The sequence below is a fragment of the Halobiforma nitratireducens JCM 10879 genome (assembly GCF_000337895.1).
Lineage (GTDB): Archaea > Halobacteriota > Halobacteria > Halobacteriales > Natrialbaceae > Natronobacterium > Natronobacterium nitratireducens.
Genome location: NZ_AOMA01000003.1, coordinates 57672 through 105199, shown reverse-complemented (window position 1 = coordinate 105199; position 47528 = coordinate 57672). Strand labels below are relative to the sequence as shown.

Annotated in this window: 43 protein-coding genes, 1 tRNA gene and 2 pseudogenes (1 of these 46 only partly in view); 27 read left to right on the top strand and 19 right to left on the bottom strand. The window is 63.3% G+C overall.

The annotated features are described in order from the left end of the window. Positions 1-545: 545 nt before the first annotated feature. From C446_RS00605 to mch, 5 genes are all read left to right on the top strand, one after another. Positions 546-616: transfer RNA gene (locus C446_RS00605), tRNA-Gly, on the top strand. A gap of 292 nt (positions 617-908) precedes the next feature. Next, the gene (locus C446_RS00600) at positions 909-1256 is read left to right on the top strand and encodes a HalOD1 output domain-containing protein (protein WP_006671099.1); all 348 of its coding nucleotides are present in this window, start codon (positions 909-911) and stop codon (positions 1254-1256) included. A 134-nt stretch (positions 1257-1390) separates the two neighbouring features. Then, entirely contained in the window at positions 1391-1705 is a 315-nt protein-coding gene (locus tag C446_RS00595) for an MTH1187 family thiamine-binding protein (RefSeq protein WP_006671098.1), read from the top strand. 147 nt (positions 1706-1852) lie between these two features. Further along, positions 1853-2062 (top strand): heavy-metal-associated domain-containing protein, encoded by a 210-nt coding sequence (locus C446_RS00590; protein WP_006671097.1) that lies wholly within the window; start codon positions 1853-1855, stop codon positions 2060-2062. 118 nt (positions 2063-2180) lie between these two features. Beyond that, on the top strand, positions 2181-3113 hold the full coding sequence (gene mch / locus C446_RS00585) for a methenyltetrahydromethanopterin cyclohydrolase (protein WP_006671096.1): 933 nt from the start codon (positions 2181-2183) through the stop codon (positions 3111-3113). A 24-nt stretch (positions 3114-3137) separates the two neighbouring features. On the opposite strand, the gene C446_RS00580 is transcribed toward mch, so the two are convergent. Both C446_RS00580 and C446_RS00575 read right to left on the bottom strand, forming a co-directional pair. Further along, positions 3138-3611, bottom strand: coding sequence for a response regulator (locus C446_RS00580; protein WP_049919947.1), 474 nt, complete (start codon positions 3609-3611; stop codon positions 3138-3140). A gap of 144 nt (positions 3612-3755) precedes the next feature. Further along, on the bottom strand, positions 3756-5357 hold the full coding sequence (locus tag C446_RS00575) for a GTPBP1 family GTP-binding protein (RefSeq protein ID WP_006671094.1): 1602 nt from the start codon (positions 5355-5357) through the stop codon (positions 3756-3758). A 133-nt stretch (positions 5358-5490) separates the two neighbouring features. On the opposite strand from C446_RS00575, the gene C446_RS00570 reads away from it, so the two are divergent. Together C446_RS00570 and C446_RS00565 are read left to right on the top strand one after the other, a co-directional pair. After that, positions 5491-6918: a DASH family cryptochrome gene (locus tag C446_RS00570; protein ID WP_006671093.1), complete on the top strand. Its 1428-nt coding sequence runs from the start codon at positions 5491-5493 to the stop codon at positions 6916-6918. A 39-nt stretch (positions 6919-6957) separates the two neighbouring features. Next, entirely contained in the window at positions 6958-7467 is a 510-nt protein-coding gene (locus C446_RS00565; RefSeq protein WP_006671092.1) for a hypothetical protein, read from the top strand. 77 nt (positions 7468-7544) lie between these two features. On the opposite strand, the gene C446_RS00560 is transcribed toward C446_RS00565, so the two are convergent. Continuing rightward, positions 7545-9104, bottom strand: a complete 1560-nt coding sequence (locus tag C446_RS00560; RefSeq protein ID WP_006671091.1) for a cryptochrome/photolyase family protein — start codon at positions 9102-9104, stop codon at positions 7545-7547. A gap of 239 nt (positions 9105-9343) precedes the next feature. Here C446_RS00560 and C446_RS19210 point away from each other — a divergent pair, with 239 nt between their 5' ends. The 3 genes from C446_RS19210 (at position 9344) to C446_RS00550 (ending at position 11045) form a co-directional block, all read left to right on the top strand. Then, on the top strand, positions 9344-9520 hold the full coding sequence (locus C446_RS19210) for a hypothetical protein (protein WP_006671090.1): 177 nt from the start codon (positions 9344-9346) through the stop codon (positions 9518-9520). 3 nt (positions 9521-9523) lie between these two features. Beyond that, complete coding sequence (locus C446_RS00555) at positions 9524-9814, top strand: hypothetical protein (RefSeq protein WP_006671089.1); 291 nt, start codon at positions 9524-9526, stop codon at positions 9812-9814. A 109-nt stretch (positions 9815-9923) separates the two neighbouring features. Continuing rightward, positions 9924-11045 carry a nitric oxide synthase oxygenase gene (locus C446_RS00550; RefSeq protein WP_006671088.1) on the top strand — a complete coding sequence of 374 codons (1122 nt, stop codon included), beginning with the start codon at positions 9924-9926 and terminating at the stop codon, positions 11043-11045. Positions 11046-11120: 75 nt separating this feature from the next. Here the strand turns inward: C446_RS00550 and pyrF are convergent, their stop codons facing one another. Continuing rightward, positions 11121-11918 (bottom strand): orotidine-5'-phosphate decarboxylase, encoded by a 798-nt coding sequence (gene pyrF / locus C446_RS00545; protein ID WP_006671087.1) that lies wholly within the window; start codon positions 11916-11918, stop codon positions 11121-11123. A 395-nt stretch (positions 11919-12313) separates the two neighbouring features. On the opposite strand from pyrF, the gene C446_RS00535 reads away from it, so the two are divergent. Then, positions 12314-13111, top strand: coding sequence for an SDR family NAD(P)-dependent oxidoreductase (locus C446_RS00535; RefSeq protein ID WP_006671085.1), 798 nt, complete (start codon positions 12314-12316; stop codon positions 13109-13111). 19 nt (positions 13112-13130) lie between these two features. Here the strand turns inward: C446_RS00535 and C446_RS00530 are convergent, their stop codons facing one another. Both C446_RS00530 and C446_RS00525 read right to left on the bottom strand, forming a co-directional pair. After that, positions 13131-14081 carry an oxidoreductase gene (locus C446_RS00530; RefSeq protein WP_006671084.1) on the bottom strand — a complete coding sequence of 317 codons (951 nt, stop codon included), beginning with the start codon at positions 14079-14081 and terminating at the stop codon, positions 13131-13133. A gap of 587 nt (positions 14082-14668) precedes the next feature. Further along, positions 14669-15118, bottom strand: coding sequence for a VOC family protein (locus tag C446_RS00525; protein WP_006671083.1), 450 nt, complete (start codon positions 15116-15118; stop codon positions 14669-14671). Positions 15119-15217: 99 nt separating this feature from the next. On the opposite strand from C446_RS00525, the gene C446_RS00520 reads away from it, so the two are divergent. Beyond that, on the top strand, positions 15218-15586 hold the full coding sequence (locus C446_RS00520) for a methylglyoxal synthase (RefSeq protein ID WP_006671082.1): 369 nt from the start codon (positions 15218-15220) through the stop codon (positions 15584-15586). An 18-nt stretch (positions 15587-15604) separates the two neighbouring features. Here the strand turns inward: C446_RS00520 and C446_RS19730 are convergent. After that, positions 15605-15847 (bottom strand): annotated as a pseudogene (locus C446_RS19730) (universal stress protein); the annotation flags it as partial. 14 nt (positions 15848-15861) lie between these two features. Beyond that, positions 15862-16074, bottom strand: coding sequence for a hypothetical protein (locus C446_RS19725; protein WP_006671080.1), 213 nt, complete (start codon positions 16072-16074; stop codon positions 15862-15864). An 80-nt stretch (positions 16075-16154) separates the two neighbouring features. On the opposite strand from C446_RS19725, the gene C446_RS00510 reads away from it, so the two are divergent. Further along, positions 16155-17978 (top strand): cation:proton antiporter, encoded by a 1824-nt coding sequence (locus C446_RS00510; RefSeq protein ID WP_006671079.1) that lies wholly within the window; start codon positions 16155-16157, stop codon positions 17976-17978. Further along, positions 17971-19677 (top strand): cation:proton antiporter, encoded by a 1707-nt coding sequence (locus C446_RS00505; RefSeq protein ID WP_049919946.1) that lies wholly within the window; start codon positions 17971-17973, stop codon positions 19675-19677. Before C446_RS00510 ends, C446_RS00505 begins: the two co-directional genes overlap by 8 nt. A 136-nt stretch (positions 19678-19813) precedes the next feature. On the opposite strand, the gene C446_RS00500 is transcribed toward C446_RS00505, so the two are convergent. The 3 genes from C446_RS00500 to C446_RS00490 form a co-directional block, all read right to left on the bottom strand. Further along, a complete protein-coding gene (locus tag C446_RS00500; RefSeq protein WP_006671077.1) occupies positions 19814-20008 on the bottom strand; it encodes a hypothetical protein in 195 nt (64 codons plus the stop codon). A gap of 81 nt (positions 20009-20089) precedes the next feature. After that, positions 20090-21787: a cation:proton antiporter domain-containing protein gene (locus C446_RS00495; RefSeq protein WP_049919954.1), complete on the bottom strand. Its 1698-nt coding sequence runs from the start codon at positions 21785-21787 to the stop codon at positions 20090-20092. Further along, the gene (locus tag C446_RS00490) at positions 21780-23540 is read right to left on the bottom strand and encodes a cation:proton antiporter (protein WP_006671075.1); all 1761 of its coding nucleotides are present in this window, start codon (positions 23538-23540) and stop codon (positions 21780-21782) included. The genes C446_RS00495 and C446_RS00490 overlap by 8 nt, the downstream gene beginning before the upstream one ends. Positions 23541-23740: 200 nt before the next feature. Between C446_RS00490 and C446_RS00485 the strand changes: the two genes are divergently transcribed. Continuing rightward, a complete protein-coding gene (locus C446_RS00485) occupies positions 23741-24400 on the top strand; it encodes an HAD family hydrolase (protein ID WP_006671074.1) in 660 nt (219 codons plus the stop codon). A gap of 23 nt (positions 24401-24423) precedes the next feature. On the opposite strand, the gene C446_RS00480 is transcribed toward C446_RS00485, so the two are convergent. After that, the gene (locus C446_RS00480; protein WP_006671073.1) at positions 24424-24888 is read right to left on the bottom strand and encodes a hypothetical protein; all 465 of its coding nucleotides are present in this window, start codon (positions 24886-24888) and stop codon (positions 24424-24426) included. A gap of 593 nt (positions 24889-25481) precedes the next feature. Here C446_RS00480 and C446_RS00475 point away from each other — a divergent pair. Beyond that, a complete protein-coding gene (locus C446_RS00475; protein WP_006671072.1) occupies positions 25482-26006 on the top strand; it encodes a hypothetical protein in 525 nt (174 codons plus the stop codon). Between the two features lie 340 nt (positions 26007-26346). Here C446_RS00475 and C446_RS00470 read toward each other — a convergent pair whose 3' ends face one another. Further along, on the bottom strand, positions 26347-26796 hold the full coding sequence (locus C446_RS00470; protein ID WP_006671071.1) for a DUF2240 family protein: 450 nt from the start codon (positions 26794-26796) through the stop codon (positions 26347-26349). Positions 26797-26872: 76 nt separating this feature from the next. Next, positions 26873-27532, bottom strand: coding sequence for a hypothetical protein (locus C446_RS00465; RefSeq protein ID WP_006671070.1), 660 nt, complete (start codon positions 27530-27532; stop codon positions 26873-26875). 157 nt (positions 27533-27689) lie between these two features. Here C446_RS00465 and C446_RS00460 point away from each other — a divergent pair, with 157 nt between their 5' ends. From C446_RS00460 to C446_RS00430, 7 genes are all read left to right on the top strand, one after another. Then, positions 27690-29291 carry an ABC transporter substrate-binding protein gene (locus tag C446_RS00460; protein ID WP_049919945.1) on the top strand — a complete coding sequence of 534 codons (1602 nt, stop codon included), beginning with the start codon at positions 27690-27692 and terminating at the stop codon, positions 29289-29291. A gap of 85 nt (positions 29292-29376) precedes the next feature. After that, entirely contained in the window at positions 29377-30363 is a 987-nt protein-coding gene (locus C446_RS00455) for an ABC transporter permease (protein ID WP_049919944.1), read from the top strand. Then, positions 30363-31358 (top strand): ABC transporter permease, encoded by a 996-nt coding sequence (locus C446_RS00450; protein ID WP_006671067.1) that lies wholly within the window; start codon positions 30363-30365, stop codon positions 31356-31358. Before C446_RS00455 ends, C446_RS00450 begins: the two co-directional genes overlap by 1 nt. 5 nt (positions 31359-31363) lie before the next feature. Further along, positions 31364-32647, top strand: coding sequence for an ABC transporter ATP-binding protein (locus C446_RS00445; RefSeq protein ID WP_006671066.1), 1284 nt, complete (start codon positions 31364-31366; stop codon positions 32645-32647). After that, entirely contained in the window at positions 32644-34101 is a 1458-nt protein-coding gene (locus C446_RS00440; protein WP_006671065.1) for an ABC transporter ATP-binding protein, read from the top strand. Before C446_RS00445 ends, C446_RS00440 begins: the two co-directional genes overlap by 4 nt. Positions 34102-34232: 131 nt before the next feature. Further along, positions 34233-34598, top strand: a complete 366-nt coding sequence (locus C446_RS00435; RefSeq protein WP_049919943.1) for a DUF7344 domain-containing protein — start codon at positions 34233-34235, stop codon at positions 34596-34598. Between the two features lie 109 nt (positions 34599-34707). Beyond that, positions 34708-35646 carry a DMT family transporter gene (locus C446_RS00430; protein WP_049919953.1) on the top strand — a complete coding sequence of 313 codons (939 nt, stop codon included), beginning with the start codon at positions 34708-34710 and terminating at the stop codon, positions 35644-35646. A 33-nt stretch (positions 35647-35679) separates the two neighbouring features. Here the strand turns inward: C446_RS00430 and C446_RS00425 are convergent, their stop codons facing one another. Both C446_RS00425 and C446_RS00420 read right to left on the bottom strand, forming a co-directional pair. Next, on the bottom strand, positions 35680-35976 hold the full coding sequence (locus C446_RS00425) for a hypothetical protein (protein WP_006671062.1): 297 nt from the start codon (positions 35974-35976) through the stop codon (positions 35680-35682). A gap of 261 nt (positions 35977-36237) precedes the next feature. Beyond that, positions 36238-38469 carry a CDC48 family AAA ATPase gene (locus tag C446_RS00420; RefSeq protein WP_006671061.1) on the bottom strand — a complete coding sequence of 744 codons (2232 nt, stop codon included), beginning with the start codon at positions 38467-38469 and terminating at the stop codon, positions 36238-36240. Between the two features lie 206 nt (positions 38470-38675). Between C446_RS00420 and larC the strand changes: the two genes are divergently transcribed. Beyond that, positions 38676-40166, top strand: coding sequence for a nickel pincer cofactor biosynthesis protein LarC (larC, locus tag C446_RS00415; protein ID WP_006671060.1), 1491 nt, complete (start codon positions 38676-38678; stop codon positions 40164-40166). 252 nt (positions 40167-40418) lie between these two features. Here the strand turns inward: larC and C446_RS00410 are convergent. Together C446_RS00410 and C446_RS00405 are read right to left on the bottom strand one after the other, a co-directional pair. After that, positions 40419-41146, bottom strand: a pseudogene (locus tag C446_RS00410) (IS1/IS1595 family N-terminal zinc-binding domain-containing protein). Between the two features lie 200 nt (positions 41147-41346). Continuing rightward, positions 41347-41832, bottom strand: a complete 486-nt coding sequence (locus C446_RS00405) for a hypothetical protein (protein ID WP_006671058.1) — start codon at positions 41830-41832, stop codon at positions 41347-41349. A 752-nt stretch (positions 41833-42584) separates the two neighbouring features. Here C446_RS00405 and C446_RS00400 point away from each other — a divergent pair. After that, positions 42585-44054, top strand: a complete 1470-nt coding sequence (locus tag C446_RS00400; protein ID WP_049919952.1) for a hypothetical protein — start codon at positions 42585-42587, stop codon at positions 44052-44054. Between the two features lie 872 nt (positions 44055-44926). Here the strand turns inward: C446_RS00400 and C446_RS00390 are convergent. Further along, positions 44927-45205 carry a hypothetical protein gene (locus tag C446_RS00390; RefSeq protein WP_006671055.1) on the bottom strand — a complete coding sequence of 93 codons (279 nt, stop codon included), beginning with the start codon at positions 45203-45205 and terminating at the stop codon, positions 44927-44929. A gap of 509 nt (positions 45206-45714) precedes the next feature. Between C446_RS00390 and C446_RS00385 the strand changes: the two genes are divergently transcribed. Further along, complete coding sequence (locus C446_RS00385; protein WP_152419329.1) at positions 45715-46329, top strand: hypothetical protein; 615 nt, start codon at positions 45715-45717, stop codon at positions 46327-46329. A gap of 385 nt (positions 46330-46714) precedes the next feature. Then, positions 46715-47528, top strand: partial view of a DUF4330 family protein gene (locus C446_RS00380; protein WP_006671053.1) — the 5' portion only. 98 nt of this gene lie beyond the right edge of the window; the window shows 814 of its 912 coding nt (coding positions 1-814); the start codon lies at positions 46715-46717; its stop codon lies off the right edge, out of view.

Genomic DNA, 47528 nt, shown 5'->3' with positions numbered 1-47528 from the left:
TCACACTATCCACCGGATTTCTCTGACTGGTAGTCACAACGATATCTAGTCAGACGGCGCTACACTCTGCTAAACTAGAACGGATGGTCGTTCACCACTGCGTCCCTGGTGAGACACCTCGAGAACGACGGTCGGTTTGCCGGCCGGGAGCCTCGAGCGACGTTCTGGCACCAGATTCGGGTTCGTTCAGAACCGTACCGGTTCGGTCAGAACGGTATAGTAGCCACTGCACGTCAGTGCGCACCTGCTCGCCAGACGGATCGGCGATCAGTGTGCAAATCGTTGCAGTTGGTACTACAGACACGAGAAATCCGACGAAGCCACGGCTGGGGCCAGTTCGGGTCAGCAGTCGAGGAACGAATCTCGAGCGCTACCGGTGCGATCGTGCCGACGGTCGGTCCCGTCCTCGCCGACTTCTCGAGGTCCCGGCTTCGAGCAGCATCGGTGGCACCGAACCCGCTTCCTCGCCGTGGTTTCTCGTACCGATGCCGGGTCGATTCGCAACGCTTATACATCCGTCCGACAGTAGGTGTAAGTGCAGCAGGGCGCTGGTAGTGTAGTGGTATCACGTGACCTTGCCATGGTCACAACCTGGGTTCAAATCCCAGCCAGCGCATTTCTCCGAACACAACGTCACGAGCGTCGCGAAGCGACGCGTACCAGCATACTTCTCCGAACTCGAACTCGCAAGCGACATACCCGTTGTAAGTCCACGTAGCTGGAGGAAGCAGTTCGTTCTCTGCGAACGAATCCGTGAGCGACGGACCCACGTCGAGACCCAGCGACGAGTCCGCAGGTCTGACTCACTCCACCACGAATGGTTCACGAATGACTACTATTCCGGTAGGCGGTTTGTTTTTATGCCAGAGAAAACTATGGGGCAGTAGACGATCGACCACCTGATAGCAATGCAAACTGAAACTCCCCTCCACGACGACACCGACGAGCCCCAGTACGACGAGCAGAACGAGCGGTACGTCTACCAGCACGACACCGACGGCCCGGCGACGATCACGACGACTATCGTCCACGCGCTCACGTCGATCACGGATACTGACGTCTCGCAAGGCGAGTTCTCGCTGTACGACAGCATCGATCCGGACGCCCTGGATCGGCTGTTCCGCCCCAAAGCCGACGGCACCGACCGCACCGGCGGCCACGTCGCCTTCACCGCGCTCGAGCACGAAATCTACGTCTACGCGAACGGGGATGTCATCATCTACCCGCCGTCGACGCCCAGTCATCCCTCGACGTGACGGGAGGGCTCGTCGTCGCTACGGCGTGAGGTCGGCGATCGGACGGCAGCGGTCAGCGGCCCGGCTTGTTCTCGCTCTCGGGAGTCGCACAGACATGGTCAGGGTTTAGCACCCCTGCTGCCCTCGATACCGGTATGACGGTCATCGCACTGTTGAGCGTCGCACCGGTAATCGAAGACAGCATGGCCGACGACATCGCCGACGCCGTCGACGCCCTATCGGAGTACGACGTCGAGTACGAGACCAACCCGATGGGGACGGTGATCGAGGCCGACGACGCAGACGAGTTGTTCGCCGCCGCTCAGGCGGCACACGAAGCCGTCGACGCGGACCGCGTCAGCACCGTTCTGAAGATCGACGACAAACGAGACCGAGACGCGTCGGCCGCGGGGAAAGTCGACGCCGTCGAGGAGGCACTGGGACGACCGCCAACGAGCCGCGAGGAGTAGTTCGCCGTCGAGCCTCGAGAGCGAGTTCAAATCGGTCACCTCGAGCAGACCCTGTTCGGGTTACCGGCTCGAACTTGAGACTCGAGACTCGAGACCCGAGCCACCGGGAAAGGAACATTCAACCCGCTGGCAGCCGTGCGGGCGCACATGGAACGGACGACGCTCGAGGTCAGCGGGATGTCCTGTAGCGGCTGCGAAGAAAACGTCGTCGACGCGCTCGAGGCGCTGTCGGGCGTCTCGTCGGCGACGGCCGATCACGAGGCCGGCGAGGTGCGGGTCGAACACGACGGTGACGCCGTCGACGAGGCCACTATCGGCAACACGATCGAAGACGCGGGGTACGAGCCGGCTGTCTGAGGCGGACTGTCAGGTACGCGTCGGATCGCGGCCACGTCGACGGTGGTCGACGAAAACGCCGGCGACGAAGGCGGCTAAAACTGACAAACTGTTTTACGCCGGAGGCTGAAGTGTGGCCATGGAAAGTCTGAACCGGATGGCGATCGAGCTCGTCGACGAGGCCCTCGACTACGCCGAGGAGTTGAACATCGGTGGCTACGACCTCGAGAACGAGGCGTCGGTACTGGACTTCGGGATCGACTTCGACGGCGGTGTCGAAGCCGGACTGCTGTTGACCGAGATCCAGACCGCCGGAATGGCGACCCCGAGCCACGAACTCGGGGCGATCGACGGCGCACCGATTCCGTACATCGAACTGACGACCGACCAGCCGGCCCTTTCGCTGCTTTGTTCCCAGAAGGCCGGTTGGGAACTGACCACGGAGGACTTCGAAGGGCTCGGCAGCGGACCCGCGAGGGCGCTGGTCGCCGAAGAAGACGAGTTCCGCCGGATCGGCTACACCGACGCGTTCGACCTGACGGCGCTTGCCGTCGAGACCGACGAACTGCCGACGGAGTCGGCCGCCACGCAGGTCGCCGACCTCGCCGAGGTCGAGGAAAGCAGCGTGTTCCTGCTGGCGTACTCGACCGCGAGTCCGGTTGGGAGTATCACGAACGCCGCGCGTGCGGCCGAACTCGCGACGTTCCGGCTGGCTGAACTCGGATACGACCCACTCGATATCGTCTCCGCAACCGGCCGGGCACCGGTCGCACCGGTTGCCGGCGACGAGCGGACGGCCATCGCGCGCACGAACGATTCCATCGCATACGGAGGGACCGCACACCTCACCGTCCGTGAGGACGCCGATATCTTCGACGCCGTCCCCTCGACGGCCGCGGAGGACCACGGGCGGCCGTTCGCCGACGTGTTCGACGATCTCGAGTGGGAGTTCGACGAGGTGCCCGCGGACCTGTTTGCGCCAGCCAAGGTGACGATCGACGTGCTCGGCGGCCCGACGTACGTCCACGGTGAGACGAACGAGGACGTGCTCGTCGACTCCTTCGGGCTCTGACCGCTAGAGTTCACGACGGAAGCGTCAGGACGGCGCGGGCGGATGCTGGGCTGAATCGATCCAGAACTCCTCGATGGCCCGAGCCATCGAGGTGAACTCGGCGGGATCGTCCGGCTTGCTGAGATAGGCGTTGGCGGCTCGCTCGTAGCTCTCGACGACGTCCTCGCGGGCCTCGGAACTCGAGAGGACCAACACCGGGGGCGGCGGGTGGTCGAATTCGGCACTGAGCGTCTCGAGAATAGAGAACCCGTCGACCCGGGGGAGATTCAGATCGAGGAGAACGAGGTCGGGAACGTCGACATCGGTGTCGTCGTCGGCGGCGTCGGCGTCGGCGGCACAGGACCGGAGATGCTTCGAGGCGGCTTCACCGTCCGTGAGAACGTGGAACTCGATGTCGGTGTTCGTCGAGCGAAACGCCTCCTTCGTGAGGCGTACGTCCCCGGGATTGTCCTCGATGAGCAGCACGTCCACCGGTTCGTCGGGTGTGTAGTTACTCACAGAAAGGGGTAGGGTGAACGTGCGCGTAAGACTACCCCCTATACACATTGGACCCGCAGTCGTGAGGGCGTAATCACCCGACACGCGTTCGGTCGGGAGCGCGCTCGGTTCTCGGAAAACGCGGGCCCGTGACCGTCGGCCGGATCACTCCATCGGCGTCACGTCCGTGACCGTCCCGACCCCCTTGCTGCGTCCCTCGCGGAAGACGAACTTCTGGCCTTCCTCGACGAGGTACGGACGGAACTTGAACCGGACGGTGGTCTTCCCGGTGTCACCGGGAAGCAGACGCCCGTTTTCCGGGTAGAACGCGGCGGCCTCGCCGATGGTCTCGAGGTGGACGACTGGTTCGTACCCGTCGCCGATCCGCGTGGGGTGGTTGAGGACCATCACTTCGGCCTCGAACTCGCGGACCGGGTCGGGATCGGCATCCCGTGGGAGAAGAACCATGCCGCGTTCGATAGCGCGTTCTTTGATCCCTTTCAGCGCGATGCCGACGATCCGGCCGGCCTGGGCCTCGTCGACCCGGTGGTAGTGCATTTCGATCGAGCGGACCTCGACCTCCTGGAACCGACCGTCGGACATCGGTCCCAGCAGGAGTTCGTCGCCGGCCTCGACCTCGCCGGCCATCACCGTCCCGGAGGCGACCGCACCGACGCCGGTGACCGAGTAGCTGCGGTCGACGTACATCCGGAACTCGCCGCCGTCCTCGGCCGTCTTGGGGAGCCGGTCGAACAGTTCGTCCAAGGTCTCGAGGCCGTCCATCGTGATCGCGCTCGTTTTGACGATGGGGACGACACGCTCGCTGATCTCCTCGACGGCAGCGTCGACCCCGTGGCGAGAGACCCGCAGGGGGGATTTGTCGACATCCCGCAAGAGCGCCTCGACCTCGCGTTCGACTTCCTCGACCCGCTCTTCGCTGACCGCGTCGGTCTTCGTAATCGCGACGATGGTGGGGAGGTCGGTGGCGAGCAACACGCCGAGGTGCTCTCGGGTCGTGCGCGTCGGGCCATCGTCTGCCGCGACGACGAGCAACCCGTAGTCGAGTTTCTGCCCGACGAGCCCACGGATCGTCGTGCGCAGCCAGGGTTCGTGACCGACGGTATCGACGAACGAGACCAGCCGATCCGCGCTCTCGACGACAGCCGCGCGATCGGATTTCCGGTTGGGGTTGCGTACCCGAACCGGCCCGTCGTCGTCGAAGCCGTAGACCGCATACGAGAGGTCCGCGGAGAGCCCCCGCTCGACTTCGTGTGGCTGTACGTCGAGGTACGATCGCGTCGCGCCGTCGCCATCGTCCGGGTTCCCCGTTACGAGCGAACCGACGAGCGTGCTCTTCCCGTGGTCGACGTGGCCGGCCGTCCCGACCACGACGTGTTCGTCGTCGGTCTCGAGGACGCCGCCCTCCTGGATTACAGCGACGCCGACCAGTCCGTCCTCGATGCCCCACGTCTGGACGTCGTCGATGTGAGCGTCCGCCTCCTCGGCGAGCAAGGAGAGTACGTCCATCGTCTCGGAGAAGGTGTCCGGATCGATCCCGGCCAGACCGCCGTCGTCGGTGACGCCGACGACGTAGGTCGCTTCGCCGTCGCCGGAGAGCAGTCGGTGTCGTAACTGCGCCGCCAGACTTTCGCGTCGCCCACCCTCGAGGTGGACGTCCCGTGAGAGTCGTTCCTTGAATTCGACGCTGCCACCGTCCTGTTCGCCACGTTCCAGGGCCCGCTCGAGGAGGGCCCGGTCACGGCTCATAGGGGCCGGTAGCGGCCCACACGGCAAAAGCTTTCCCGTCGTATAATAACACAATCCACGATATGTTCCGGGAAGCGGAGCTATCGACGTCGTTTGGCTCCACCTATTTCCCGGGTCAGACCCACGAGCGAGTATGGACACCGCCGTCGTCTGGTTTCGCGACGACCTTCGGCTCACCGACAATCCGACCCTCTCGAGGGCCCTCGAGGCTGCCGAGCGGATCGTCCCGGTGTACGTCTTCGATCCACGTCGGCGCGGCGAGACGCAGTACGACACCCCGAAGCTCGGGCCACACCGCGCCCGGTTTCGCCGGGAGAGCGTGCTCGATCTGCGGACCCGTCTCCGTGAACGTGACGGCGACCTGCTCGTCGAGACCGGGCACGTCGAGGACGTGATTCCGGAGCTCGTCGATCGGTACGACGCCGCGGCCGTGTACGCACAGACGAAGCCGGCGACGGAGGAACGATCCCGCGAGCGAGCCGTCCGACGGGCGTTGCCCGGCGACGTCGACCTCCGCAGTCAGTGGACGCACACGTTGTTTCACCCCGAAGACCTCCCGACGGCAGTCGACCGGATCGACGACACCTTCACGCCCTGGCGACACGAGGTCGAGGCGGAGGCGACGCCACGGAAACCGGCTCCAGCCCCGGAATCGGTCCCGACGCCGGCCGTCGATGCCAGCACAGTGCCGACGCTCTCGGCGCTCGGATTCGACGACCCGCCGGCAGACCACCGCGCCGTCCTCCCGTTCGAAGGCGGAGAATCCGCCGGGAAGCGTCGACTCGAGGCGTACGTCTGGGAACGGGACTGCCTGCGGACGTACAAGCAGACCCGCAACGGACTGCTAGGGGCTGATTACTCCTCGAAGCTCTCGGCGTGGCTCGCTGCGGGGTGTCTCTCGCCGCGCTGGGTCCACCGTGAGGTCCAGCGCTACGAGCGGGAGCGCGTGGCAAACGAGGACACCTACTGGCTCGTCTTCGAGTTGCTGTGGCGTGATTTCTTTCAGTTCCAGTTCGCCAAACACGGCGACGATTTCTTCACCGAGACCGGCATTCGGGACATCGAGAAGCACTGGCAGCGGGACCGTGCGGCGTTTCGCCGGTGGACCAAGGGGGTGACCGGGGTCCCGTTCGTCGACGCCAACATGCGCGAACTCGAGCGCACGGGCTACGTCTCGAACCGCGGCCGACAGAACGTCGCCTCCTTTCTGACCGACGCCCTCGAGATCGACTGGCGGTGGGGCGCTGCCTACTTCGAGGCGCAGTTGGTCGACTACGACGTGGCCTCGAACTGGGGCAACTGGGCCTACCAGGCCGGCGTCGGCAACGATTCCCGCGACGGCTACTTCGACGTGCTGTGGCAGGCCGGCCGCTACGACCCCGACGCCGACTACGTGACGACGTGGCTCCCCGAACTCGAGGGGCTGCCGCCGGAGTACGCCCACCGACCGTGGCGGTTGAGCGATGCCGACCAGGACCGCTACGGAATCGACCTCGGCGTTGACTACCCCGAGCCGATGATCGACGTCGAAGCCAGGTTCGACCAGTTGGACGAGCGCTGATCGTCCACACCTTTCTGTTGGCGGACTGTACGGTCGGCCATGTTTCGTCGTGCCCGCGAGTTCGGTCCGGCGGTGCTGGTTCCGTTCGCCTGGACGTTCGTGCTCGTGGCTCACCTCGAGGTCGTCTCCGAGTACACCGTGTTCGTCGCCCACGTCGTGATGGGGGTCCTGCTGGCCGGCTTTGCCCTCACGGGATACGGCGACATGCAGGAGGGTGCGTTGCGCGTCTGGTGGACCATCATCGTCGTCGGAACGGTAGTCACCGCCTGCGGTGCGATCGGACTCCGGCTCGAGCCCTCGAACGCGTCGTTGCTCGCCGTCGCGCTGTTCGGCTGGATGGTGCTTCCGGCCGTCGGGTTCGTCGACACGGGCCGCCGGGTCCATGCCGGTCGGTGGATCTACGCGCTCGGGACGGCGGGGTGTCTGGTCGGTGCGGCGCTGTACGCCGGCGGACTTCTCGGCGCGCTCGAGGAACTCCGCTTCGCCGGGCTGGTACTGGTCGGCGTCGGGCAGACGGCTGGGATTCTGGACGCGGCGATTCGATACTGAACCGTGGCTGTCACGCCTGTGTTGGGCGGCAGTCTCCGTGGAGAGAAGGCGCTCGAGTTGAGCTGCCCGTCTCAGACTCAGAGGTCACCGACTGTCGCACGTTCGCGCAGGTCGGCGACTCGAGCTTCGATCGCCTCGAGCTCGCCGGACTCCCGTTTGCGGTCGACGTGGGAGTAGAGCATCGCCATCCGGTGGTTCGACCGGAGGTCGTCCTCGTTGCGCGCGAGAAAGTCCCAGTAGAGGGCGTTGAACGGGCAGGCGTTCTCGCCGGTCGTGGCGTCCTCGTCGTATGGACACTGCGTACAGTAGTCCGACATCCGGTCGACGTAGTTCGCCGAAGAGACGTACGGTTTCGTCGCGAAGACGCCGTGGGCGTACTGGCCCATCTCGACGACGTTCGGCGTCGTCACCCAGTGGTAGGCGTCGACGAACGTCGCGTGGAACCACTCGTTGAGCTGGCTTGGCTCGACACCCCACAGGGTCGCGAAGTTCGCGAGCACCATGAGCCGCTGGATGTGATGGGCGTAGCCCCGGGCGTGGACATCGCCCACTGTCTCGCCGAGACAGGCCATCTCGGTCTCCCCCGTCCAGTAGCACTCGGGTAAGTCACGGGTGGCCTCGAGCTGGTTCGCCGCCGCGAGATCGGGCATCGTCCGCCGGTAGACGTGCCGGACGAACTCGCGCCAGCCGAGGACCTGCCGGATACAGCCTTCGGCCGAGGGGAGGTCGACGTCGGCGCGTGTTTCGGAGGCCGACTCGATGGCCTCGCACACCTCGACCGGGTGGAGCAATCCGAGATTCAGCGCGGGCGAGAGCAGCGCGTGGCTCATCGCCCAGTCGTCGCCGGACATCGCGTCCTGGTACGGGCCGAACGTCGGGAGCCGGTGCTCGAGGAAGTGCCGGAGGGCGAGACAGGCCTGCCGGCGAGTTACCGGCCAGCGGAACCCGTCAGACCGACCCCAGGCGTCGAACTCCTCGGCGACCCACTGGGCGGTTCGTTCGGTGACGTCGTCGTACTCGAACGTGGGTACCGGCGGTGCCGTCCAGTCGTCCGGCGGCACCTCCCGGTTTTGCTCGTCGTAGTTCCACTCCCCGCCGAGGGGCTGGTCGCCGTCCACCAGAATACCCGTCTCGCGGCGCATCCACCGGTAGAACTGCTCGTGGGTGAACCGTTCGTCGTCTCCGGCCCACTCCTCGAACGCTCCACGCGTGCTGACGAAGGAGTCGTTTTCGACGAGTTTGAGCCGTCCGCCCGCAGCGTCGACGAGCTCGTGCAGCCGCTCGCCGGAGCCGTCACTCGGCGACGGCATCGCTACCAGTGTCACCCCGGGGTTTTCGTCGAAGAACGCCGATAGACCGTCACTGAAGGTATCGGCCTTCACGTAGTGGACCTCGTATCCCGACTCGCGGAGACGGTCGCGAAACCGACGCATCCCCGCGAATACGAGCGTCAGTTTGTGATGATGGTAGGGCAATCGGCGAGCGAAGTCGTGGGCCTCGATCAGGAGAACGCCGCTCCCGTCGGGCGCTCGAGCGAGCGGTCCCCATCGTTCGGTCAACTGTGTCCCGAGGAGCCAGGGGACTTCGTCTTCGGCTATCGAGTAGTCGGGTGACTCGCCGACGATCGGTCCGTCCATACCTGGTGTTGGCTCGTGACTCGTAAAGTTCCGGGTTGCAACCACGTAGGATCGTCGACCCGACCGGAGGAGTGTACCACTGCAACTCCAGCCGGGACGTGACGTCCGACGGTCGAGATGCCAGTCCTCGGGCACGGAACACTGGCTTCGAGCGACCTAGCGAACTGGCTCGAGGCGATCAGCGTATTCCGGGCGTCGACCTGGCTCGGTTTGAAGAGTCTCGAGCCCCTACGATCGGTATGAGCGTCAGCGGCCTCTGTCAGATCTGTGAATCGCAACCGGCCCAGGAGCGATGTGACAACTGCGGGACGCTGGCCTGCGAGGCCCACTACGAGCGCGGGAAGGGGCTGTGTGCCGACTGTGCGACCCGCGCCGACCCCACCGACCACCAGGACGTCGACATCCATCGGTTCTAGTCCGTGACCTCGATTCGTGACCTGCTTGCGGAGGCGGTCGGAGTGAGGGAAGTCGTCCGGGTTCGACGTTCGGTCGGTGACGACGACCGAACCGCCGGTCGGCTGTTCGTCGAACATCCGCGCGACGAGAGCCCCCTGAATATCGCTATCGTCGAGGGACTCGACCGGCTCGAGGACGGCGAGGTGGATCGACCGTCGGGTACCGCCGAACTCGAGGTGGAAATACTCGACCGTACCGTCGACGGCCGGGCAGCGGGCCGTCTCGTCGACATCCACTGGATCGACGGCGGGTAGCCCGGTTCACGAGCGAGGGGTCAAAGTGCTCCGCCGTCCGCAGGAGGCGACGGCCGGGTTCGATGCCCGTACCAACGCCCCTATACTGACACAGTCCTGCGGTCCGACCATGCACGCGCCCGTGCCGGAGTACGAGCCGACGGAGCTGTATGCCGAGGCCGAGGCGTTCGTCCGGCAGTGTTACAGCGAGCTCGGACGAGACGACGAGATCGAGGATCGGCTCACCGAGGTCCGTCGATCGATTGCCGAGTCCGGCCACTACGAACACACGCCCGCAGAACTCGAGTACGGCGCGAAACTGGCCTGGCGCAACAGCAACCGCTGTATCGGACGGCTGTTCTGGGAGACACTGGACGTGATCGACGCCCGCGATCGGGACACCGCCGAGGGCGTCTACGACGCGCTCTGTGGCCACCTCGAGCAGGCGACCAACGGCGGCGACATCCGGCCGACGATCACGCTCTTCGAACCGATGATCCGCGGCCGCCGGCAGGTACGGCTCTGGAACCACCAGCTGATCAGGTACGCCGGTTATGAGACCGACGACGGCATCGTCGGCGATCCCGCAGAGGTCGAGTTCACCGAGTACTGCCAGTCTCGCGGGTGGGAAAGCGAGGAGACCGAGTTCGACGTATTGCCGTGGGTGATCCAGATGGAGGATCGAGAGCCGGAACTGTTCGAGGTACCCGAGGACCTCGTCCTCGAGGTTCCGATCGAACACCCCGAGTACGACTGGGTCGCCGATCTCGGACTGCAGTGGTATGGCGTGCCGGTCGTCTCGAACATGCGCCTCGAGATCGGCGGGCTCCAGTATACGGCCGCACCGTTCAACGGCTGGTATATGGCGACCGAAATCGCGGCGCGGAACTTCGCCGACGAGGACCGGTACGACATGCTGCCCGCGGTCGCCGAGCGGCTCGGGCTGGAGACGACCGACAACCGGGCGCTGTGGAAAGACGAGGCCCTGGTCGCGCTGAACCGGGCGGTGTTGCACTCCTTCGAGCGCGACGGCGTGAAGATCGTCGACCACCACACGGCCGCCGAGCAGTTCGAGGCGTTCGAACGCCGCGAGGAGGACGCCGGACGGGAGGTGACCGGGGACCGATCCTGGCTTCTCCCGCCGATGTCTTCGGCGACGACCCACGTCTTCCACAACGAGTACGACGACACGGTGAAGACGCCGAACTTCTTCTACCGGGAGTCTCCCTACGAGAAGGACACCGGAACCTGAGGAGTTCGAGTGCCGAAGGTGAACCGCCTCGGCCTGCTCCGCCTGTAGAGGATGCAGCCGCGATCCCCTCCTCGATCAGCGATACTGGTTCAGCCGTTTCTTGAGCCGTTTCGCCGCCTGCTCGCTGGCCTTCGCGAACCCCTCCCCCTGGTTTTCGCCGGCGAAGATGATCCCCCGCGAGGAGTTGACCAACCCAACGCCGTCGGCGAGGCCGTACTCGACGGCCGCCTCGGCGTCGCCACCCTGTGCGCCGATCCCCGGCACAAGGAACGGCAGGTCGGGGACCTGCTCGCGCAGTTCCTCGAGTTCCTCGGGTTTGGTCGCGCCCACCACGAGCCCGACGTTGTCGTTCTCGTTCCACAGGTCCGCCAGCGCAGCGACGCGCTCGTAGACCGCCTCGCCGGTCTCGAGTTCCAGGTCCTGCAGGTCTTCTCCGCCGGGGTTGGAGGTCCGACAGAGGACGAACACACCGGACTCCTCGTCGGCCAGGAACGGCTGGAGCGAATCACGGCCCATGTAGGGGTTGACCGTGATCGCGTCGACGTTCTCGAGGACTTGCGCGTACTGGCGGGTCGTGTTCCCGATGTCGGCCCGCTTGGCGTCCAGCAGGACGGGGACGTCCTTCCCGTGGGCGTAGGCGATCGTCTCCTCGAGAGCGCGCCAGCCGTCGGGGTCCTCGTAGAAGGCGGCGTTGGGTTTGAAGACGGCGGCGTGTTCGTGAGTCGCGTCGATGATCCGTCGATTGAACGCCCAGCGGGGCAGATCGTACTCCTCGAGGTGGTCGGGAATCCGTTCCGGGTCCGGGTCGAGGCCGACGCTGACGACGCTGTCGACCGCTCGAATCCGGTCGTGCAGCCGATCGAAGAAGTTCATGGAAGCGAGTGAAGCGGCGACGGTCGAAAAGGTTGCTATACAGGGCGGTGGCGCGGACCGAGCCGCTGTGAGTCGGTGACGAACCGTTGGTCGACGGCCCCAAAGGACGGCCGTCGGACGCCGACGGCCGACAGACTGTGGCCGCGAGCGAGCCGGGTAGAGTGGACGTGGCAGTCAGACGTTGCCAGTCAGTGAAACGCTCGGATCGTTCGGTACGACCGCATCGAGCGTATCCTCCTCGAGTCGGCGGCGAGGACGACCGACCGTGTCTCCCTTCAGCAACGAGGCCGAGGGAGTCGTACTGAATAGAGTGAGAGAGCCGTACGCGAGGAGCCGTCTGATCGGTACCGTCGTGGTGTGAAAACAATGAAGCGAATCGTCGACCACGACACTGTATGAAAATCGTTCTCACTGGTGCAGCCGGCGGCATCGGCGGGCAACTCGCCAGACGACTCGCCGGGACACACGAAGTGATCGCCGTCGACCGTGATAGTGAGGCTCTCGACCGGCTCCCCGATCGTATCGAGACCCGTCCAATAGAGCTGACCGACGAACAGGCGGTACGCGAAGAGCTGTCGGATAGCCGTATCGAGGCACTCGTCTCTGCGGTTGGGTGGTACGAGCTCGCAGCCCTCGAGGACTGCCCGCCGGCGTCGTTCGAGAAACATCTCGCGACGAATCTCGCCGCAGTCCATACGCCGATTCAGGCGGTGTTGCCGGCGATCAGGAAACGTGCGGGCAGAATTGTCGTCGTCGGATCGATAGTCGGCAGCGTCTCACTTCCGTACCACGGCGCATACAGCGCGTCGAAAGCGGGGCTCGACGGGTACGTAAACTGCCTTCGCAGGGAGCCCGAGCCACGAGGCGTCGATGTCTCGCTAATCGAGCCGGGACCGGTCCGGACGGGACTCAACGAGCGTGCGGTCGACTCGCTCGAGGAGGTCCCGGGCAGCGCCTATTCGGACCAGTACAGCCACTTCGATTCGTACAGTCCGGCATCCACCGACATCGATACCGCCGTCACGAGGATCATCACGGCACTCGAGAGCGATCGGCCGCAGGCACGCTACCGCGTGGGCCGACGTGCCCGCTGGCTACCCCGGCTTCAGGCGCTGTTACCGACTCGGCTGTTCGATCGACTCGTTCGCGCTGGACTCCCCGGTGGCCTGCTCTATAGACTGATCGACCGCTGATCGCAGTGCGATGCACGATTCAGTCGAGGACGAACGTGAACGTCGTTCCGGTCAGTTCTTCGCTTCGCTCCCAGAGTTTCGCGGCCGCCTGTCGATCGTACGACGCCTCACTCGAGGATTGTTGCTCCGGACCGCCACGCATGTTCCCGACCCCGTCCGGTCCGTAGTAGTCACCACCCTGCACGTCGCGAGCGGTTGCGGCGTACAACAGCGGCAAGCTCCCCTTCGCAGCCGACTGGCCGACGATTGCATTGATCGCTTTCATCAGACCCAGGCGGAGCCGCGAGCCAGCTTCCTCCGGGCCGCGGTACTGGAGATTCGTCGCGGCGTAGCCTGGATGGCAGGCAACGCTGAGCGTGTCGGTGACGTTGGCTGCTTCCAGCCGTCGCTGTAGCTCGTAGGCAAACAGGAGATTGGCCAGCTTGCTCTGCCCGTAGGCTTCCCACTTCCCGTAGGACCGTTCGCGATGAAGGTCGTCGAAATCGATCTCGCCCATCTCGTGTGCGCCGCTAGAGTGGGTGACGATCCGGCTAGGACTGTCGTTCTCGAGGAGCAAATCCAGCAGTTTCCCGGTCAGTGCGAAGTGACCGAGATGGTTCACGCCGAGTTGCTTCTCGAAGCCGTCTTCGGTTTCTTGCCGTGGAATCGCCATGACACCGGCATTGTTACAGAGAATATCGATGCGATCGTAGTCCCGTTCGACCCCTGTCGTGAACGCGTCGATCGACTCGAGTGACGCGAGATCACACTGACGAACGTTCAGGGTCGCGCCAGTGTCGGCGATGCTGTCTCGAATTTCGATCGCGGCCCGACGACCCCGTTCCGTGCTTCGACAGGCCATGATCACGGTCGCCCCGTTGCTGGCGAATGCCTTCGTCGCTTCGAAGCCGAGTCCGCTGTTGGCCCCTGTGATGAGGACGGTCTTGTCCGTACAATCCGGCATTTGGGAGACAGTCCAGGACGCAGTCATTACCAGACATAGGTCCTCGAAGGTTAGAAACCTCGTGTTATCGGCTCGAACCGACAGCTCGAGGGAGAGAGAGCGGTTTCGATCGCGTTCCGAACTGCTCGCCGCCACGTCGTCTCGTACTGTCGGACGGAAGCCAATACGAAGCCGGTGGTGGACCCGGTGTCGTCGCCACCGGTGACGATTCCAGCAGACCGGGCGTTTTCAATAGTTCTGCCTAACAGTAACAGGAACACTGCCACGCGGTTCCGTGCGGGGTTGTGCTGCTGGACTCGACACGGCGTTTCGGCAGCGATCGGAAAGCAATGGTGTGGTTCGATACCTGCCTCACCCGTATCGACCGGTCACTCCCTTCCGAAAATCGGGCCGGATGAGCTATGGTAGCCACTGCAAGTCAGTGTGCTCCTGCTCGCCAGACGGATCGGCGATCAGTGTGTAAATCGTTGCAGTTGGTACGATACGACCTGGGACAGTCACGGCCTGTGTTCGTCGTCTCCCTCGTCCCTGAACGATACCGCGGGAACTACGAGTTGGTCTCTCTCCCCGTTGGAACACAACGTGCCGATCGAACCCGGACGGGGTGAACGAAGTCACCCCTCGAGCAACTCGACCAGATTGTCCTCGGGATCACGAAGAAAGCAGATCGTCGTCCCGCTTTCGGTCGTCCGAGGCTCGCTTATCGTCCGGACATCGTCAGGAAGGTCGGCGTAGAACGACTCGAGATCGGCGACCGAGAGACCGACGTGGACCGCGCCGGGCTGGTTGAGCCCCGCAGCCGGCGACCCGCGTGCCTCGGGGTCGTACTCGACGAGTTCGATCCGTGCACCGTCGGCCGCGAGGTGAGCGAAGCGCGCGCTCGCGCCGTCGACGGCGACCGCTTCGGAGAACGCCTCGCCGCCGACCTCGAAGCGATCGACGACCTCGAGACCGAGCGTATCGCGGTAGAACGGAAGGACGGTCTCGAGGTCGCTGACGGTGATCCCGACGTGGTGGGCGCTGGCGTGGCGGTCACGGTCGCAGTCGCGGTCGTGGGTCGTCATGCCGGACGGTGCGAAGAGGACCGACGAAAAGCTTCGGTTCGTTGCAGACGGGGACGGATTTCCCACACGGTTATTCGCCTGGCGGCCCTGGCCCCTCGTATGACTCGCGTCGCACTCATCGCTCACGACGAGAAGAAGGCAGACCTCGTCGAGTTCGCCCAGGATCACGAACCACAGCTCCAGGAGTACGAGCTAATCGCGACCGGCACCACCGGGAAGCGGCTGCTCGAGGAGACCGACCTCGACGTCGAGCGCAAGGAATCCGGTCCGCTGGGCGGGGACCTGATGATCGGCTCCGAGGTTGCCGAAGGCCGGCTAGACGGGATCGTCTTCCTCCGTGATCCGCTCCGTGCCCAGCCCCACGAGCCCGACATCTCCGCGCTCTTGCGCATCTGTGACGTTCACGACACTGCGCTGGCGACGAACCTCGAGTCGGCCGAGTTTCTGATCGAGGGGCTCCAGGAGTAGCAGTTCCCGGACACCGGCTCACCCAAGGACGCGATCGGGCCGAACGACCAGGATGTCTGCTGGTGTTTCGTTGACGACGGTCTTCGCGGCGGTACCGAGTAGCCGCTCCGTCATCTGGGAGGCACCCGTCGACCCGATGACCAGCAGCCCGATATCGTGCTCGCTGGCGTACACCTCGATTGCCGTCCGTGAAACCCCGTCCTCGATCGTCGACTCAAGGGCGACCCCGTGGCTCTCGGCCTGTCGCTCGAGTCGGCGATCACGCGCTTGCCGGACTACGACGACGGAGACGTGTACCCGCGCGTAGGCGACGGGAAACGCTCGAGGTCGGCGAGCAACTCGATGATCGCCTGCACCTGCAGCCCGGCGGCGATCAACGCGGCCGTCACCGCACCCGTGACGAAGGCCAGCCCCGTGGTGGCGATAGTCCTGCTCCTGCTCACGCCGGTCAGTAGTAGTTCGGCGCTCGATCGGAAGGACCTAATCATCACGGTCGAGCCACGGATAGCAGGGAGAGGACAACGCATAATGCCCCCTTACACGTAGGGGGAGACGAGCACGCTTCTGAATGAGTGAAATCGCCCTCGCGGCCGATTTCGCGATCATCGTCGTCGTGGCAACTGTCATCGGGTTGATCGCCCGCCAGACGGGCCAGCCGACGATCATCGCCTACATTCTTACGGGAATCATCCTCGGGCCCGTCGCGTTCGATATCGTGACCGACGAGGGGCTGGTCGAGTTGATGGGCAATCTCGGCTTCGCCTTCCTGCTGTTCCTACTGGGCCTGAAGATGCGCTTCGAAGACATCCGTGAGATTCTGCCGGCCGTGACCAACGTCGCCATCGGCCAGACGGTCCTCCAGACGGCGCTTGCGTTCACCGTCGCATGGGCACTCGGGTTTGGCACCAACGAAATCCTGGTGATCGCGCTGGCGACCGTCTTCGGCGCGACGCCGATCATCGTCAAGATCCTCACCGACAAAGACGAGATCACGTCGCTGCCAGGGAAGATCGACGTCGGCGTCCTCATCGTTCAGGACATCTATCTCGTCGTCGTTCTCGCGCTGTTCGCGACCGACGAACTCGGCGGGGCGGCCGACATCGCGTCGACGCTCGGGGTCATCCTCGTGATGATGTCATTTATCGCCCTCTTCTCGCTGTTTTCCTCGCGGTACGTGCTCCCCGGACTCTTCCGGCGCATCGCGGACAACAAGGACATCTTCCTCGTCGTCGCCATCGCCTGGGCGTTCCTCTTCGTCGCCATCGCCGAGGGTGCAGACCTCGATCCGAAAGTCGGAGCGTTCCTCGCGGGCCTGAGCATCGCCCAACTCCCATACAGCAAGGAACTCGAGGACCGCATCACCCCGATCACTGACTTCTTTATCCTCGTGTTCTTCGCCACTATCGGCCTCCAGATCGAGGGACTCTCGAGTCTGCTGGCCCACTGGTGGGAGGCGATCGTCGCCTCGATCGTCCTCATGATCGGGAACTTCTGGATCATGTTCTATCTGATCGACCGCGAGGGGTTCGACGTCGAGACCTCCTTCCTCGCCTCGATCAACATGGTCCAGGTCAGCGAGTTCTCGCTGATCGTCGGCGCGCTCGCGATCGAACAGGAGCTGATCGGATCGGACGTGCTGGGCTATCTGAGTCTGATGGCCCTGCTGACCATGAGCGTCTCGACGTACATCATCTCGTACAACCACGCGATCTACGCACACCTCGAGCCCTGGTTCCAGCGGTTCGAGTCCGACGAGAGGAAAGACGCCGAGATCAGCACCTACGACGGCCACGCCATCGCGATCGGCTACGACGAGATCACCGAACGCGCCTTGCCGCGACTCGAGGAGGAGTTCGGTGACGTGGTCATCATCGACCGTCGGACTGACCATATCGAGGAACTCGAGCAGGAAGGCCGGTACGACTACGTCTTCGGCGACTTCCGCCACACCGAGGTTCGCAAGGAGGCGAGCCTGAAGGCGGCCGACTTCGTACTGAGTTCGAGCGTCGAGCGAGAGGTCAACGAGGCGCTGCTCGGGGAGGTCGACGAGGACGCGACGGTGTTCCTCGAGGCCGAGCGGATCGCCGACGCTCGGGCGCTGTACGACCGTGGCGCGACCTACGTCATCATGAACACCCATCTCGCAGCCGAGAAGTTGAGCGAGTACGTCGAACAGTACGTCTCCGATCGGGCGGCGTTCGACGCCGCGATCGCACGCGATATCGAGGGGATCGAAGCGCGACGCCAACGCGCCGCCGAACGGCTCGAGCAGGGAGAGCGCGAAGGTGATGGCGGCCCGGATCGCGATGCCGGAGGGGACGATACTGCGAATTCCGACGCCGGTACTGGTGACGGGACGGATTCGAACGCAGGGGGTGAGTACCGTGGCTGAGCAACTGGTCGTCACGCTGGCGATCGTCTTCGTCAGTGCCGGTGTCCTATCGCTGATCGCGAACCACTTCGAGCTCTCGCCGATCCCGTTTTACATCATCGCGGGGCTGGTCGCGGGTAGGTTCGAGACAGTTACCCAGGGGGAGATCATCACCCTCGCCCAGTGGGGGATCGCCTTCCTAGTGTTCGTCTTCGCTATCCGGATCGACTTCGGCGATCTCGAGTCGGTCCTTCGTGACGCCGAGGTCGCGGCGTTCACCCAGTTGATCGTCGTCGCGCCGATCGCGTTCGCCGTGGGCTACGCCTTCGGGGAACTGTTCGGGTTCGACCAGCAGATCCGCAACGCGGTCTATTTCAGCGCGGCCGTCGTGTTGAGTTCCTCGCTGGTTGGCGGCGTGGTGCTTGGCTCGGAGATTCGCGAGAACCTCGTTCACGGCCGGCTGGCGTCGTCGGTTCACTTCTTCGACGATTTGATCGCGATCGCGCTGTTGCTGATCCTCAGTACGGAGGTCGTTACGGCCGACGCGATCGCGGCCCAGATCGGCTACGGTGTCCTGTTCGTCGTCGCCGGCCTGGTACTCTACCGGCACGGCTTCCCGATTCTGGTGCGGCTGGCCGACGGCGACGGCGAACTCGTGCTCGTGGGCGCGATCTCGATCCTGATCACGTTCATCGCGGCCGCCGAATACGTCGGCCTCTCGATCGTCGTCGGCGCGTTCGCCGCGGGCGTCGCCATCCGGAGCGACGGCACGCAGGCCCTGGAGGTCCAGAACGGGATCGACTCGATCACGGACTTCTTCGTCGCCATCTTCTTCGTGACTGTCGGGGCACTGGTCGCGCTCCCATCCGCACAGGTCCTGCTCATCGCGGTCACACTTACCGCGCTCGTGCTCGTCCTGAACCCGCTCGTCCACGTCCTCTCGTTTATCTACGAGGGGTACGACGCCCGGACGGCGTTTCTGGCGGGCTCGAGTCTGAACCAGGTCAGCGAGTTCGCGCTGATCATCGCGATTCAGGGCCTCCTGATGGAGCCCCAGACGATCGCACCCGCGATGTTCGACGCGATCATCCTCGCCGCTGCGGCGACGATGCTGCTGACGTTCCTGGGCCGGCGTATCGAGAATCGGGTCTACGAGACCGTCGTCACTCGACTGTTCCGCGGCCAGCGAACCCGGAAAGTCGACGACCGAAGTAGCGTCGCCGATCTCTCGGATCACATCGTCGTGGTCGGCTACGGTCGGATCGGCCGCCGCGTCGTCGAGCAACTCGAGGAACGCGACCACCCCTACGTCGTCCTCGAGAACGATCCGGTGCTGTGGGACGAACTCGACGCCGAGTGTCGCAACTACGTACTCGGCGATGCGGTGTCGACCTATCCGTGGTCGAAAGCCCAGATATCGGACGCAGCGCTGATTTGCTCGACCGTCGACCATCGACCGGTGTCGGAGACCATCCTCGAGCTATCGACCGACGCCGACATCATCTGTCGGTCCGAATCGGCCGAGGATGCCGGCGAGTTGCTCGAGGCAGGTGCGACCCACGTCGCCGTCCCGAACGTCCTCGCGGGCGAGCAACTGATCGGTATCGTCGACGCCCTCGCCGCGGGGAAGACGGACCCCGAGACGCTCGAGCGCGAGCAACGGGAGTACTTCCAGGCGCTCGAGCGGTACGGGTTCGCGACGCGGGACGAGCGGGTCTGATACAGTTCAGGTAACTCATACTACTGGACACCAGGCAGGACACACCCGATCGCGTCTCGAGTGCGTCGCGGAAGGCGACGGCGTCTCGAGTGCGATCGGTGTGTGCATTGTTTTGTCCGGAAGTATCAGTTCCGTCTCATACGGGGCCACCGAAGTACTCGTGGACGATTACCACGAGAGCCAGGCCGGCGACGAAAAGCGGAATGGCCATAGTCGTCGACAGATCGATCGCGTCGGCCATTCCGAGCGCGCCGACGACGAACAACCCGACGCCTACGGCGTAGACGAGCAGGTTCCGGCCGATCCGGAGTGCCTGAGTTGCCTCGAACACGGTGGTATGTATCGAAACCGCGACCAAAGGCGTGGTGCTTTGCCCCAGCAACCGAAGCGTTGCACACCTGCTCCGGACGGGCTATCGGAGGTGAAGCGGGATGTAATCTGCCCGGCGCTCGAGTTCATCCTGCTGCTGTTCCCGGAGCTGCTCGCGAGTCAGGTCGCCCTCGAGTAGTTCGCGAACCTGTCGAGCCAACTGCTGGCCTGCGAGCAGGTCGGGCTGACCGACGTACAGCGCGCCAGCGTCGAGCAGTTCCAGGGCTGTCGCCCGATCGGCCGCTCGCAGCGTCACCTCGGCGTCGGTATCAAGCGAGAGGACACGCCGCGAGACGGGCTGGGAGTTGACCGTCGAGACGACGAGTTTGGCGTCGTCGACGTTCGCTTTCTCCCAGGTGTAAGTTTCCATGGCGTCGCCGACGACGATGGCCTCGCACTCCCTGGCGATCTCCTCCCGTCGGGCAGGGTCGTTCTCGATGACCACGTAGGGATGATCCATCTCTTCGCAGGCCTCGACGAGGGTTCGTCCCTGTCGACCGTAGCCGACGATGATAACGTGATCGGTGAGGTCCGCGGGTACGTCGCTCCACGCGTCGACCCGGTCGTGGCGGCCGGTGATTACGCCACGGTCGGCGAGCGTGCGGTAGATTTGCTCGTCGTACCGGTGGGTCAGACTCGAGGTCACCATCGTTATCGCGGCCGCGAGGATGATCGCATCGAATATCGCCGGACTCACCGCGTCGAGCATGTAGGCCTGGATCGCGATGATCAGCGCGAACTCGCTGACCTGGTCGGTGTGGAGACTGGCGAGCGTCGCCGAACGGGCCTCGTAGCCGCGGGCAACGAGGATCGCCGTGGTGATAGCGGGTTTCACGACCGCGGTTAAGACGACGAGACCGGCAACAAGCACCAGTTTCTCGACGGATTCGGCCCACCCGATGTCGCCGACGAACGGGAAGACGACGAGCGCGCCAATCGTGACGAAGAAGATGGCGACGAAGAAGTCCCTGATCGACTGGAGGCCGTTGAACAGCCCGAGGTAGTCGACGGGATCGTACCGGACGGCGAGCCCGGCGGCAAACGCGCCGACGACGATCGGGACACCGGCGAACTCGGCCGCACCGACGAACACTGTGAGCAACGCGACGACTCCCAGAATCATGAGTTCGTCCGAGTCACCAGCCAACTGGCCGATGATGTCGAACAGGTATCGGTTGGCGAGGAGAGCAGCCAACAGCAACGCCACTCCGCTGGCGAGTGCTGGTCCCACGTAGCCAACTTCGAGCGAGCCCGCTCCCAGAAGCAGGATAAAGAGGATGGCAAGCAGGTCCTGAACGAACTGGATCGATCGGACGAGTCGGCCGCGAACGGGATCGGAGTTGACGGTGCGTTCCAACAAGGCGGTTCCGACGATCGTCGACGAGAGTGCAGCCGCGATCCCAAGGTAGACTGCTTCCATCGGTGGGACGCCGAGGACGATGCCGAACCCGACACCGAGCGACCCGACGACCAGAATTTGGCCGAGTGCCGCGAGCTCACCGTCGGCGAGCACCGCTCTGACGCCCGACAGGTCGATCCGGGTACCGAAGGTAAACACTAACAGCGCGATGCCGTAGTACGCGAGCTCGAGCAGGAGGTCCGTGTCATCGATGAACCCTCCGGCGACGATCCCCGCGAGGACCAGAAACGGCACCGTCGGGAGATCGAACCGGTTCGCTACGAGCAGGAACGGCCCCGCGACGAGGAAGATGATCGCGACCGCCGTAAGCAGGTCAGTCATCGAGCCCACCTCCGAGGCGGTCCCGGTCGGACGGGATCGGGTCCGGCTTCTCGAGTAGTTCGATGTCGTTGTCGAACGCTTCCACCAGGGCGTCGTCTTCGTCCTCGAGGTACGCCCGAAGATAGTCCGCGAGTCTGTCTGCTGCGAGGTGTGGAGTCATGATGACACAGTGAGCACCGTTCGCGTAGAGATCGCGCGCGTGATCGACTCGTTCGGCTTCGACGAAGACCGTCGCATCGTCGTTTACCTCCCGGAGCAAGGCGTTGTTCACCACCGGCTGGACCGACGAGGAGAGGACGAAGTCGGCCTTCTTGACGGCCGCGTCCTTCCGGATAGTCGAATTCCGGAAGTCACCGTAGATCGCGTCGTACCCTTCCTGCTCGACGGTTTCGATGTGACTGACGGTTCGGTCGACGACGACGACGTCTTCGTACCGGTCGGCAAGCAGCGGGAGGACGTTTTTCGTCACGTCGTCGTACCCGATGACGACGGCGTGGTCCCGATACTCATGCTTGCCGCCCTCGAAACCGCCGTCGCCGGTCCACCGGTCGATCGTCGGCTCGAACCGGTCGTACAGCGCGTGGTTGAACTCGACGAAGTACACCGAGACGGCCATCGTGAAGATCGCAAGCAAGGTCATGAAGCCGAGCACTTCGTCCCCGACGAAGTCGCCGTCGGCCGCGACGGCCATGACGATGATCCCGAACTCACTGACCTGGATCATGTTGATCGACCCGAGGAACGTCGTCTCGGAGTCGAAGCCCTGCCAGTCCAGCAGGAAGAAGAACACGAGGAACTTCACCGGCATCAACACGAGCGCGGCGATGATCGCCGCCTCCCAGTGGGCAAGCAACTCTGCAGCCTCCAGATCGAGCGCGACCGAGACGAAAAACACCATGACGAACAGGTCAGTCAGCGGGTTGACTCGGTCCTGGAGCTCCTTGCTGTAGGGAAGCTGAGCGATAGCCAGACCCGCCATGAACGCCCCCATCTCGATCGAGAGGTACGCAGTGATGCCGAACGGTTCCAGAAAGAGGTTGATGTTATCGGAGACGAAGACGAACAGGAACGCCCAGGAAATAGCGACGAGGAAAAACACGTCTTTGTTGTCGGCGATGCGGCGGAAGACCGTCGGCAACACCGATCGGGAGGCACCGATCGCCGCGACCGTGATGATCGCGACGAGCACGAGAACGACCGCCAGCGTCGTCGCGACCTCGGCCAGGTCATCCGGTCGGCCAGCCGCGAGCACCGCCAGGATGATGACGACCACGATGTCCTGGACGAGGAGCACACCGACGTCGATCTTTCCGTGTAGCGACGTCGCCTCGTCCTTGTCGTTCAACATCTTGATGACCACGGCTGTCGAGCTGTACATCACCGCGAGCCCGATCAGGAACGACTCGAGGAGCCCGAACGGGGGTAATGCCAGCGCGACGCCCATCCCGGCCAAAAAGACCGCGAGCATCTGCGGGATCGAAATCTTGACGATCGGTGAGAGAACGTGACGCACCTCGTCGAGGCGCATCTTGATCCCGAGCAAGAAAAGCAGGAACGCGAGTCCCAGCTCCGAGAGCAACTCGGTGAGAGCGCTGGTCTCGACGATTTCTAGGGCGGCCGGGCCGATCACCACCCCTGCGAGGATGTAGGCGATGATCGTCGGCTGGCCGGTCCGTTTGGCGACGAATCCGGCAAGCGTCGCGCTGAGAATAATAACGGCGAGATCGACGGTGAGTGCTACCTCCGTAACCATTCGGTAGTGACTGACCTGTTCACGGGAATTAACGGTACCGAAAGAAACCGTTCGGTTCCAGCCCTGGTGAAAGCTGAGAACACACCGCCGACATGCCGGAGAAGCGCCGTAGAGTCGAGTAGACTCGAGCGGTCCGGCCCAACAGACCGTCCGGAGGGCGAAGGGATAGCTTCAACCACCTCGAGTCCTCCGTGACTCCCATGGTACGGGCGGTCGTCTTCGATCTCGATTACACGCTCGCGGTGCCGACGCGGGACCGGGAAACCCTTCTCCGGGAGGCAGTCGACGCTGCCGACGCCCCCGCTCTGACCCGCGAGGAGTACCTCGCGGCCCACAGTCGGAACCTCACTCGGGAGAGTCGCGAGCCCATCTTCGCGGACTTGCTCGAGGACCGGGTGACCGACGCCGATCCCGAGACGCTCGCGACAGCCTACCGCGAGACGATCGCGGATGCACTCGAGCCCCTCCCCGGTGTCGAAGCCATGCTGGCGGACCTCCGTACGGAGTACCGCGTCGGCCTGCTCACCAACGGCCCCGTCCGCGCCCAGCGGGACAAACTCGAGACGCTGGGCTGGGAAGAGGCCTTCGACGCGGCGCTCGTGACGGGCGAACTCGAGGCCGGCAAACCCGACCCGCGGGCGTTCGACGCGATCGCGTCCGAACTCGGCGTCGCGCCCGCCGAGGCAGTCTACGTCGGCGACGATGTCGAGGCGGACGTCTACGGCGCGACGAACGCGGGGATGGCCGTCGTTCAGGTGCTACTCGAGGACGGCCCCGAGTCCGACCAGCGGGCGGTCGCTCACGTCGACCAGCGCGAGGTGGCGACGGCGGTACCGGAGATCGTCGCGACTCTCGAGTAGTGACCGACAGCTGACAGAGTGTGTTACGCGTCGCCGTCGCCCTCGACCAGGCGTGCGTCGACAACTGCTCGAACGACGTCCGTCACCCGTTTTACCTCGGCTCCGCTCTCGACGAACACCAGCGTTCGCGGTGGCTGTGTCGCTTTCGGCCGCACCCGCAGCTCCACGGCCCCGGCTCTCTCGGCCGCGAGGTCCTGTTCGACCTCGAACTCGAGGTGAGCGCGGTCCTCGTGGACGAACGCGCGCGCAATGCGTGTTCGTCGTTTCTCTCCGTCGCCGTCTCCGGCCTCCCCGGAGTCGGCGTCCGTTCCGTCCGCGGCCAGTACTAGTGCCACGTCGTATGCCCGCGCCCCCTCCGCGGTCGGTTCGACGTCCGTGTCGGCGTTCGTCACCGCGACGGACGCGAACGGGCCGTCCTCGCGACCGTCCAGTTCGGAGGAGAGTAGCTGGGCGATCCGCGTCCCGTCGGTGATCCGGTCTTCGACCATGTCGACCGATCGGCGGTCCGGGGACTAACCGTCTTCGACTCCCTGATCGGGTTCGTTCGGTCCAAAACTCCAGTGTGAACTGCGTTGTTGGATAGCGACAAACTGGCACCCCTCGTGGGACGTCGAGGCCGGTGATCACAGGAACCGGATAGCTATTCAACACGACGGATCGAACGAGCTCCTCGAGATGTTTGCCGGCACCCTCTACACACAGAACTGTCTGACAGTTGGATGCCTCGGCACCCGGTCGGAACGTCCGAACCACTACTACCGACGAACGGATTACCGCGTGCAGACGATCAAAACAACTGCCGGCCAGAGAGCACTGTCCGGGCTGTCCCTCGATTATCAGTGCTCGTTCGGCAAGGTCGTGCGTGCACGAAGCTATAGTAGCCACTGCAAGTCAATGCACACCTGATCGCCAGAGAGATCGGCGAACGGTGTGCAAATCGTTGCAGTTGTTACTATAGTCATGTGTAATATAACTGATGCCGTCGGAGGGGACAAGAGCCGAGTTAGTCGGGGACGTAATTTTGTACCAGTTGTTTCACTCCTTGGTTATTGCCTATAGCTATAGGTATCGGACTTAACTCATGGGCATGGAAATCCAATATGCAATGTCACGCCGATCGACCCGACGGTCGACTCTCAAAAGCGGAATCGCCACTCTAACTAGTGCAGGCATTCTAACCAGTGGTCTGACGACTGTCGCAGCTGAGGAAGTCAATGGCACACAGACTGGGGACGTTGTCGAGCAGTCGGTCGATGAGTACGATGCCAGCGACGTAGCTAATACGTCTCAGACGTGGCCGGTCTTCATCGATTACGCCGGTGGATTGTCACCAGATGAGCTACGAACCGTTGCCAGCCCCGCTATCGAACAGGGGAATCTCTATAGCTTCAGCGCCGACCACGATACGGACCTGGCTGCGAAAGTAGGGATAGTGGATTTCTCTGGAGACTCGACGGTATTCATCGCTTCCGAGCTCTGGGACAATGGTAGCTACCCAATGGTCTCGAGCTACTCGATCCCCGAGGAAAGCGCCGCTGTTGGCATCAGGAATGTGAGCGAAGAAACAATATACGGTACCACGAGAGTCAACGAGACAGAACGGTAGTAATGGCACCATCCGCGCCGTAAACGGCGCGGCTTCCCGTACCGCGGTCAGAATACGTGCCAGTCTACGCCACGACCTGTTCTCTTGTGTGAAACGTCCCGGTCTTCCCGGACGAACGACCTCGTATCGTCGCCACATCGCGCACACGTCTACCAAGGACCTCCCGGCTGCTGGCATCGAGAAGCCACCTGTAACTACTCTGTTGAATAGCCGTGTCTTTCTGGATCAGTACACAGTAAGCCGACTTGCCCGGCGCTACCGGAAGTGATCCCAGATCAACTTGGTCACCGTGGGTCGAGGGCCGCGATCCAACACACCAGCGTGAACCGTCTCTCCGATTTCACTCCTCCGACAGTCCCGCTTTCGCGATCGGCACGAGTTCCTCCACCTCGACGCCTTCCCGTCGGGCGTAGACCACTGCTGCAGCTTCAATCGTCACACCGAGTTCGTCCTGCAGCCCGTTTATTGCCCCCACTGCCTCGTGTTTCTCCATACCCTCTGCCACGAGCGCATCGAGGACCTGCTCGAACGCCGACCGTTCCTGGAGGATATCCTCGTCGGGAACGAACTCCTCCGGGACGGTGACAGCGGCGGGATCGAACGTCGCGACGAGGTCGTCACCCTCGCGCTCGAGCAGTCCGTCGCGGGTCGCGACGTCGATCAGGCGCTTGGCCTGGTCGGGCGAGAACCAGTCCCGATCCAGCGAGAGCGCGACGACGAACTCCCCCTCCTCGAGGCTGTCCGTGCCGTGCTGGATGAACGGGGCCGCGACGGCGACGCGAAGGCTCATCGAAGACGACTCTCGCGAGCGTCGAAATAACGGTGGCGGTTCCGAACGGTGCGACCCGGCTCGACGACTGTCGGCGTCAGTCCGAAGCCCGGCCACCGCCGCCGTTGCGGTCGGCCCTGGACGGCGGCAGGTAGTCGGCCCCGGAGCCCCCCGACGCCCTCGAGACCGGTTCTGGAGGATCGGGAAGTACGCAACGCTCGGGCTCCTGGTTGACGTGTTGGTACCGGTCCGGTTCGTTCGCGAGCGGGTGGGCAGGGTTCTGATCGCTGTCGATCCGCGCCGCCCGGACCTCGTCGAACCCACAGAGTCGGGCCCGGATACCCCGCCAGTGGTGTCTGGTCTCCGCCGGGACCGACAGCGGCTGTGGGGATTTCCCGTCGGGGTGGTTGGTGGCGAGGATGGCGCTGTTGACGTTACTCGCCAGGGAATCGTGGTCGACGAGGACGCCGACGCGAGCGTCACGTGGGGCCCTCGCCGCGAGGACATCGAGCCCGAGGTGAAGCGCCCGGTACTCGGCGACGTTGTTGTCCGGCGGCGCGTCCGCGGTCGCGATGCGTGCGACGCGAGCGCCGTCGCGCGTTTCGATGACGGCCCCCAGGCCGCCGCCCGACTCCCGGAATGACCCGTCGGTAGCGACGTAGAAATCGCGGTGGTGAGTCCGAGGAGGATGGGCGATATGCGGCGTGGGCGACTCGTCGAACAGGTCCCGCAGTGCGGACCGGCCGTGAGCGGCCATACTCGGTCTACGAGATGAGCGAAACTTAAGCTTGTGGGTGAGTTCGGATTTCGCAGCGGCCGAACTATTTTTATTAGCGACTGGTTCCCAACCGTCTCGTGTGACCGTGTTCCATACCACCAACCTTTATAGTACCTATTGATCACATTAGACTCGTATGAAGGGTGCTAACACCACGAGCATGGATCGTCGAACGTTGCTCAAGCTCACTGGGGCTGCTGGAGCCACCACCGGGCTATCCGCGATCGCCGGCTGTCTCGGCGACGAGGACCCCGCTGGAGATGTCGACGAACTTACGGTCACGCTGTCGCAGTTCCCCGATACGATCGACCCGCTCGATCACATCACCGGGGACTATTTCGACATTTACGACCACATTTACGAGCCGCTGTTCGACTTCGAGCCCGGCGAAGGAATCTTCCCACGCGTCGTCGACGACTGGGAGATTCAGGAGGGTGAAGGCGCGACCGAACTGTACATTCGCGACGACGTGGAGTTCCACAACGGTGACGACCTGACCGCCGAGGACATCGCCTGGACGATCGACCGAACAGTCGATCCCGACATGGGCGTCGTCAGTGATATCGGCTCGTTCGGCCTCGGTTCGATCGAAGGGGCCGAAGCACTCGACGAAACGACGGTACAGGTCAACTACGAGGCTGCACCAGGTCTCGCCGAGTTCGAGTTCGGCAACTACGCTCGAGCGCTCAACATGGAGTGGGCGATCGAGAACCACGACGCCGAAAACGAGGAAATCTCCGGAGCCGAGGCCGAGGACTTCAACGGCACTGGCCCCTACGAGGTCGTCGAGTTCACGTCCGGCGAGCAGATCGTCGTCGAGCGGTTCGACGACTACTGGGGCCAGGAACCGCCGTTCGAGCGCGTCGTGTTCAACGCTGACGGCGAATCCAGCGGTCGCGTGAGCTCGCTCGAGGCCGGCGAGACGGACCTCACGATCAACATCCTGCCCGAGGACGTGACGACCGTTCGAGAGGCCGACGACGTCGAAATTCGGCAGGTGACGAGCTTCCGGAACATCTTCTGCCCGATGAAAAACACTGTCGAGCCGTTCGACAGCCAGGAATTCCGGCAGGCGATGAACTACGCGGTCGACAACGAAGGAATCGTCGACGAGATCCTCAACGGCTTCGGCGAACCCCGCGGCCAGCCGATCGCGCCGGGTATCAACGGCTTCAACGAAGATATCGAACCCTACGAGCAGGATCTGGGCACGGCCGAGAGTCTGGTCGAGGAGAGCGGCTACGGCGGCGTCGAGATCGAGTTGACCGTCCCGCAGGGTCGGTACCTCAACGACGCCGAAGTCGGAGAGACCGTCGCCGACCAGATCGACCAGCTCGACAACGTCGACTGCGAGGCGAACGTCGTCGACTTCGGTATCGTCTCCGACGCCAACTCCGCCGGCGTCGACCCCGACGAGTTCGAGATTCCGTTCTATCTCATCGGCTGGGGCACCATCACGGGCGACACCGACTACGGGGTCCAGGGCTTCTTTACGATTCCGGACAACCCGGCACGAACGTTCGACGACGAGGAACTCAGCGACGAGATCATCGAGAGCCAGGAGATCGAAGACCCCGACGAACGCCGCGAGCAACTCGAGTACGTCAACGAGTTGGCCCACGAGAAAGCGCCGTTCGTCTTCCTCCACACCCAGGAGAGCATCTACGGCGTCCGTGAGGACATCCAGTGGGACCCCCGCGAGGACGAGACCGTCTACCTCTGGGAGATGGAGACGTAAGTCGACGCTTCGACAGGAACGAACGCGACGTATCGTTCCTGGAGTTTATGCGATCCGTTTCAACGATGATCGATCATACGTTCCAATGAATGTAGGAAAGTTCCTCCTGCGACGGGTACTGCAGGGTATATTCGTTATCTGGGGTGTCGTTACGATCATGTTCGGGCTCCGGGCGGTGTCGCCTGGCGATCCGGCCACGTTGATGCTCGGCGAGGGAGCCACCCAGGAGCTCATCGAACACGTTCGCGAACAAGAAGGGCTAAACGAGCCGATTTACGTCCAGTACTTCGACTATCTGCAGGGGCTGATCGTCGGCGACTTCGGGTACTCCTGGCGGTCGAATCGGGAAGTCGAAGCGATGGTGATCGAGCGGATTCCGGCGACGGTCGAACTCGCGGTCGTGGCGACCATCGTCGCGGTCGTCATCGCGATTCCCCTAGGTGTGATTTCGGCGACCCGGCGGAACCAGCCGTCCGACTACGGGGCGACGATGTTTTCCCTGCTGGGGATTTCGACACCGAACTTCTGGCTGGGCCTGATGTTGATCCTGCTGTTTGGCGTCTGGATCGGCGTGCTTCCGACCGGCCGCCGGGCAGTCGGGTTCGGAGAGGCAATGGTGACGCTCGTCCAGTACGGTTCGGCCACCGGCCTGATCACCTGGCTGCAACACATCGCCCTGCCGGCGATAACGCTTGGCACGTACTTTACAGCGCTGATCACTCGCTTGACGCGTAGCGGGATGATCGACGAACTCGGGAAACCGTACGTCACGGCCAGCCGTGCGAAGGGGCTGCCGAACGTGCTCGTCCGTTACAAACACGTGCTCCGGAACACGATGATCCCGATTATCACCGTCCTCGGGCTCCAGATGGGGACGCTGATGGGTGGGGCAGTCATCACCGAGACGGTCTTCAACTGGCCGGGGTTAGGTCTCCGACTGATCGACGCGCTGGATGCGCGTGACTGGCCGCTCATGCAGGGAATCGTCGTGTTCATCGCCATCGCGTTCGTGACGATCAACATCTTCGTCGACGCGATCTACTCGTATCTCAACCCGCAGGTGAACGAGTGATGATTTCGGACAGAGTCAAGTCGAACCTGAAGCGAACGTTCTTCCAGAGTCTACTCCCGAAGATCGGCCTCGTCCTGCTGGTCTCGATCATCCTCATGGCGACGTTCGCGCCGCTTTTGGCCACCCACGACCCGACCCGAACCGGCTACTACGACGAGCAGGGCGCGGAGTATCCGCCGATCGGCCACGAGTACACCGGAAGTATCGCCGAAGACGGTGAGATCGTCGAGATAACCGTCGAGCCGACGAGCGAGCACATTCTGGGAACGAACAACGTCGGACAAGACGTTTACTCGCGGTTCCTCTACGGTGCCCGTGTTTCCTTGCTCGTCGGCGTTCTCGGGACGATCATGGCACTCGCGATCGGCGTCCCCGTCGGATTGATCGCCGGCTACTACGGCGGTCGGGTCGACGACGCGCTGATGCGAGTCGCAGACACCATGCTCGCGTTTCCCGCGCTCGTCCTCGCGCTCGCGTTGATCGGCGTGTTCGGGGAGTCGCCGGTCATGGTTCCCGATCCGTTCGTGATGATCGGTCTGGCCGACGGGATGCCCGAAGCCATTCCGATACCCGGGACCGTAACGATCGTCGTCGGCCTCGTCAGTTGGGTCTGGTTCGCGCGGGTCGCACGCGGCGAAGCCTTGGCGATCCGCAACGAGGAGTACGTCAAGGCCGCAAAGAGCTTCGGGACGAGCGATAGGACGATACTGCTCCAGCACGTTCTCCCGAACAGCCTGACGCCGATTATCGTCCTCGCGACGATCCAGATCGCGGTCATCATCCTGCTCGAGGCTTCGCTTGCCTATCTCGGGTTCTCCGGGACGACCCTGTCGTGGGGATACGAGATCGAGCGCGGGCAGGACGTACTCAGGACCCGACCGTGGGTCTCGATGTTCCCCGGTATCGGGATCGTTCTGACCGTGATCGGCGTCAACCTGCTGGGCGACTGGTTCCGAGACGCACTGGACCCGAACATCGAAGGTGAAGGACGGTGACAGCGATGACGAACACACAACAGGAGATCCTACGAGTTAGTGATCTATCGACACGGTTTTTCACGCAGGAAGGACAGGTAAACGCGGTCGCAGACCTCGATCTTCGGATCGAACGCGGCGAGGTATTCGGGATCGTCGGCGAGAGCGGAAGCGGGAAAAGCGTCACTGCCAGGTCGATCATGGACCTGATCGAACCGCCGGGCGAGATCACCGACGGATCGATCGAGTTCCACGACTCGGACCTGGCCGACGCCGTCCGCGACGACTACCCGGAGGCCGTCGACGGCGAGTACGTCGACCTGCTCGAGGTGCCGCCGGAAATCCGTGAGTCGTTGCGTGGAACGTCGTTCAGCATGATCTTCCAGGACCCCGAGAGCAGTTTCAACCCGACGCTGACTGTCGGGGAGCAACTCGCGGAGGCCGTGGAAGTACAGCGGCGTGCCAGTTCCCGACCCCGCTCGACGCGGGCCAAGACCGAGGAGTACTCGTTCGGCTCGTTCGCACTCTCGACGGTGTTGCCCTCGAAGAAGTACGTCACGGAGGAGAGCCGCAACCGTGCGATCGAGCTCCTCGAGCTGGTCGGCATTCCCGACCCCGTCGAGCGGGCCGACGAGTACCCCCACGAGTACTCCGGTGGAATGCTCCAGCGGGCGATGATCGCACAGGCGCTCGCGGGCGAACCGGACGTGCTCGTCGCCGACGAGCCGACGACCGCACTGGACGTGACGATTCAGGCACAGGTGCTGGACCTGCTTGCCGATCTCCAGGAAGAGACCGGGATGACGATCGTTCTCATCACGCACAACCTGGGGGTCATCGCTCGGATGTGTGACCGTGTCGGCGTGATGTACGCCGGCGAGATCGTCGAACGCGGTTCCCTCGAGGACGTCTTCGACGAGCACGTCCACCCATACACGGAGGGGCTACTCGGCTCGCTGCCGGATCTCGACGGGACGACCGGCCGGCTCCAGCCGATTGCCGGAAACGTGCCGAGCCTCCTCGACTCGGAGATGGAAAACCGGTGTTACTTCGCGGACCGCTGTCCGAAAGCGATGGAAGACTGTCTCGACCACCCGCCGGAGTACGACGCCGGCGGTGACGACCACGAAGTTCGATGCGTGCTCGCCGAGCGAAGATACGACCGGACGCGGGCGCTGCCCGACGGCTACTTCGGCGAGACGGAGCGGGCCGCGGCGGACAAGCACGCGGACCCGGACCGCACCGAGGAAGACGTCCAACCCGAGCGGGCCGAAGGTACCGTCGAGAGCTCCGGAGGTGATCGACTGTGAGTACCGAGACACCCGACACGGCTGGCGCTGGCGACGCCCCCGCCGACGGGCAGCCACTCGTTCGCGTCGACGGCCTCGAGAAGTACTTCTGGGAGAACAACTCGCTTGTCGATCGGCTGCTCGGGGACGACCCCGTCGCCGTTCGTGCGGTCGACGGCGTCAGCTTCGACATTCAGGAGGGCGAGACGCTCGGTCTCGTCGGCGAGTCCGGCTGTGGCAAGTCGACGACCGGTGAGACGCTGCTTCGCCTGCAGGAGCCGACTGCCGGCCGGGTCGAGTTCGACGGACAGAACGTCTACGACCTCGAGGGAAGCGATCTCACGGAGTTCCGGAGGGACGCACAGGTCGTCTTCCAGGACCCGTTCTCGAGTCTCGACCCCCGGATGACGATCGGGGAGATCGTCCAGCAGCCACTCGCCGTCCACGATGTCGGGACCGAACAGGAGCGCGAACGTCGGGTTCGGGAGCTCCTCGAGCGAGTCGGCCTCTCGGTCGAGCAGCTGGATCGGTATCCACACGAGTTCTCGGGGGGCCAGCGCCAGCGCATCGGCATCGCGAGAGCGCTCGCCCTCGATCCGGAGTTTCTGGTCTTGGACGAGCCCACGAGCGCGCTCGATGTCTCCGTCCAGGCGCAGGTTCTCAACCTCCTCGACGACCTGCAGGCGGAGTTCGACCTGACGTACCTGCTTATCAGTCACGACCTCTCGGTGATCCGCCACATCTGCGATCGGGTCGCCGTAATGTACCTGGGCGAGATCGTCGAGATCGGGCCCGCTGCCGACGTCTTCGAGGACCCGAAACACCCCTACACGGAGGCGCTACTCGAGAGCGTCCCCCGGGCTTCGACGGACGAACAGGATCGCGAGATCGAGACGCTGTCGGGGGACGTGCCGTCCCCACGAGACCCGCCGAGCGGCTGTCGATTCCGGACACGGTGTCCGAAGGTGATCCCGCCCGAGGACATCGACATCGATCGGGCGGCGTTCCGTGCGATCATGGACCTCCGTGAACGGATCGAAGGGCGGGATATCTCGCTCGAGACGGTCGGCGAGGACGGCCAGTTCGAGTTCGAAGACGGTCGGTTGGCCGTCGGTGACCGATCGGAGTTCGTCGCGACGCTCAAAGAGCGAGTGCTCGACCGGGACCTCCCCGCGAGAGACGACGCGATCGTCGAAGAGGCGCTGGCGGAGCTTGCGGCGTCCGACTGGGAGGCCGCCGCAGAACGGCTCCGGGACGAGTACGAGACTGTGTGTGAGAGACAGAACCCGCCCCTTTCCGGGACGGGGACGGAGACGAGGGCAGGAGCAGGAACAGGCACAGGGACAGGCACGGGGATGGAGAAAGCCGGACCCTCGAGCACGAGCGACGGCTCGAGCGCCGACGAGGACCACCCCGTCGCCTGCCACCTCTTCGCCGAGTCAGGGCATCGCGCTCCCGAGTCGGACTCCCGATAGCGGGGGCCGATTCCCCCCGGAGAGCGACCGTCGTTCTATTTTTCACCCTCGTTTCGAAAAGAAAGACGATAGGCGAGAAACCCAATCTGTATTGGCACCAGGTGTAATACCCACGGGAACCTGGAACCAGTATGCACCGAACGAGCGACAGCCGAATGGAGGCTGCCTGTTCACTTCTCGCGAAGTCGAAGCGCCGCTACGTGCTCTACCAACTGGCGGACGACCACAACGTCCACATCGAGGACGTCGTCACACAGGTCGCCGCTTGGGAACACGACGTGCCCGTCGACCGAATCGACGACGAGACGCGCCAGCGGACGTACGTTTCGCTCGTACACAACCACCTCCCCCGGCTGGCCGACTACGACATCGTCGACTACGACCTGCGCAGCGGCGACATCGTCCTCGCCGACGGGTTCGACGATATCCAGCCCCTCCTCGAGCAGTTCCGACAGACAGAAGAGGACCCCGAGCTCCGGGCTCGGGCCACGCTCTAGGGCGGTCCCGACGGCGCGGACGGACACGACAGGCGAGTCTCGCTCGACGGTCGCGGCGACGCTCCGTACTGATCGAAACGTATAGGAGATGTCGACCGGGACTACCGGTGTGAGTCGGTACCGGAATCTCGTCCTTTTCCTGGCACTTGCGGCTTTCTGGGGGTCCGCCTTCGTCGCGATCAGCGCCGGCCTCGAACACTTTCCGCCGGTACTGTTCGCGGCGCTGCGGTACGACATCGCGGGAGTCATCATGCTCGTGTACGCAGCCGCCGTTCTCGAGGACGGGGCCTGGCTCCCGCGAGGCCGTGAGGAGTGGGCGGTCGTCGCGGTCGGTGCCGTGTTGTTGATCGCCGCCTATCACGCCTTCCTCTTCGTCGGCCAACAGCATACGACGGCGGCGGCAGCGGCGATCCTGGTGAGTCTCTCGCCCGTCCTGACGACCGGGTTCGCTCGGGTACTGGTCCCGTCGGACGCGCTCTCGCTGATCGGTATCGTCGGCGTCTTGCTCGGGCTGGTCGGCGTCGCGATCATCTCCCAGCCAGACCCGTCGAACCTGCTGTCGACGGACTTCGTCGCAAAACTGCTCGTCTTCTGTGCTGCGGCCTCGTTCGCGCTCGGGAGCGTGCTGACCCGCCGTATCGACGCCTCGCTCCCCATCGAGACGATGGAGGCGTGGTCGATGATCGGCGGCGCGCTCGTGATGCACGGAATCAGCCTCGCGATGGGAGAACCGATCGATCCGTCGGCCTGGACCCACCCCGAGGCGCTCGGTGCGCTCGCGTACCTCTCGCTGATCGCCAGCGCTCTCGGATTCTTGCTTTACTTCGACCTGCTGGATCGACTCGGTGCCGTCGAGATCAACATGGTTTCGTACGTCGCACCGATCTTCGCGACGATCGTCGGCTGGCTCTACCTGGGTGAAGTCGTCGACGCGACGACCGTCGTCGGCTTCGGTTTCATCGTTGCCGGCTTCGCGCTGGTCAAGCGGCAGGCGCTTCGCGAGGAGTTCGGGTCCCTCAACCGACTGTACTCGAACTCGAGGGAGTGACCTGACGAGAACGGAGACGGAGGGACGGTCGGCCTATCGCCGATGGGAGTGGCCGACGTAGAGCGCGAACAGGTTGAGTACGACGAGCGCGAGGAAGACGACCGCTTCGATCCACGTTGAGAGCCCGACGAACAGCAACGGCGCGTAGACGAACGGAAGCAGGATCGCTCCCCAGAAGCCTGCCTTCCGGATCGGCTTCGCCAGCCCGGGGAGGAGTCGCTCCAGACGCCCGCGGCCGCCCGAGGCGGACGATTCGGTTTTCGAATCCCCTAGAGTGTCCGACGCCGGGGGCGATGCGGTTCCGTCGCGTCCGCTCGAGGACTCTGCCATCGAAACACCTGACGGGACGCACCTCACGGCGGCGTCGCATATATCGCCCGGACGGTTTCGATCGGTTGGCGTCGATTCAACCGAATACGCCGCGGCGTCGCTCGAGGACGGCGGGAGCGGCACAGTCGATCGGCAGCCTGATCGCTACGTGGCACTCGAGTTGCCCAAAGCACTGCCTACGGCGGTCGAAAGACGTGATTACGGGGTGAAAACGTCGACGTGGGAATCGAAACCGAAAACCGGAACGCGAGCCGTCGGGTTTTACTGGAACCCGATACGGCTGCTGCGGCGGCCGGTCGGGTCCGGACCACCCGAACCGCCCTGGAACTCCTCTTCGATTCGCTCGTAGTAGTCCAGGATTTCGTCCGTGATCGTCGGGCGAACGTTCTCCATCGCCTGTCGGAAGTGGCTCATCTCGACGACATCGGCTTCCTCGTCTTCACGCAGGGCCTCGATGGCCGCTTCACGGGCGATCGACTCGAGGTCGCTCCCGACGTAGCCGTCCGTGATCTCGGCGATCTCCTGTAGGGTCACGTCCGCGGCCAGGGGCGTGTCCTGAGTGTGGATCTCGAGGATGCGTTCTCGGCCTTCGACGTCGGGTTCGCCGATCATAACCAGCCGGTCGAACCGACCCGAACGCAGGAGTGCGGGGTCGATCATGTCCGGTCGGTTGGTCGCGCCGATGACCATCACGTCCTCCATCTCCTCTAGCCCGTCGAGTTCGGTCAGCAGCTGATTGACGACCCGCTCGGAGACGTTCGATCCCGTCTCGCCGCCGCCACGGCCGGGCGCGAGCGCGTCCAGTTCGTCGAAGAAGATCACCGTCGGCGAGACCTGTCGAGCCTTGCGGAAAGTCTGACGGATGGCCTTCTCGGATTCGCCGACCCACTTCGAGAGGAGTTGTGGTCCCCGCACCGAGATGAAGTTGGCGTTGGTCTCGTTAGCGACGGCTTTCGCCATCAGCGTCTTCCCGGTACCGGGTGGACCGTACAGCAAGACGCCAGCGGGTGGATCGATCCCGAGGCGATCGAACCGCTGGGGGTTACTGAGTGGCCACTCGACGGACTCCTGGACCTGTTCTTTGGCCTCGTGGAGACCGCCGACGTCGTCCCAGGAGATCTTGGGGAGCTCAACGAGGACCTCCCGCATCGCCGACGGTTCGACCTCGTTGAGGGCACCACGGAAGTCCTCGCGTTTGACGATCATCCGGTCGATGAGACTCGGCGGGATGTCCTCCTCGTCGAGATCGATCTCGGGGAGGTACCGACGCAGCGCCTTCATCGCGGCCTCTTTGGTCAGTGACTCGATGTCGGCACCGACGAACCCGTGGGTCTCGTCGGCGAGGTGGCCGAGGTTGACGTCGTCCGACAGCGGCATGCCACGGGTGTGGATCTGAAGGATCTCCTCGCGGCCCGTCTCGTCGGGGACGCCGATCTCGATCTCGCGGTCGAACCGGCCGGGCCGACGCAGCGCAGGATCGACGCTGTCGACGCGGTTGGTCGCCGCGATGACGATCACCTGTCCGCGCGACTCGAGGCCGTCCATCATCGTCAGCAACTGTGCGACGACGCGGCGTTCGACCTCGCCCGTGACGTCTTCGCGCTTGGGCGCGATGGAGTCGAGTTCGTCGATGAAGATGATCGACGGCGACTCCTCCTGGGCGTCCTCGAAGATCTCCCGGAGCTGTTGTTCGGACTCGCCGTAGTACTTCGAGATGATCTCCGGCCCGGCGATCGAGAAGAAACTCGCGGAGGTCTCGTTGGCGACGGCCTTCGCGAGCAGGGTCTTCCCGGTTCCGGGCGGGCCGTGTAACAGGACCCCCTGGGGTGGCTCGATGCCGAGTTTCTTGAAGATTTGGGGGTGTTTCATCGGGAGCTCGACCATCTCCCGGACCCGCTGGATCTCGCTTTGCAGGCCACCGATGTCCTCGTAGGTGATCCCGCCACCGGTCTTCTCGAAGCCGGAGATGGGCTCTTCCCGGAGTTCGACGTCGGTATCCTCGGTGATGAGGACGACGCCTTCGGGCTCGGTTTCGACGGCGATCAGCGGGATCGCCTGGCCCGGCGAGCGCATGAACGGGTGGTTCGTCGAGGACATCACGGGCACGATGTCTCGACCCACGACCGGTCGCTTGAGGATCTGGCGTTTCACCATGCCGGCGGCGTCGGAGCCGAACTGAACCGACGCCTCTTCCGGCGGCGCGAGGACGAGTTCATCGGCTTTCGTCGCCTCCGCCTTCCGGATCGTCACCCGTTCACCGATCCCGACGTCGGCGTTCTGTCGCGTAAAGCCGTCGATACGGACGGTGTCAGTGTTCCAGTCCTGCCGGTCTGCCCGCCACACCTTCGCCGCGGTCGTATCCGCACCTTCGATCTCGATGATGTCGCCCGGACTGAGCTTCAGATGCAACAGCGTGTCCGGGTCGAGTCGGGCGATACCGCGACCCGAGTCGTTCGGGTACGCCTTCGCAACCTCCAGTTGAACTTCGTTCATGATTCGGGATGGACGGCGATGTCAATGACTCCGATTCGTGATCGGATAGGCTTTTTGCTAGCCTGGGTTGTGCTAGATGCTACCAATTCAAACAACGGGTGGCGGATACATAGATGTGACGGCATCGGCGGATTTGATCCCCTCCTCGGCACCGACTCCGCCATCGAGAAGGTGGGTTTTTGGCCGTGCCTCTCTCCCACACAGCTATGGCCGAAACCGCGACCACGACGACACGAACCCTCGCCTTCGACGGCCGTATGGGCGCAAGCGGCGACATGATCCTCGCTTCCCTGCTCGACGCCGGCGCTGATCCAGCCGCTCTCGAGGCTGTAACCGACGAGCTAGCACTCGAGTACCGGCTCGAGGAGACAGTCAAGTGTGGCATCGCCGCGACGAGCGTGGACGTGTTTTTGACTGAGGATGACGGTGCCGAAGGGAGTGGCGTCCAGGGGCACGAGAACGAGCACGAGCACGAACACGGAGACGGAGACGGACACGAACACGAAAGCGACCACTCGAATCCGGACCACGACCACGATCACGATCACGGAGACGACCACAGCCACAGCCACGACCACTCGAGATCAGCCGACCACAGCCACAGCCACGATCCCAACCACGGCCACAGCCACGATCACGACAACGACGCCACCACCCGCGTCCACGCCGAAGGCCGCGGCCCCCACCGAAGCTACCTCGAGGTCCGCGAAATCGTCGAACGGATGGCCCTCCCGGAGGCCGTCGAACGCGACGCGCTGGCCATCTTCGAACTCCTCGGGGAAGCCGAGGCCAGCGTCCACGGCGACGACCTCGCGGAGATCCACTTCCACGAGGTTGGTGCCGACGACGCGATCGCCGACGTGGTCGGTGCCGCCACGTTGATCCACGACCTGGACGTCGACCGGGTCGTCACCACGCCGCTGTCGACCGGCGGCGGGACCGCCGCGATGGCTCACGGCGAGTTTCCCGTCCCGACGCCCGCGGTCGTCGAAATCGCCGAACGTGCCGACTGGTCGCTCCGGGGTGGCCCCGTCGACGCCGAACTCCTGACGCCGACGGGCGCGGCGATCCTGGGTTACTACGCCGACGGGGTCGAGTCGCTGCCGTCGCTCGAGATCACGGCTTCGGGGTACGGAGCCGGAGGCTACGACCTCGAGCCGCATCCGAACGTGCTGCGAGTGCTCGTCGGCGACGGTGGCACGGGCGAACTTGTCCGGGACGATATCGCGGTGCTCGAGACGAACCTCGACGACGCGACGCCGGAGGTACTCGGTGGACTGCAGGAGACCCTCTCGGACGTGGGCGCACGAGACGTTTCCGTTCTGCCGGCGACGATGAAGAAATCACGTCCCGGCCACCTCGTGAAGATCGTCTGTAAACCCGAAGACAGACGCCGCGTCGCCCGGGCGCTGGCCGAGGAGACGGGCACGCTGGGCGTGCGAGAGGCCGGGGCGACCCACCGCTGGATCGCCGAGCGGTCGTTCGACACCGTGGACCTGGAGTTCGGGGACGAAACCTACGCGGTCACCGTGAAAGTCGCGACCGACACCGAAGGGACGGTGTACGACATCAGCACGGAGTACGAGGACGCGAAACGCGTCGCCTCGAGTGCGGGGGTGCCGATCCGGACGGTAATAGAACGAGCCGAAGCGATCGCAACGGGGATGTGGTCCCAGGATGGCATCGACGACGCGTAAGGCCCCGTATTCGCTTCTCGTCGCGGGTCGTTTTGTCACTCTCTTGGCGACTACTGCTACCGATGATGGACCGTCTGACCTGCATACTCGGTCGCACTCGATGGCGACTGGGTACGTGAAGCTACGCGGAGGAACCGATACTCGTACGCTAATAAAACGAACGCTCATCTGTAGAAGTCAGTACTCAAGATTTTCTCGAACCAGTTGTCGGTGTTGAGAGTCAAGCTGAAGAAGTTCAAATAGCCCTGNCGCTCATCTGTAGAAGTCAGTACTCAAGATTTTCTCGAACCAGTTGTCGGTGTTGAGAGTCAAGCTGAAGAAGTTCAAATAGCCCTGTAAGTGGTGTTTTGAGACCCCTCGGAACCTTCGCAACCAGTTGCGAAGGAAGCTATGTCGGTTCTCACAGCTATTCGTGTGAGCGTCACCGACGACGTAGTGTTCGTCGTGATTGATGGCGAGATGGCCATCAATCTCGTCGTACTCGTCGATTCCATCGTAGATGGTGTACTGATCTGTGCAGAGGATTGCTGAATCGTCTTCGTCGCCGTATTCAANTTCTCACCAGCAACCACGTAGACCTCGTCGGCTTCACAGACACCAGTGAGGTCAAACTCTGGATCAGCATCAAGAGCGTCTTGGACTTCATGCACGAAGTCCAAGACCGTCTTGTACGTTCGATCAAGCTCTTGAGAAGTCTGTTCTGTCGTGGACTCTTCCATCTCCCGAATAATGTAGAACATTTCCGGGAGTGAAAGCTGGTGCCCCGAAAAAATAGTCTCAGTTAGATCGTTGAAAATGCTGTCACAGTTGTGACAGCGGTAGCGTTGAGCGTCTTTCCTCGTCGTTCCTTTCTTGATCGTGTCCGCACTGCCGCAGTGCGGACACGTCACCTCATCTGGCCATCGCTGTTCACGGAGGTACTCCAGACAATCCTCCTTGTCAGGCAGAAAAACTTCGTTGACGCTCTCTCTGCTGACCATCTTGAGACGAGTTATGTATTTCGTTGACAAAAGAAGTACTCATCGATACAGATGAGCGNACTTCGTTGACGCTCTCTCTGCTGACCATCTTGAGACGAGTTATGTATTTCGTTGACAAAAGAAGTACTCATCGATACAGATGAGCGAAAACGAAAAGAGGATGGTTAAATTACGCTATTCCGACGGGGTTATGTGTCTTCCTAGAGGTCTCCAACGGAGATGTTGCCATCGAATTCGATGTCGGTCTCGACACCGACACCGACGTTGTCACCGGATTCGGCGGACGTGGTGACGTTGCTGACCTCAGCGTTGTTGGTCTGATCGACATCCTGGGCCTGGTTCACGTCAGCAGTAGCCAGGTTGGCAGCGTACGCACCGCCGTCGTCAGTCGCACCGGCAACTCCGGCAGCACCACCCTTCTGCTGGCCAGCGGCCAGAGCACCGCCGTTGGCACCGTCGTTGAGGGCGATGGCGTCACCGGTCTGGGCCTCGGCAGCGCCTAGCTGTGCGTTGTTGTTCTCTTGGTTGATGTCGATGTCAGTCGTCGCAGTTGCGTCGCCGGTCGTCTGGTTCCCGATGTCGACATCGACCAGTTCATCTTGTGCCGCAGCAGTTCCGGCAAACCCCATGAACATGAGGCTCCCGATCAGTGCTACCGTCAGTGTAAGCGTGAGTGCGCGTTTCATGGTTTGATCGTTGATCGTAAGGCACGCATCACACGGGCGGACCGTAACGAGACCGTGGCCCACGACAGACCAGCGTCTCGTCGGGGTAGGTGCCGCCATCTCCCCTATTCTCCCGCTGTGACGCGTTGCCCAGTCGCCACTCATCACGGAGTGTTACTTGAACCCGAACAACGGTTTCGGCAGGAATTGGCCCATTAGCCCGTCTGAGGGTCGGGTTTAGTTGTAATCGGAGAGTGTGTCCTCCCGATGAACGAACCCCCCAGATCGGTACGAAAAGCGTATACGCACTGTTTTACCCAATTACGTCGGTTCCAGACCGGGTTCCGTCACCGAAATATAGTCTGAACACCGTCGAGCAGCCATCGAGCGACCGGGTTACGCCTCCAATCTCTCGTTCAGCTAGCCGATACGTAGCGACACGGACCATGGAAGCAGGCAGTTGGGACGCGAGTCGGCCTCGAGCCTGCGGACAGAGCGACCGACACGGCGGTTTCCAGCTGTCGGTATCCGAAGCCTGCGATTCGAAGCCATCGGTTTCGCCCGGGGTACGCTCGAGATATCGAGAGTAGGCCGTTTCATACCTGCATCAACTGACAGATAACAAAGTCTGTCATCGGGATACGAAGGTTCACGCCGTGGAGATGCAGAAACAAACGACTCTCACGGCTCAAGTCAAACGAATCATGACCAACACGACGACGATACGTTCACAGTGTACGACGGTTCTTATGGCCTGTATAGTCGCGTTAGCGATGGTAGCCGGCGGTGCACCCGCGGTTGCCGCAGGTGACGACGCGAAAGCCGGAGACGAGTCGATCCACGCGCTCGAGGACGGCGAAGAGCTCTACCTGGTGTTCGGTGCCGATCTCGGCGAGATGACTCTCGAGGAGTATATCGAATCCCACGCGTCCGGTGACGCCGTCGCGGACGCGGAAGTCACCCAGTATCAGGACGTCGACCAGGTGAACATCAACCAGATGGCGAACGCGACCTCCATCTCGATCGACGGTGGTGAAGCCACCGCGATCCAGGAGGCGACCCAGCAAAACGACAACGTCCAGTTCGGTGACGCGTCCGCCTCGAGCGTGGAGGCGACCGAGTTCGAGGACGTCGGCACGGTGACCGTCGTCATCGGCAACGGCGATGGCAAGCACTTCGACGGCTGGGGCGTCGCCGACAAGAAAGGCGACAAGGCTGACATCGACCCCGACCAGGCGGCTGACGCCGAGGTCACGCAGGTCCAGGAAGTCGGCCAGCTCAACTACAACGAGCAGAACGTCGCCTTCGCGATCGCCGAAAACGAGAGCGAGGCCATCGCGATGCAGTACTCCGAGCAGGCAAACCAGAACCTGCAACAGGGCGTCGCTAACGCCACCAACGTCTACATGGGCGGTGGCGAATTCGACGACCAGTCCGCCCAGGCCTCGGTCGAGCAAGGGCAGTCGACCGACCAGATGAACGTCAACGAGCAAGACGGTGCAGTCGCGATCGCCGTCGGCAACGAGAGCACGGCGACCGCGATCCAGTTCACCGAGCAGACGAACCTCAACCAGCAGATCGGCGAGGCCGACGCCGAGAACGTCATCTCCGCGATGCCCGGCATGAACGTCGCGACCGCCGGCTTCGACGGCGACAACGGCATCGTCCAGACCGAAGAGACACTCGAGAAGCTCCACAGCGAGAAAGACGACAAGGACAAAGAGCACCACAAGAAGGGTGGCGAGGAGATCCAGACCGCGACCTCCGAGGTGACCCAGGAGCAGGGTGCCGAACAGCTGAACGTCAACCTGCAAAACACTGCACTGGCGATGGCGACGAACGGTAGCGACGCCACCGCCATCCAGATCTCCTACCAGCAGAACATCAACGCACAGGTCGGGTTCGCCGAAGCCCTGAACGTCTATGCCGGCCCCGGACACGTCCACGACGGCGTCATCGCTTCCGAAACGACGAGCGTGAGCCTCGGCGGTGACGAGGTCGAAGGCGTCTCCGGTATCGCCTACGACTACGACGCTGCACAGACCAACGATGTCGAGCAACACGCCAGCGCGCAGATCGAACAGGTGCAGTTCGTGACCCAGGAGAACGTCAACGAGCAACAGGCCGCCATCGCCGTCGCCGACGACGAGGGCAGCGCCGACTCCGCGCAGTTGACAATCCAGGAGAACGAGAACGTCCAGTTCACGTCCGTCGCCGCGACGAACGTCTGGGCCGCTCCCTAACTGAACCAGTTCGAGACTGCAGTTCGGCGTCGACGCTCGTATTCGATTTTCTCGTTTCTTCCGTTCCTCGGCCGGTGTCTGGTCCGATTGAACGGTCCGCAGTTTGGCTACTGGGCCCGTAAAATAGCAACTCTCTCGGTGTTTTCGATCCGTCTCTGTTCGATGGTGTACGTTGCCTGCACTGGTGAGGGTCACCGAAAACTCTCGTCGCCACTGCAAGTCAGTGCACACCTGATCGCCAGATCGATCGGCGATCAGTATCGGCATCGTTACGGTCGGTATACTGTCGGCGGGGACTGCCTGGTCCGGCTGACCGTCACCAAGCAAGTGAGGCGGGACGACTCGAGAGCGGACTGGTCGGCGATACAGCGATTCGCTCACAAAAGAAGCACCGAGACACATGACGGTCGACCTCGCTACGGCCGGGTTCGTCATGCTCGCCGCGGGATGGACTGTTCGCTTCCGGTCGACATCGAAAACAGGCCAAAGCGGGTGCTCCCGACGGTGACGAAACCGCTCCTCGAGTGTATCGTCGGGCACCTCCTCGAGACAGGGAGCGAGAACCGAGTCGTCGACGATGGACGACGCCGGGGCTACTCGTATCGACCCACCACGAGGTGTCGATCACGTCAGTCACTCGGGAGTCGTAGTTCGAAACCGATCACGCGCCGTCGGTGGCCGAAGACGCCGTCGACGGAGCGGTCTCACATACGATGACTGGATCACAGACTGCTCGAACGTTCGAGAGATCGTCGGACCTGTAGACCGGCGACGAGGCTGCAGCCGGCCAGGAGCCGCCGGAAAACGGGCCGGCTCCGTCCTCCGTCTTCGGGGGACTGGTTCGGACAGCTGCTCAGTGGCTCCTAGAGGCCTCAGAGCCAGCCGGTGTCGGCGAGCGCGTCGCCGACCGTCTCGGTGATCTCGCCGACGAGGGCATCGGTATCGACGTCATCGTCTGGTCCGGCTACCACCGTCTCGCTCTCGTCTGTAACGGTCGTTTCGTCAACGATGTTGGTGCTCTCGTTGATGGCTTCGACCTCTTCGACTACTTCGCCAGTCGTCTCCGTCACTGTCTCGTTTTCCGCCGCCACTACACCGCCGGTCCCGATAGCCATCGCGAGCATACTCACCGCGATCGCGATGACTACCAAGCGCCGACAACGCGGTACTCGAGTTGTGCTGGACATGTGTTTGCTCCCCTCCGCGGGGCAGCGGGACATCGATAGGGTCGGGTATAACCGACTGCAATCGTTCGGTCCGAAAACACGCTATTGTGGCACTGTAAGTGGCGCTTTGGCGGTCGTTCGAGCGGGCCTCGAACGACGGATCGGTCTCCACCGGGAGGATAGCTCGAGTCGGCCTCGAACGCACAACCAGCGGCGAAACGAGGGCATACCGTTCCGGACTCGGATGACGTAATGAGCCCCAGCGTCGAGATTCGAGGCGAAACAGGCTCCGGAGTCGGACTGTGCTTATAACCGGATACCGTCTTGTACCCCTGCGTACGCATAGCTTAACCGGTGAAACAGAGGTATTTCTATCGCTATTGGCGGGGTCGAATGCGGCCGGATCGGTACCGAATCAGGACGACCAGTTCGCGATCCTGACGGTCCCACACCTATGAAAAACCGTTTTGAGGCGGGCTCTGGTGGCGTCGGCTATGAACCGACGCATGCTCCTCCGGTACGGTGGGGGGACTGGGATCGTCGTCTTCGCTGGTTGTCTCGGTGCATCGTCGAACGACAACGAGGACAACGACGAGGATACGGAATCAACGGTTACGACGACCGATGGCGGGAACTCGTCGGACGAGTTCGACGGCGAACCGAACGAAGCCGTCGACGACGGGAGCGGTAGTGACGGTGGCAGCGAGACCGGAAACGAACACGACAGTGGCGACGACGAGGTTACGCTCGCGGTCGACGATCCAGACTCGGTCGCGGAGCTGTCGATCGTCGCCGTCGACGACCACGATCCGTCGGCCATCTCCGGGAGACACGCGATCGTCGTCGTCAACGAAGGGGACACGCGGGAGTTCGACGTGACACTCGAGCGCGACGGGAACAGTGTCCTGTCTGGCTCACAGACGCTGCAAGACGAGACGGTCCTCGAGATCGGAGTATCCGAACCCGGTACCTACGAGACGGACATCGAGACGGACGGGATCGATGCCGAGACCGCGATATCGGTCACCGAATCCGACTGCAGTGAGTCACGCACGGAGATGCGGTTCGGGGATGGTGGAATCGAGACTCAGACAGCAATTAGTTGTTGAGAGACCGACGACCGAGGACTGCCGGGAGCAGGTCCAGTGTATCGCCCGTCGGAGCGATTCGTATCACACAACGCATAACACATCGCATTACGTACAACTGCCACGTAATCAGCAACATGCACACGTTCGATTTCTCGGTTACTGCCGTCCTCCGGTCCCCGACCAGAAAGATGACGCCGAAAGCTTGGGAAGGCAACTTGCATCCACGTACTCGGAGGAGGACGTGTATCTATCCGCCGTCTCGAACTGGGAACGGACGCCGCCGTAATCCACTCGGGTTTGGCTACGGCACTCCCCAGTATCGCCAACGCAGGTCCGGCAGCCGACCGAACGGAACCGCAGGAACACAGTCGAGCCAGAACCGCTCGAGCGAAGGAGGTCACCGATGGAACTGATCGACGAGGACGGGAACCTGTTCGGCGTCGTCAACGTCATCGACGCACTCGTCGTCCTCCTGTTGCTGGCCGTCGTCGTGGCGGGGGTCGCACTCGTGACGGGCGGCGAACCGAACGAGACGGCGACCGAAGACGGCGAAACGGGGTACGCGACGGTCGAACTCGGGCAACAGCCCGACTACGTGATCGATCGGCTCCGAACGGGCAACACTGCAGTTCTCGAGGGTACCGGTGAGACGGTGACGGTCACCGACGTCTACGTGACGCCGTTGGCCGCCGGGGAGACGAACGAAACCGTCGCCGACGGGGAGAGAAGCGCCGAAGCGAACAACGAAACGACTCGAACCATCGACGCTGTGGCAGACAGCGTCGTCCAGCCCCACGTCGTGGTCCGACTCGAGTTCGAGAACGTTGGAGTCGGCGGGGACGAAAGCCGCGAGGAGTTCCACGTCGACGGTGACCCGCTCTTGCTCGGCGACGAGCGCCAGCTCGACATGGGCACCTACCGGACGAACGGCACCGTCACCGACCTCTCGTTCGAGGACCCGTCACTCGGCATCGAGGAGTCGACCACCACCGCCGAGGTCGAACTGCGAAACGTCAGTCCGGGCGTCGCCGGCGCACTTGAGGAAGGCATGACCGAGACGGTCCGGGGGAACACCCACGCCAGGATCGACGCCGTCGAGGAGGAACCCGCGTCGGTCGTGCTCGTAAGCGACGACGGGAACATCCACGAACGTGAACACCCGCGGAACCGGGACGTGACGCTGACCGTGGAGCTACGGACCCAGGAGTCGACGAGCA

What these genes read in the sequence shown, in the direction of transcription:
- pyrF (WP_006671087.1), bottom strand. Translation starts at nt 11,918, where the DNA reads ATGAACTTCTTCGATCGGCTGCACGACCGGATTCGAGCGGTCGACAGC.
- C446_RS00510 (WP_006671079.1), top strand. Translation starts at nt 16,155, where the DNA reads ATGAGTGAAATCGCCCTCGCGGCCGATTTCGCGATCATCGTCGTCGTG.
- C446_RS00460 (WP_049919945.1), top strand. Translation starts at nt 27,690, where the DNA reads ATGAAGGGTGCTAACACCACGAGCATGGATCGTCGAACGTTGCTCAAG.
- C446_RS00595 (WP_006671098.1), top strand. Translation starts at nt 1,391, where the DNA reads ATGACGGTCATCGCACTGTTGAGCGTCGCACCGGTAATCGAAGACAGC.
- C446_RS00570 (WP_006671093.1), top strand. Translation starts at nt 5,491, where the DNA reads ATGGACACCGCCGTCGTCTGGTTTCGCGACGACCTTCGGCTCACCGAC.
- C446_RS00420 (WP_006671061.1), bottom strand. Translation starts at nt 38,469, where the DNA reads ATGAACGAAGTTCAACTGGAGGTTGCGAAGGCGTACCCGAACGACTCG.
- larC (WP_006671060.1), top strand. Translation starts at nt 38,676, where the DNA reads ATGGCCGAAACCGCGACCACGACGACACGAACCCTCGCCTTCGACGGC.
- C446_RS00565 (WP_006671092.1), top strand. Translation starts at nt 6,958, where the DNA reads ATGTTTCGTCGTGCCCGCGAGTTCGGTCCGGCGGTGCTGGTTCCGTTC.
- C446_RS00480 (WP_006671073.1), bottom strand. Translation starts at nt 24,888, where the DNA reads ATGGTCGAAGACCGGATCACCGACGGGACGCGGATCGCCCAGCTACTC.
- C446_RS00445 (WP_006671066.1), top strand. Translation starts at nt 31,364, where the DNA reads ATGACGAACACACAACAGGAGATCCTACGAGTTAGTGATCTATCGACA.
- C446_RS00405 (WP_006671058.1), bottom strand. Translation starts at nt 41,832, where the DNA reads ATGAAACGCGCACTCACGCTTACACTGACGGTAGCACTGATCGGGAGC.
- C446_RS00470 (WP_006671071.1), bottom strand. Translation starts at nt 26,796, where the DNA reads ATGAGCCTTCGCGTCGCCGTCGCGGCCCCGTTCATCCAGCACGGCACG.
- C446_RS00435 (WP_049919943.1), top strand. Translation starts at nt 34,233, where the DNA reads ATGCACCGAACGAGCGACAGCCGAATGGAGGCTGCCTGTTCACTTCTC.
- C446_RS00425 (WP_006671062.1), bottom strand. Translation starts at nt 35,976, where the DNA reads ATGGCAGAGTCCTCGAGCGGACGCGACGGAACCGCATCGCCCCCGGCG.
- C446_RS00495 (WP_049919954.1), bottom strand. Translation starts at nt 21,787, where the DNA reads ATGACTGACCTGCTTACGGCGGTCGCGATCATCTTCCTCGTCGCGGGG.
- C446_RS00600 (WP_006671099.1), top strand. Translation starts at nt 909, where the DNA reads ATGCAAACTGAAACTCCCCTCCACGACGACACCGACGAGCCCCAGTAC.
- C446_RS00400 (WP_049919952.1), top strand. Translation starts at nt 42,585, where the DNA reads ATGGTAGCCGGCGGTGCACCCGCGGTTGCCGCAGGTGACGACGCGAAA.
- C446_RS00535 (WP_006671085.1), top strand. Translation starts at nt 12,314, where the DNA reads ATGAAAATCGTTCTCACTGGTGCAGCCGGCGGCATCGGCGGGCAACTC.
- C446_RS00485 (WP_006671074.1), top strand. Translation starts at nt 23,741, where the DNA reads ATGGTACGGGCGGTCGTCTTCGATCTCGATTACACGCTCGCGGTGCCG.
- C446_RS00525 (WP_006671083.1), bottom strand. Translation starts at nt 15,118, where the DNA reads ATGACGACCCACGACCGCGACTGCGACCGTGACCGCCACGCCAGCGCC.
- C446_RS00560 (WP_006671091.1), bottom strand. Translation starts at nt 9,104, where the DNA reads ATGGACGGACCGATCGTCGGCGAGTCACCCGACTACTCGATAGCCGAA.
- C446_RS00450 (WP_006671067.1), top strand. Translation starts at nt 30,363, where the DNA reads ATGATTTCGGACAGAGTCAAGTCGAACCTGAAGCGAACGTTCTTCCAG.
- C446_RS00575 (WP_006671094.1), bottom strand. Translation starts at nt 5,357, where the DNA reads ATGAGCCGTGACCGGGCCCTCCTCGAGCGGGCCCTGGAACGTGGCGAA.
- C446_RS00590 (WP_006671097.1), top strand. Translation starts at nt 1,853, where the DNA reads ATGGAACGGACGACGCTCGAGGTCAGCGGGATGTCCTGTAGCGGCTGC.
- C446_RS00550 (WP_006671088.1), top strand. Translation starts at nt 9,924, where the DNA reads ATGCACGCGCCCGTGCCGGAGTACGAGCCGACGGAGCTGTATGCCGAG.
- mch (WP_006671096.1), top strand. Translation starts at nt 2,181, where the DNA reads ATGGAAAGTCTGAACCGGATGGCGATCGAGCTCGTCGACGAGGCCCTC.
- C446_RS00475 (WP_006671072.1), top strand. Translation starts at nt 25,482, where the DNA reads ATGGGCATGGAAATCCAATATGCAATGTCACGCCGATCGACCCGACGG.
- C446_RS00385 (WP_152419329.1), top strand. Translation starts at nt 45,715, where the DNA reads ATGAACCGACGCATGCTCCTCCGGTACGGTGGGGGGACTGGGATCGTC.
- C446_RS00455 (WP_049919944.1), top strand. Translation starts at nt 29,377, where the DNA reads ATGAATGTAGGAAAGTTCCTCCTGCGACGGGTACTGCAGGGTATATTC.
- C446_RS00465 (WP_006671070.1), bottom strand. Translation starts at nt 27,532, where the DNA reads ATGGCCGCTCACGGCCGGTCCGCACTGCGGGACCTGTTCGACGAGTCG.
- C446_RS00520 (WP_006671082.1), top strand. Translation starts at nt 15,218, where the DNA reads ATGACTCGCGTCGCACTCATCGCTCACGACGAGAAGAAGGCAGACCTC.
- C446_RS19725 (WP_006671080.1), bottom strand. Translation starts at nt 16,074, where the DNA reads ATGATTAGGTCCTTCCGATCGAGCGCCGAACTACTACTGACCGGCGTG.
- C446_RS00490 (WP_006671075.1), bottom strand. Translation starts at nt 23,540, where the DNA reads ATGGTTACGGAGGTAGCACTCACCGTCGATCTCGCCGTTATTATTCTC.
- C446_RS19210 (WP_006671090.1), top strand. Translation starts at nt 9,344, where the DNA reads ATGAGCGTCAGCGGCCTCTGTCAGATCTGTGAATCGCAACCGGCCCAG.
- C446_RS00530 (WP_006671084.1), bottom strand. Translation starts at nt 14,081, where the DNA reads ATGACTGCGTCCTGGACTGTCTCCCAAATGCCGGATTGTACGGACAAG.